This is a genomic window from Paracoccus shanxieyensis (assembly GCF_009711265.1).
GTDB lineage: Bacteria > Pseudomonadota > Alphaproteobacteria > Rhodobacterales > Rhodobacteraceae > Paracoccus > Paracoccus shanxieyensis.
In genome coordinates this window covers 111,844-166,754 of the sequence record NZ_WMII01000004.1, presented here as the reverse complement: position 1 = coordinate 166,754, position 54,911 = coordinate 111,844, and the positions used below count along the sequence as shown (strand labels likewise).

Sequence of the window (54,911 nt, the reverse complement as noted above, 5' to 3'; positions counted from 1 at the left end):
GCACCGCGCCCCAGTTATTGCCCGAGCCGCCGACGATGACCATTACCCAGATCAGGAAGGTATAGCGCAGCGGGTTGAAGCCGCCCGGCGACAGCAGCCCGTCCATCGTCACCATCATCGCGCCGCCCAGACCGATCACGGCCGAGCCGATGACGAAGATCTGCAAATGCCGCCCGGTGACGTTCTTGCCCATGGCGCTGGCGGCGGTCTCATTGTCGCGGATGGCGCGCATCATCCGGCCCCAGGGCGATTTCAGCGCCAGTTCGGCCAGCAGGATGACCAGCAGCAGCACCGCGCCGAACAGCCCGGCATAAAGCAGCTTGACCCAGATCCCCGAGGCCGTCGCCGCATCCATGCCGAAACTTGCCGCCTTGGCGACGAAGGCCGGGTCGCCCTGCAATTCCAGCTCGTAGGGCACGGGGCGCGGGATGCCCGACATGTTCTTGACGCCGCGCGCCAGCCATTCCTCATTGCGCAGAACGGCGATGATGATTTCACCGATGCCCAGCGTCGCAATCGCCAGATAGTCCGAGCGCAGACCCAGCGCGACCTTGCCCACACCCCATGCGGCAGCGCCCGCGAAGGCCGCGCCGACCGGCCATGACAACAGCACCGGCCAGCCCAGCCCGCCGATATTGCCGGCGCTGGCCGCGTTATTGGCCTCGATGGCCATGACCGCCGGATCGAACAGCCAGCGATAGGCGACAAAGCCCACGATCAGCGTGGCGATCAGCGCAGGCACGCGCCAGCCGCGCGCCACCCCCGCCCAGACCTGCGCGGCCATGGCCAGCGTGCCGAAGCCCACGACCAGTGCGGCGATGACGCGCAGGCCACCGGCGGCCCATGCGCCTTCGACCGGGGCCGTGGCGACCAGCACCGGCCCCAGCGCGCCAAGCGCGATAAAGCCCACCACGCCCGCGTTGAACAGGCCCGCATAGCCCCATTGCATATTGACGCCCAAGGCCATGACGGCCGAGATCAGCCCCATGTTCAGAATGGCCAGCGCCGTGTTCCACGAGCCCGAAAACATGGCGTTCCGCGTCGTGCCCTCCAGCACGAACAGCACCGCGATTGCGGCAAAGACGATCAGGGCGCGCCAGCGGCTGGTGGCCTCGGCTTGACGAGTGTTCGACATCTTGACCCCCTTAGACCGATTTGCCGCGGAACAGGCCCGTAGGCCGGAACAGCAGGACGACGATCAGAATGACGAAGCTGACCGCGAATTTGTATTCGGTCGACAGCAATTGCAGCAGCCCATCGGATTCGATGCCCAGATAGCCCGCGACCTTCTTCCACGGATAGGTGATCGCCACTTCGGAAAAGGCGACGATGAAGCCGCCCGCGACCGCGCCCAGCGGATTGCCCAGCCCGCCCACAATCGAGGCGGCAAAGATCGGCAGCAGGATCTGGAAATAGTTGAAGGCCTTGAAGGACTTGTCCAGACCGTACAGCGTGCCCGCCGTGACGGCCAGCGCGGTTGCGATGATCCATGTCAGACGCACCACGCGTTCCGGGTCGATGCCCGACAGCAGCGCCAGATCCTCATTGTCGGAATAGGCGCGCATGGCCTTGCCCGCGCGCGAGTGGTTCAGGAACCGGAACAGCGCCCAGCAGGCCAGCGCCGTCACCACCAGCGTCAGCACCTGACTGACACGCAGCGCCAGCCCCTCGGTCAGCCCGCTCCAGGCGCGGAACTGCTGCACCGTCACCAGAAAGCGCGCGCCGTCGTCAAAGCGGATCTCATCGACGCCGATCACCAGACGGGTCAGCCCGTTCATGATGAACATCACGCCGACCGAGGCCATGACCAGAATGATCGGCTCGGAGCGTTTCTTGCGATAGAAGCGATAGACCACGCGGTCCGTGCCCAGCACGAAACCCGAACACAGCGCGATGCCGATGGGCAGGGCCAGAAGCGCCGTGGGCAGCGGGCCAAGGCTGATCCCCAGCGCCTGCAGGCCCCATGTCACAAGGATGACCAGCGCGGTGCCGAAGGCCATGGTGTCGCCATGGGCAAAGTTGGAAAAGCGCAGGATGCCATAGATCAGCGTCACCCCCAGCGCACCAAGCGCCAGCTGCGCGCCATAGGCGGCGGCGGGGATCAAGACGAAATTCAGCAAGGCCACAAGGGCGTTCAGGATATCCATGTCAGCCCCCAAGGAAGGTGCGGCGGACCTCGGGGTCGGCCATCAGGGCCTTGCCGGTGTCGGTGTAGCGGTTGGCGCCCTGCACAAGGACATAGCCGATATCGGCGATCTCGAGCGCCTGCCGGGCGTTCTGTTCCACCATCAGGATGGAAATGCCGGTGCGGGCGACCTCGATGATGCGGTCGAACAATTCGTCCATGACAATCGGGCTGACGCCTGCGGTGGGTTCGTCCAGCATCAAAAGGCTGGGCTTGGTCATCAGCGCCCGTCCCACGGCCACCTGCTGGCGCTGGCCACCCGACAATTCGCCCGCATTTTGCCGACGCTTGTCGGCCACGGCCGGGAACAGGTCATAGACCTGCTGGATGGTGTCGCGGAAATCATCCTTGCGGATGAAGGCGCCCATTTGCAGATTTTCCTCGACGGTCATGGTCGGGAAGATGTTGTGGGTCTGCGGCACGAAGCCCATGCCGCGATGCACGCGTTCCTGCGGGGTCAGGCCGGTGATGTCCTGACCGCCCAGCGTCACCGCGCCTTCGCGCAGCGACAGCATGCCGAACACCGCCTTCATCGCGGTGGATTTCCCGGCGCCGTTCGGTCCGACGATCACCGCAATCTGGCCCTTGTCCACGGTCAGCGTGCAGCCGTTCAAAATATCGGCCTTGCCATAGCCGCCGCGCATGTCGGTTGCGGAAAGATAGCTCATGCCGTGTCCCCGGTCGTGGTCTCGACGACCTTGTTCTTCAGGCCGGTGCCCAGATAGGCCTCGATCACGGCCTCATTTTCCATGATATGCGCGGCGGGGCCTTCGGCCAGCACCTTGCCCGCAGCCATGACGATGACCGGGTCGCACAGGCGGCCGATGAAATCCATGTCGTGTTCGATGACGCAGAAGGTATAGCCGCGTTCGCGATTCAGCCGGACGATGGCATCGCCGATCGTACCCAGCAGCGTGCGGTTCACGCCCGCGCCGACCTCGTCCAGAAAGACGATCTTGGCATCGACCATCATGGTGCGGCCCAGTTCCAGCAGCTTCTTCTGACCCCCTGACAGATTGCCCGCCTTTTCGTCGGCGACATGGGAAATGGTCAGGAAATCAAGCACCTCGTCGGCCTTCTGGCGCAGCGCGCGTTCTTCGTTGCGGATGCGGGCGCGCTGGAACCATGTGTTCCACAGCGTCTCGCCGGTCTGCGCACCGGGGACCATCATCAGGTTTTCGCGCACCGTCATCGAGGAAAACTCATGCGCCAACTGGAATGTCCGCAGCAATCCCTTGTGGAAAAGCTGGTGCGGGGGCAGCCCGGTGATATCCTCGCCATCCATGATGACGCGGCCCGAGGTGGGGGGCAGAACGCCCGCGATGACGTTGAACAGCGTTGACTTTCCTGCACCGTTCGGGCCGATCAGCCCGGTGATCGAGCCGGTCTCGATCGTCAGACTGGCGCCATCCACGGCGCGAAACCCGCCGAAATGCCGGTGCAGGTCATGGACCTGAATCATGATGCTCCCCAAGCTTCACACATCACGCGAAATGTTGCGTTCAATGTGCTGTTATAATTGCAGAAAGCCCGGATTTCTCCGGGCTCTCCGTTGATATGGGCGCGACCCTTAGCGGTAGCCCACCACGTTCAGCGTGCCGCCCTTGAAGTCGACTTCGCGATAGACGCCGGCATTTTCGCCGGGTTCGACCAGTTCGACGGCGGTCGCACCGACGTAATCGATGTCCTGACCGGCGGCCAGAAGCTCCAGCCCCTTGGCCAGTTCGCCGGGATAGATCTTTTCGCCCGGCGCGTTGGCGACCTCCATGACCTTGTCCTTATAGACTTTCGGGTCCGAGGTCTTGGCCGCTTCCATCGCCAGCAGCATCAGCGCCGCCGCATCGTAAGCCTCGCCCGAATAGGCCGAGGTGGCGTCGAAACCGGCGGCTTTCGCCAGTTCGACAAACTTGTCATGGCCTTCGCCCTCGGCCGAGGGGTTCTGCCCGAACGACGTGTCAAGCTGATCGCCGAACTTGTCCACAAGCGCCTGGTTCACCATGCCGTCAGGCAGCACGAAGGTCGAAAACGCGCCGGTATCCAGCGCGCCCTGAATGACGCCCGAACCGCCCTGATCGGCATAGCCCGCCACGACCAGCGCATCGCCACCCGCTGCGGCCAGCGCCGCGACTTCGGCGGAATAGTCGCCCTTGCCGTCGTCATGCGCGGCGGAAATCGTCACCGCGCCGCCCTTTTCGGTATAGGATTTGGCAAAGCTGTCGGCCAGACCCTTGCCGTAATCGTTGTTGGTATAGGTGATGGCGACCGATTTGATGCCTTTTTCCAGCACGATATCGGCCATCACCTCGCCCTGACGGGCATCCGACGGCGCGGTGCGGAAGAAGAAGCCCTTGTCGTCGATGGTCGAAAGCGCCGGCGACGTGGCCGAGGGCGAGATCATCACGACGCCGTTCGGCACGCCCACACGCTCGAGCGAGGCAATGGTTTCGCCCGAGCACATGCCGCCCATGATGCCCTTGACGCCTTCTGCCGTCACCAGCCGTTCCACGGCGGCGACCGAGGCTGCGGCGTCGACGCAGGTATTGTCGGCGGCAACCGGCACGACGGTCGAACCGCCCAGCAGCTTGCCGCTGTCGCTGACTTCCTTCATCGCCAGTTCGGCGCCTTTCTGGATGTTCGGCGCGATGGATTCCAGCGGGCCGGTCAGGCCCAGCGAAATGCCCATCTTGATCTCTTCGGCGGCGGCAGTGCCTGCGATGGCGACACAGGCCGCGCTGGCCAGAAGAAGTTTCTTCATCACGTCTCTCCCTGAGTGGAACGTTGTCCTGTCTGACAGGTTATAAGCGCGGGCATGAAAAGAAAAGTGCGCAGGCGTCGGCGGCATGTCCCGAACCCGCGCGGACGTTGGGTCACCCCCGCATACGCGGGTGCTTTCCCTTCGTCGCGCGAAGCTTTATATCCTTGTCACCATTTCTAGGAGGACAGGATGATGGCACAGCAGAAAACGGCTTCCGCGACCCCGGCCAAGGCATGGGACAAGCGTGGCTGGCGCGCCCATCCGCGCATTCAGATGCCGGACTATCCTGACGCCTCTGCCGTGGCCGCCGTCGAGGCGCAGCTAGCCAAATATCCGCCGCTGGTCTTTGCCGGTGAGGCGCGCCGCCTGAAGGCATCGCTGGCCGAAGTCGCGCTGGGGCAGGCGTTCCTGTTGCAGGGCGGCGATTGCGCGGAAAGCTTTACCGAGTTTTCCGCCGACAATATCCGCGACACCTTCAAGGTGATGCTGCAAATGGCGGTCGTGCTGACATGGGGGGCGCAGCTTCCCGTGGTGAAGGTCGGTCGCGTGGCGGGCCAGTTCGCCAAGCCGCGTTCCGCGCCGACTGAAAAGATCGGCGACAGCGAATTGCCCAGCTATCGCGGCGACATCATCAACGGCTTTGATTTCACACCCGAGGCCCGCATTCCCGATCCGCAGCGCATGCTCTCGGCCTATACGCAGGCCGCGGCCTCGCTGAACCTGCTGCGCGCATTCTCGACCGGCGGTTATGCCGACATGCACCGCGTGCAAAGCTGGATCAGCGATTTCACCGGCGGCGCGGAAGCCGCGCGCTATCGCGACATCGCCGACCATATCAGCGACGCCATGGCCTTCATGGCCGCAGCGGGCGTGACGGCGGAAACCGCGCATGATCTGGGCAAGGTGGATTTCTACACCAGCCACGAGGCGTTGCTTCTGGAATACGAAGAGGCACTGGCCCGCATCGACAGCACCACCGGCCTGCCGGTGGCGGGGTCGGGGCATATGATCTGGATCGGCGACCGCACGCGCCAGATCGACGGCGCGCATGTCGAATTTGCGCGCGGCGTGCAGAACCCGATCGGGCTGAAATGCGGCCCATCGATTTCTGACAGCGATTTCCGCACGCTGCTGACAAAACTTAACCCGGATAATGAGGCTGGCCGCCTGACGCTGATCGCGCGGTTCGGTGCCGGATCGGTCGGCGATCACCTGCCGCGCCTGATCAAGGCGGTGCAAGAGGAAGGCGCGAATGTCGTCTGGTCCTGCGATCCGATGCATGGCAACACCATCAAGGCGGCCTCGGGCTACAAGACCCGGCCCTTTGATTCCGTGCTGCGCGAGGTGCGGGAATTCTTTGCCGTGCATCGCGCCGAAGGCTCGATCCCCGGCGGGGTGCATTTCGAGATGACGGGGCAGGATGTGACGGAATGCACGGGTGGCGTGCGCGCGGTGACGGATGAAGACCTGTCCAGCCGCTACCACACCGCCTGCGACCCGCGCCTGAATGCCAGCCAGTCGCTGGAACTGGCCTTCCTTGTGGCCGAAGAACTGCGCACCCGTCGCCGCGACCGGTCGCGCGAAGCCAAAGCCGTCTAGGGGCGATCTGTCTGAACATCAGAAAACGGCGGCCATCCGGCCGCCGTTTTTTCATGTCGCGCTTAGTCCCGCCTGGGTTCCGGGTCTGGCGCGGCGACGATGCGGAACCGCGCCCGACGCTCATCCGGGGTGTCGTTATCGGGCGGGATCGGGGCTTGAGCCCCTGGCGCTTGGGTTGCCGGGCGCCGTGTTGACGGCGTCGGGGCTTCGGCGGGTTCCACCTCGGCCTTGCCGCGCCAGCGTTTCGGGGCTTCGGCAAATCCGCTGGCTGAGGCCGAGGGCTTCAGGACCTTGGCGCCGGGGATGACCGGCAGCACCTCATCCGTCAGCAGATCGAAGCGGCGCGGGCCCTGTCCGATCTCACCCTCGGTCACAAGACACCCCAAGGCGCGCGTCACATCGCCCAGATCCGAACGCAAGGGCAGCAGCAGCATCTGCCCCGACAGCGCCGGACGGCCATAGCCCGCTTCGGATTCCAGCGTGATCTCGGCGATCTGCGGGCCACGGAACACGCTTTCCAGCACGTCCGACAGCCGCCCGCGCGACGAGGTATTCAGAAAGGAACAGATCGGCATGCCGCGCACTTCCATCCCCATCAGGTCGATCAGGTGGCGCCCGGCCAGACGGAACCGCGCGGCCCCCGGTGCGATACGTTCAAGGATGAAGGCGTAATCCAGCGCCCGGCGGATGCCGCGCGGTTCGACATCTGCACGCGCCGGGATGGCGCGACCCTGCCGCAGCCCTTCCCAATAGCCGCGCAGCTCGCCCACGATGCGGCTGGGCTGCACCGTTTCGTAATCGGCAAGATGCAACAGCTTGCCGGTATCGGGCTTGTCGAATTGCAGCGGGCGAATGACCTCTCGACCGTTGCCTGCGCCGTGATCTTCGGACATGTGGATCAACCTGATGAAACAAAACTCGTGATATGTGGCGGAAGTTAAACCCATTATGTGACGGTTCCGAGCAAATTCTTTCTCAATGGTTAAGACCGCCGACCTGCCGGGCTTGACCCGCCCCCCCGCGCTGCGCCATTCATGCGCCGTTCAGACGGCAATCGTAAGGAGATCGGAACGCATGGAACGCAGCGGGCTTCTGATCATCCTGTCATCGCCCTCGGGTGCCGGCAAGTCGACGCTGGCGCGGCGGCTGATGGCCTGGGATCCGGCGCTGCGGTTTTCGGTGTCCGCCACCACCCGCAAGCCGCGACCGGGCGAGGTCGAGGGCGAGCATTACTATTTCCGCGAACGCGAGCAGTTCCGCAGCATGGTCACGGCGGGCGAGATGCTGGAACATGCCGAGGTCTTCGGCAATCTTTACGGCACGCCGCGCGGCCCTGTCGAAGACGCGATGCGCGCCGGGCGTGATACCTTGTTCGATGTGGACTGGCAGGGCGGTCAGCAGATCCGCGCCTCGGTCCTTGGGGCGCATGTCATTTCGATCTTCGTGCTGCCGCCGTCCCTGGCCGAACTTGAGCGGCGGCTGATTTCGCGCCAGCAGGACGCGGCCGAGGTGATCGCCGCGCGCATGCAGAAAAGCCGCGATGAAATCAGCCATTGGGCGGAATACGATTATGTCATCGTGAATGAGGATCTGGACCACAGCACCGAGGCGCTGAAGACGATCCTGATGGCCGAACGGATGCGGCGCGCCCGGCAAGTGGGGCTTGGCCCCTTTGTGCGGCAGTTGATGGAGGAGGACAGCGCATGATCTGGGATCTGGACGGACGCAACCCGCAATTGGCCCAGGACGCTTGGATCGCCCCCGATGCGCAGGTTATGGGCGATGTGGTGCTGGAGGCCGGGGCCAGCGTCTGGTTTGGCGCGGTGCTGCGCGGCGACAATGAAACGATCCGGGTCGGGCGTGGCTCGAACGTGCAGGATCTGACGGTCTGTCACAGCGATATGGGCTTTCCGCTGACCATCGGTGCGGATTGCACCATCGGGCATCGCGCGATCCTGCATGGCTGCACCATCGAGGATGGCGTGCTGATCGGCATGGGCGCGATCATCCTGAACGGCGCGCGCATCGGCGCAGGCTCGCTGATCGGGGCAGGGGCGCTGGTGGCCGAAGGCAAAGAGATCCCGCCCGGATCGCTGGTCATGGGCGCGCCGGGCCGCATCGTGCGCGAACTGGACGCCGATGCCCGCGCCGCGCTGCTGAAATCCGCCGAGGGCTATCGCCGGAACGCCGAGCGCTTCCGGTCGGGGCTGAAACCCGCGGAGGCATGAGCATGTCCGATCTGCGCCAGATCCTGCGGGCGGTGACGGTGCCGATGCTGGTGGTCGATCACTATGCCAAGCTGATCGGGGCCAATGACGCCGCCGAAGTGCTGCTGGGGCCGATCCCCTCGGCCCGGCCCTTCGTCACCGTGCTGCGCCATCCCGAAATCAACGCCGCTCTGGATGCCGTGCTGGCCGGAGAGGAACGCGCGCGCCTGAACGCCACGCTGATGTCGCAGGGGCGCGGGGTGTTTTGCGAGGTCACGGTCACCGCGATGCAGCTTGAGGGCCGCCGCGCCGCCGCCGTGGTGATCGAGGACCGCTCGCGCGATGAAGAAACCGAGCTGATGCGCCGCGATTTCGTCGCCAATGTCAGCCACGAATTGCGCACGCCGCTGACCGCGCTGATGGGCTTTATCGAGACACTGCGCGGCCCGGCCCGCAACGACCCCAATGCCCGCGACCGCTTCCTTGACATCATGGAGCGCGAGGCCGGGCGGATGAACCGTCTGATCGGCGATCTGCTGTCGCTGAGCCGCGTAGAACAGGACGAACGGCGGCGACCCGTCGAGACCGTGGATATCGCCGGTCTGATCCGCAGCGCGGTGACGGCGCTGACCCCGCAGGCTGCGGCTGCGGGCGTGGCCATCGAACAGGTGGGGCTGGCCGACCGCGCGGTGCAGCTGCCGGGCGATGCCGATCAGCTGGTGCAGGTGTTTCACAACCTGATCGAGAACGCGGTGAAATACGGTGCGGGCGGCGGTCTGGTGACGATCACGCTGGAGCGGCTGGACCATGAGCCGGTGATGCGCGGCCCGGCCTGGGCCATCGCGGTTGCGGACAAGGGCGAAGGCATCGACCCCCGCCACCTGCCGCGCCTGACCGAGCGCTTCTACCGCGTCGATACGCACCGATCGCGCGAACAGGGCGGCACCGGGCTGGGGCTGGCCATCGTCAAGCACATCATCAGCCGCCATCGCGGCCGGCTGCGCATCGAAAGCAAGAAGGGCGAAGGCAGCCGCTTCATCGTCATCCTGCCCGAAAGCGTGGGGCGGCTTTAGAGATCCGGAGGACTGGTTTGAAAATCCGGGCGCAAAAAAAGGCGGGGGCATCGAGCCCCCGCCTTTTTGCGGTCCTGTGCGGCCCGCGCGCCTTATTCGGCGGCGTGGCCCAGTTCGGCGGTTTCGGAATTCGGCTTCATGCGGAAGCCACGCTCCAGCTGATCGAAGGGGGCGACCGGGTAATCGCCCGAGAAGCAGGCGTCGCAATATTGCGGGCAGGAATTGTTGCGTCCCTTGACCTCGCCTGCGGCGCGATACAGCCCGTCCAGCGACACGAAGGCCAGACTGTCGACGCCGATCCAGTCGCGCATTTCCTCTTCGGACATCTGCGCGGCCAGCAGTTTTTCGCGGTCGGGGGTATCGACGCCATAGAAACAGGGCCATGCCGTCGGCGGGCTGGCGATGCGGAAATGCACCTCTGCCGCGCCTGCATCAAGGATCATGTCCTTGATCTTGCGCGAGGTGGTGCCGCGCACCACGGAATCGTCGACCAGCACCACGCGCTTGCCGGCGACAAGCGCGCGGTTCACATTGAGCTTCAGCCGCACGCCCATGTTGCGGATCTGTTCGGTCGGCTCGATGAAGGTCCGGCCCATATACTGGTTGCGGATGATGCCCATGCCAAAGGGGATGCCGCTTTCATGCGCATAGCCGATGGCGGCAGGGGTGCCCGAATCGGGGACCGGGCAGACCAGATCCGCCTCGATCGGGGCCTCGCGGGCCAGTTCCACGCCGATCTGGCGGCGGGTTTCATAGACCGAGCGCCCGCCGATGATCGAATCGGGGCGCGAGAAATACACATGTTCAAAGATGCAGAACCGGCCGGTCGAGGGGCCGAAGGGGCGCGAGCTTTCGACCTTGCCCTGCGAGATGACGACCATTTCGCCCGGCTCGATTTCCCGCACGAACTCGGCGCCGATGATGTCCAGCGCGCAGGTTTCCGAGGCCAGCGCGAAGCCGTCATCGCCGATCCGGCCCAGCACCAGCGGGCGCACGCCAAGGGGATCGCGCACGCCGAGCAGCTTGGTGCGGGTCATGGCGATGACGCTGAACGCGCCTTCGACGCGGCGCAGCGCGTCCTTCATCCGTTCGGGGATGTTGCGCTGGATCGACCGCGCCATCAGGTGAATGATGCATTCGCTGTCGCTGGAGGACTGGAAGATCGAGCCACGCTCGATCAGCTCGCGGCGCAGCGCCATGGCATTGGTGATATTGCCGTTATGGGCGACGGCGCAGCCGCCCATGGCGAATTCGCCGAAGAATGGCTGCACGTCGCGGATCGCGGTGGCGGCCTTGGTGCCCGCCGTCGAATAGCGCACATGGCCGATGGCCAGCGAGCCGGGCAGGGTCTCCATCAGCGATTGCTTGGTGAAATTGTCGCGCACATAGCCGAAGCGATGGGCGCTGTTGAACCCCTGCTCGGCATCGTGGCTGATGATCCCCCCGGCTTCCTGCCCGCGATGCTGCAGGGCATGAAGGCCAAGGGCGACAAAATTCGCGGCATCCGCGACACCGATCACGCCAAAGACGCCGCATTCTTCATGCAGGCGGTCGTGATCGAAGGGATGGGCAAGAAATGGCTGCATCATCACCGACTCATGGGGCTAACAGGGGGAGGGCTGCATAGTGGCGCTTGTTTCGCCACATATAGGGGCAAGGGCGGATAAAGTCACGCCCCGCTGGACCAGCAGGGCGCATTATGTGTCACGAAATGGTCACTAATTTCCTTGGCGATCAGTTTGCGGGCGTCGTGGCGGCAGGCGTCGCAGTGCCGGCATCGACCGGCTGGGTCGGCGCGCAGCCGCGCACAAGCTGTTCATAACGCGACACAACCCAGCCCGGCGCATCCTGCGGGATCTGCTGGTCCATCTGCGCGCTCATGCGTTGGAAGACCTGTGCCGAGCGGGAATTTTCCACCATGGCGACCGGCTGGCTTGCCATCACGCGGTCGTAAACGATGAAGGCGACCGCCACCAGCAGGATGCCGCGCGCCACACCGAAGAGGAAACCCATGCCCTGATCGATGCCACCAAGCGCCGAGCGCTGCACGACCGAGGAAAACAGCGGCGTGATGATGGAAAACAGCACCAAGGCCAGCGCGAAGACGGCGGCAAAGGCGGCGATGGTCGAGAGTTCGCAGCTTTCGGCCAGAAACTGGTTCAGCACCGGGATCTGCGCGACCATCGGTCGTACGGTCGCGGCGAAGATGAAGGCCAGCACGGCCGCCCCGATCCAGCCGAGGATCGAAAGCGATTCGCGCACGAAGCCGCGCGAATAGGCCAGAATCGCCGAGAGGATGACGACTGCCGCCACGATGCCGTCGATGATGGTGAATCCGTCCATTGTCACGCCCTTCTTGCGGACCCTGCCGCGTTTTCGGGTGGCCGCGCCATCCCGAGCCTTAACCGGCCCCGAATGTCTCGCCCACGAAGCTTGTCAGATCCGGGGCGCGGTTGATCCGCATCCCGGCAAGACCCTCGACCTTCGTGGCCGTGGGCAGGATAGCCCGTGAAAAACCAAGTTTCTGCGCCTCTTTCAACCTGTTTTCGGCCTGAGCCACCGGGCGCAGCGCGCCGGAAAGGCTGATTTCGCCGAAAAGGACACAATCGGCGGGAAGGGCGCTATCTTCGCGTGCGCTGAGAAGCGCCGCCGCAATTGCAAGATCGGCGGCGGGTTCGTTCACCCGCATCCCGCCCGCGACGTTCAGGAAAACGTCGAGACCGGCGAAGGGAATCGCGCAGCGCGCCTCGAGCACGGCAAGAATGGTCGAGACCCGCCCGCTGTCCAGCCCGACCACCGTGCGGCGCGGACTGGCAAGGGTCGAGGGCGCGATCAGGGCCTGCACCTCGGTCAGAACCGGGCGGGTGCCTTCGATGCCCGCAAACACCGCCGATCCGGGCGAGGGCTCGCCGCGTTCGGACAGAAACAGCGCCGAGGGGTTGGCGACTTCGGACAGGCCACCGCCCGTCATCTCGAAGACGCCGATTTCATCGGCCGGGCCGAAACGGTTCTTGTGGGCGCGCAGGATGCGGAACTGGTGGCCGCGCTCGCCCTCGAAATACAGCACGGTATCGACCATGTGTTCGACGACGCGCGGACCGGCGATCTGGCCCTCTTTGGTGACATGGCCGACAAGGATCACTGCCGTTCCGCGCCGTTTGGCAAAGGTCACCAGCTCATGCGCGGTGGCACGGACCTGGCTGACCGAGCCGGGCGCGGCCTCGATCTGGTCGGACCACAGCGTCTGGATCGAATCGATGATCGCCACATCGGGGCGTTCGGCATCCAGCGTGGTCAGGATGTCGCGCAGCGCGGTTTCCGCGCCCAGCCGCACCGGCGCATCGCCCAGGCCAAGGCGCTGCGCGCGCATCCGGACCTGGGCGCTGGCTTCCTCGCCCGAGATATAGATGGCCTGCTGGCCGGAATTGGCGAAGGCTGCGGCGGCCTGCAGCAGCAGCGTGGATTTGCCAATGCCCGGATCGCCGCCGACCAGAATGGCCGAGCCGGGCACCAGCCCGCCGCCCAGCACCCGGTCCAGTTCCGCGATGCCCGACATGGCGCGCGGCGGCGGGGCCTCTTGCGTGGCAAGGCCCGAGAGCGGCACGGCTTTGCCTTTCAGCGTGCCGAGGCCGCGACCGGGGCCCTGCGACAGCGGCGCTTCTTCGATGATGCTGTTCCATGCCCCGCAGGCATCGCATTTGCCCGCCCATTTGCGATGGGTCGCGCCGCAGGCGGTGCAGGTGAAGGCGGTGGTGGGCTTGGCCATCGGATCCTTGGGCTGCGCCTGTGGCGCGGTCGGAATGAGTATTTGGGGAACAGAGATGCCTTAGCGCATCCCGAGGCCCGCCCGCATCAGCAGTTTGCGGACCGGGGCCACGGCATAGAGGCTGCCCAAGGCGGCGGCGCGCAGGTCCCGCAGCGGGCGGGCGCCGAGCATGCTGGTGCGGTTCAGCGCGTCGATGCCCATCAGCCGGGCCATCGCCTGAGGGTGGCGGCGGCGGTCATAGGCGTCGAGCGCGGCTTTTTCGCCGGGGCGGTCGCCCGACAGCGCCACCAGATCGGCGATGTCGGCCAGGCTCATGTTCAGGCCCTGCGCGCCGATGGGCGGCACGACATGGGCGGCCTCGGCGATCAGCGCGGTGCGGGGGCCGGTGAAGCGGTCGGCGATCTGGCTGATGATCGGCCATTCCGTCAGGCGGGTCGCGGGCGTCAGCGGTCCCAGTACGCCCGCCGAGCGGGTGTTCAGCGCGGTGATGAAGTCGTCGGGGGTCATCGCGCGCAGCCGGGCGATTTCGGGGCCGCGATCCATCCAGACCACCGCCGAGGAGGGTTTGCCATCGCGATCGGGCAGCGGCACCAGGGTGAAGGGGCCGCCCGAGCGGTGGATCTCGGTCGAGACGTTTTCGTGCGGGCGGGGATGGGTCACGGCAAAGGCCAGCGCCTTCTGGCCGTATCGCAGGGTGCGGGTGCCGATGCCCAGTGCCGTGCGGGTCGGCGAGTTGCGCCCGTCTGCGCCCACGACCAGTTGCGCGCGGATACGGCTGCCATCGGTCAGGGTCACCAGCGCCTCGGCGTCGCGGGCCAGCAGCGCTGCGGTGCCTGTGCCTTGCAGAAAGCGGATATTGGCAAGCTGGTCCAGCCGGGCCGCAATCTCGCGCTTCAAGAGCCAGTTGGGCAGGTTCCATCCGAAGGGCTGGTCCGAGATGTCGGCTGCGTCGAAATCGCGCGTCAGGCGGGCCTGCGACATTGCGCCGCCCGCGTCGATGATGCGCATGACCTGCAAGGGCGTGGCATAGGGCGCCAGCCGGTCCCATAATCCCGCCGCCGCCAGCACCGCGACCGAGGGTTGCAGAAAGGCCGTGCTGCGCAGATCGGCCCCCTGCGCGGTTTCGTCCGTCACCGGGGGGGCGGGGTCGATGATGGTGACATCGCGCCCGGCGCTGCCAAAGGCTGCCGCAGCGACCAGCCCTGCGATGCCGCCGCCCGAGATCAGAACCTCAGTGTCCTGCATGGCGCCTGTCCTTTGCCGGTGCCGACAGCCCGCGCAGGAAATCGGTCAGATCCATGGTCTGATGATGCACATGCGCGCCGTGGACATGGCCGGGCAAAAGCTCATCGGGGCCGTGGCGGCCCGTGCCCACCAGCACCGTGCGCATTCCCAGGTCATGCGGCACCATCAGATTGCGCGGGTCATCTTCAAACATGGCAGCGGTTTTCGGATCAAAGCCCGAGGCGCTGATGACTGCATGATAGGCGCGGGCATCGGGCTTGGGCACGAATTCCAGCGTGTCGATGCCATGCACCTCGTCGAAAATCTCAAGCCCGCGGCCCTTCAGCACCCGCCCGGCATAGGCCACGTCGCCATTGGTATGCACGATCTTGCGTCCCGGCAGATCCGCGATCAGCGCCGCAAGCTCGGGCGAGGGCGTCAGATGCGAGAAGTCGATGTCATGCACCTCGGCCAGATAGGGCAGCGGGTCGATGGCATGTTCGGCCATCAGCCCCGACAGTGTGGTGCCATGCGCGCGCCAGTAATGGTCGCGCAGACGTGCGGCCTGCGTTTCATCGACGCGCAATTCGCGGATGATGTATTCGGTCATGCGCCGGTCGATCTGGTCGAACAGCCGCATCTCGGGCGCGTAAAGCGTGTTGTCCAGATCGAAGATCCAGGTGGTGACGTTCTGAAAATCCATGCCACCTGCCTAAGCCCGCGCGGCGGCGCTTGCAATCCCGCCCGCAAGCCATGCTTGCAATCCCGCCCGCAAGCGCGGCTTGCAATCCTGCCCGCAAGTCGCGCTTGCAAACGGCTGCGCAACCGCTGATCGTGCGCGCCATGAAAGATGCCTATTCCCTGATCCTTGCCGCCATTGACGGCGGCATCTATCGCCCCGGCGACCGTCTGGTCGAATCCGAACTGGCCGAGCGGTTCGGCGTGTCGCGCACCCCGGTGCGCGAGGCTCTGCAGCGGCTGGAAACCCAGTCCATGCTGAAGCGCGACGGGCGCAGCCTGATCATCGCCACGCTGGATCACAACCAGCTGGCCGAGCTTTACACCGTCCGGGCCGAGCTTGAGGCGCTGGCCGCCCGGCTGGCCGCCAACCACGCCACCCCCGAGGAGATCCGCGTGCTGGCCGGCATGGTCGAGGAGGACCGCAAGATGCTGGGCGATCCGCAGGCGCTGTCGCGGTCGAACCGGCGCTTTCACCATCAGGTGCATCTGGCCTCGCATAACCGCTACCTGGTGCAGCAGCTTGATCTGGTGCATCGCAGCATGGCGCTGATGGCGCGCACCACGCTGGCGGCCAAGGGGCGCGATGCGGTCAGCCTTGATGAGCATCAGGCCATCGTCGATGCCATCACCGCCCGCGACGCCAAGGGGGCCGAGGACGCGCTGCGCCGCCATATCTCGATGGCCTATGAGACGCGGCTGAAGGAAGAGGCGCGCCGCGTCGTGGATATCGGGCTGGACGAGTGATCCGCACCATCGCCGGGCCCGAGGATCTGGACGAAGGCGTGGCCCATCTGGCGCGGGTCTGCCCGGTCTGGGCGCGGGTCTTGCCGGAACTGGGGCCGCTGCCCCTGCGGCGCTGGCCTGACGGGTTCGTGGCCATCCGTGATGCCATCGTGGCGCAGCAGATTTCGACCCATGCGGCGGCGGCGATCACCGCGCGCATGGTCGCGGCCGGGCTGGACGATGAGGCGGGGATCAATGCCGCAGATGACGACGCTCTGCGCGCGGCGGGCCTGTCGCGGCCCAAGGCGCGCTATCTGCGCGGTGTGGCGCAGGCCGGGGTGGACTGGGCGGCGCTGCGCGACATGCCCGATGAGGACGCAATTGCCACGCTGGTCGCGCTGCCGGGGATCGGGCGCTGGACCGCGGAAATCTATCTGAAATTCGCGCTGGGTCGCGCCGATGCCTTTGCCGCGGGCGATCTGGCCTTGGCCGAGGCGGCGCGGCTGCTTTACGACCTGCCCGAACGGCCGGGCCCGGCGGCGCTGACCGCGCTGGCCCAGCCGTGGCGGCCGTGGCGTTCGGTTGCGGCGCGCGGGCTGTGGGCCTATTACCGGGTGGCAAAAGGACGCGAGGGGGTCAGATGACACGCGATTTGAAGTCGGAACGCAAAGGGCCGGAAACGGTCGATTCCGTGGTGATCTTCCTGCACGGATACGGCGCGGATGGTGCCGACCTGCTGGGGCTGGCCGATCCTCTGGCGCCGCATCTGCCCAAGACCGCCTTTTACGCGCCGAACGCGCCCGAGCCCTGCGTGAACAATCCCATGGGCTTTCAGTGGTTCCCGATCCCGTGGATGGACGGCTCCAGCCCGGAACAGGCGCGCGCCTCGGCCGAGGCGTCATTTGCCGATATCAATGCCTTCATCGACACGGTGCTGGCGGCCGAGGGCATCACGCCGGATCGTCTGGCGCTTGTGGGCTTTTCGCAGGGCACGATGATGTCGCTGGAAGTCGCGCCCCGGCGAGACACGGCGCTTGCGGGCGTGGTCGGTTTTTCGGGCCGTCTGCTGGACCCCGAGGGGCTGGCGGGGCAGGTGCGCAGCAAACCGCCGATCCTGCTGCTGCATGGCGATCAGGATCCCGTCGTGCCCTTCGACAGCATGGCGATTGCCGGCAAGGCGCTGAAAGCCGCAGGCTTTGACGTGGCAACCCATGTGATGCGCGGCACGCCGCACGGCATCTCTCCGGATGGGCTCAGCATGGCGCTGGCCTTCCTGAAGCAACATCTGGACGCAAGCTAGGTGAAGTTTTCATGAAATAGCCCTTGCAGCGGCGTTTGCAGGGCTTACGTTCATTGCTGAAGATACGAGGAGATTCCGCAATGGACCTGATCTGGATCGCATTGACTGCCTTGGTTCCGGCAACCGCTGCCGTGCTGGTGCTGCGCCCGCAGCCGCAAAAGGTCCCGGTGCGCGCCCGCCGCTAAGGCTGGTCCCAGATCTTCGGGTCGGCGATTTCGATGGAATTGCCGGCCGGATCGCGGAAATAAATGGATCTGCCACCTTGTGGCCAGATGAAATCGGCCTCGATCTTTACGCCTGAACTTTCCAGATGATCGCGCCACGCGCCGATTTCGGACGACTTGACTGCCATGCAGAAATGACCCGGCCCGTCGCTGCCATGCGGCGGCACGGGCAGGCGCGCGTCCGGTGCGGGCGGCGTGGCGGTCGCTGCGGGATCAAAGACCAGCAGCACCTGCGCGCCGCAGCGGAAAAAAGACATGGCGGCCCGGCACATGGACGATCTGTTCCAGCCCGATGATCCCGGTCCAGAACTGTGCCGCCGCCTTCAGATCCTTCGCATACAGCGCCGATTCCAATGTGCCGATGATTTCCGGGGCCATCCGCCGCTCCTTATTGACGCAACCGTTTGCACATCGCAAACCTGCCATGGTCAATCAGGAGTGTGCAATGGCGTGGGTCTATCTGGGAATTGCGGGAATTCTTGAGGTCGTCTGGGCCTTTGCCATGAAACAGTCGGATGGCTTCACCAAGCCTGTCGCAACGGTCGTCACCGTCATCGGCATGATCGCCAGCGTCTGGTTTCTGTCCATGGCGATGAAGCTGCTGCCCTTGGGCACGGCCTATGTGATCTGGACCGGCATCGGCGCGGTCGGTGCCTTCGTGCTGGGCATCGCGTTTCTGGGCGAATCCGCCGATCCGCTACGCCTGCTGGCGGCGGGGCTGATCATCGCGGGACTGCTTTTGCTGAAATTCGCCACGCCGCATTAGGCGGTCTGTCACGCCGATGTCATGGGCCGGATGTAATCCCTTGCGTGACATACATTCAGGGGCTTGTCAGTTCCGGGTCGCGATATATAGTCGATCCCAACGATGTTCCGACAAGTTCCGGGTAAGGCGAGGCAAGGGCCGATGCTGGACGACCACGGCGATTTCCGAACTCACTTCGTGCGCGAGCCGTCAAGCCTGCGCCGCTATCCCGCACTGGTGCTGAACGCGGATTTCCGTCCGCTCAGCTATTACCCGCTGTCGCTTTGGCCTTGGCAGGAAGCGATCAAGGCGGTGTTTCTGGACCGGGTGCAGATCATCGCCGAATATGACGAGGTGGTGCGAAGCCAGCGCGAGGCGATACGCATACCCTCGGTCGTGGTGCTGAAAGATTTCATCAAACCCCAGAAGCGCGTGGCATTCACGCGCTTCAATCTTTTTCTGCGGGACGAATTCTGCTGCCAGTATTGCGGCGCAAAGGGCGATCTGACCTTCGACCATGTTGTGCCACGGTCGCGCGGCGGGGTGACAAGCTGGGAAAACGTCGTTGCCGCCTGTTCGCCCTGCAACCTGAAAAAAGCCAACAAGTCACTGCGCAATTCCGGGCTGAAGCTGCACCGCTCGCCCCGGCACCCGACACCCGAGGAAATGCACGCGGCGGGCAGGCGTTTTCCGCCGAACTATCTGCATGAAAGCTGGATGGATTACCTGTATTGGGATTCCGAGCTGGAAAGCTAATGATCTTCGCGCATGGCGAAATGCGCGATCCCCGCCGCCATCAGGATCACAAGAGCCATCGCCATCAGCGGCACGCCCGAGGCACTGGCGATCCACAGCGTCAGTGCCGCCGCCAGAATGACGGCAAGGATCAGAATAAGGAAATGCGGCAGCGGCATGTCGTCGTTCTCCGTTGGGGTCAGTATGTGATCCATTGGTGAAAATCGGAAGTCCGTATTTCCACAACCGCGAAACCCGGTTAACAGTTTCCGCCGCCGTTCATGTTCTTGAAATGTTCTTGCTGCAGCGCTATGATCGCGGCATGACCCTGCCGCCCCGCAACCCGGATGAGATCCTGAAAGCCCGTGGCGCGGATACCCGCCCCGATGGCCGGTATGAGCCTTATCAGCGCGTGCGCGAGGCCGATGGCTGGGACATTCCCGAAGAACAGGCGCTGCTGACGACCGAACTGACGCTGGAGCGCGCGCGCTCGATCATTGCGCGCAACAGCTCGCCGGATATTGCGTTCGACCGCTCGGTGAACCCTTACCGGGGCTGCGAACATGGCTGCATCTATTGCTTTGCACGCCCCAGTCACGCCTATCTGGGGCTGTCGCCGGGGCTGGATTTTGAAACCAGGCTGACTGCCAAGCCCAACGCCCCGGACTTGCTGGCGGCCGAGATCGGGCGGCGCAGCTATGCCGTCGCGCCCATCGCCTTCGGCACCAATACCGATCCCTATCAGCCGGTCGAGGCGAAGCTTGGCATCATGCGCGGCTGTCTGCAGGTGCTGTCGGACTGGAACCATCCGATGACGCTGGTGACGCGCGGCGCGACCGTGCTGCGCGATCTGGATCTTCTGGGCGACATGGCCGCGCGGCGTCTGGCCTGGGCGGGGGTGTCGATCACCACGCTGGATCCGGCCTTGTCCCGCGCGATGGAGCCGCGCGCGCCCGCGCCCTCGACCCGGTTGCGCATGATCGAGGGTTTGGCCAAGGCGGGCGTGCCGGTCTATGTCATGGCCGCGCCGATGATCCCCGTGCTGAATGAACATGAACTGGAACGCATTTTGCAGGCCGCGCGCGATGCCGGGGCCAGTGGCGCCAGCATGATCCCCGTGCGCCTGCCGCTTGAGGTCGCACCGCTGTTTCGCGATTGGCTGGAACGTCTGCATCCCGGCAAGGCCGCCCATGTCATGTCCCGCATCCATGCCATGCGCGGCGGGCGCGACAACGATCCGCGTTTCGGATCGCGCATGCGCGGCGAGGGGCTTGAGGCAGACCTGCTGCGCCAGCGCTTTCGGCTGGCGAAAAAGCGGCTGGGGCTGGAGGGCGGCAAGCTGACGCTGGACAGCAGCCTGTTTCGCCCACCGCCAAGGGCGGGCGATCAGCTGGCGCTGTTCTAGCGGTTCATCAGCAACTCGATCCGCGACGAAATCGCGTCGGAACTGGGCCGCGGACCGGGCGGGCGGTCCTGCAAGGCGGCCCGCATGGCCGACAGATGCGCGGGCGTCGTGCCACAGCAGCCGCCGATGATCCTGACGCCCAGATCACGGGCCAGCACGGCAAATTCCGCCATCACCTCGGGGGTTGCGTCATAGACCAGCCCGCCATCCTGATAGCGCGGCACGCCGGCATTGGGCTTGGCGATCAGGGGCCGTTCGCAGCCCGCCGCCGCAAAGCCCGCGACCGCCAGCAGCAACTCGGCCGGGCCGGTGCCGCAATTCGCGCCGTAAGCCACCGGAGAACAGGGCAGGCGGTCGATCAGCTTGGCCAGTTGCGGCGGGCTGACGCCCATCATCGACCGGCCACCGGATTCAAAGCTCATCATGCCGCACCATGGCAGGCCTGCGGCTTCGGCGGCGCGCGACGCGGCGCGCATCTCCTCGATGGCGCTGACCGTCTCGATCCACAGGATATCCGCGCCGCCGTCTTTCAGGGCCAGCGCCTGTTCGGTGAAAAGCCGGGTTGCCTCGGCCTCGGTCAGATGACCCACGGGGGCCATAATCTGGCCGGTCGGGCCGATCGAGCCTGCGACGATGACCGGGCGACCGGCCTTGTCCGCAGCCTCGCGCGCGATGCGGGCGGCGGCGTGGTTGATCTGGGCCACGCGGGTTTCGGCATGGGCCAGTCGCAGCCGGCTGGCATTGGCGCCAAAGCTGTTGGTCAGGATCACATCCGCGCCCGCCTGAATCATCTGGCAATGCAGATCAAGCACGCGGTCAGGATGGGTTTCGCACCACAGATCGGGCACATCGCCCGGCGCAAGGCCCATATTGTAAAGGTTGGTTCCGGTCGCGCCATCGGCCAGAAGCCACCGGCGCTCGTCCAGCAGGCGAGACAGCAAATCCGTCATCTGAAAATCCGTGGGTGCATGGGCCATGCTAACACGCCCCATGCGGAAATGGTTGAATTAATTGATCGCTTTAACGTGAGCGGATCATCCCCATGATCTCTTTTGTGCGCTCGACGATGGGGCCTGCGATGGCCGCTGCCTGATCCGAGCCACGGCCAAGGATGCGGTCGATTTCCGCCGGATCGGCCATGAACTGGCTCATCCGGGCGGTGATCGGGGCCATGATCTCGACCGCGACCTCGGCAAGGGCGGGCTTGAAGGCGCCAAAGCCCTGACCCTCGAACCGGGACAGAACCTGATCGGCGGTTTCGCCCGACAGCGCGGCATAGATATTGACCAGATTGCGGGCCTCGGGGCGGTCCTTCAGGCCGTCCATGCTGCCGGGCAGCGGATCGGCATCGGTGCGGGCCTTGCGGATCTTCTGCGCGATGGTGTCGGCATCGTCGGTCAGATTGATCCGCGCCGCGTCCGAGGGGTCGGATTTCGACATCTTCTTGGCTCCGTCCCGCAAGGACATCACGCGGGTCGCCGTGCCTTCGATCAGCGGTTCGGTGATCGGGAAGAAGTCCTGCCCGTAATCGTGGTTGAACTTGGCGGCGATGTCGCGGGTCAGTTCCAGATGCTGCTTCTGATCCTCGCCCACGGGTACCGCCGTCGCGTGATAGGCCAGAATGTCGGCCGCCATCAGCGAGGGATAGGCCAAGAGACCCAGCGAGGAGTTTTCGCTGTTCTTGCCCGCCTTGTCCTTGAACTGGGTCATCCGATACATCCAGCCGACGCGGGCCACGGTGTTGAACAGCCATGCCAGTTCGGCATGCTGGCTGACCTGGCTCTGGTTGAAGAGGACCGAGACATCGGGATCCACACCCGAGGCCAGAAAGGCCGCCGCCACCTCGCGCGTGTTGTGGCGCAGCTTTTCGGGATCCTGCCAGACGGTGATCGCGTGCAGGTCCACGACGCAATAGATCGTCTCGGCCCCCTTGCCCTGATATTCCGCAAAGCGTTTCAGCGCGCCCAGATAGTTGCCCAGCGTCAACCCGCCCGAGGGCTGGATGCCAGAGAAGATGCGCTTGGCGAAAGGGGTGGTCATGGCACTACCTGCTTGGAAAAACCCGTGCGCTGGCTTACCCCTTGCGCTGGTCGGGCGCAACAGCCCGCAGGAAATGCAGGGCGGATGCGCCCCAATGGATGAGGCAAGGATGCGCCAAGGATACGATGAATCGCCGCTGAACCCGGTGCCCGCGGTGGTCTGGGCGCTGATCCTGCCCATGGTCGCCTGCGAGGTGGTCTTCGGGCTGGCGCAGCTTGGCTTTGCGGGCGGCGGCGGGCCGGGGGCTGGCCTTGCCATGCGCCAGATCGCGGTCGAACGCACGGCCTTCATCCCGCAGATGGTCATTCAGATGGTGCAGCATGGCGTTTTCGTGCTGGAATATGCCTATCGCATCCTCAGCTATTCCTTTGTGCATCTGTCCTTCATGCACGCGCTGTTCGTCATCGTCTTTGCGCTGGCACTGGGCAATCTGCTGGCCGGGCAGTTCCGGCCCTGGGCGGTGCTGGCACTGTTCTTCGGCTCGGCCATCGGCGGCGCGCTGGTCTATACGCTGGTCGTGGCGCTGCTGCCGCAGTTCCGCTTTCAGCCGCTGATCGGCGGCTATCCGGCGGTCTATGGCTTTGTCGGCGCCTTCACCTTCCTGCTGTGGACGCGGCTGGGACAGGAAAACGCCAACCGGATGCGGGCCTTCACGCTGATCGGCATGTTGCTGGCGTTTCAGCTGGTCTTTGCCATCCTGTTCCAAAGCGGCAATACCACATGGATCGCCGAGGTGGCGGGCTTTGCCACCGGCTTCCTTCTGTCCTTCGTGCTGATCCCCGGCGGCATCGGGCGCGTCATGCGCCAGATCCGTCAGCGCTGACGCCGCAGCCCGGCTTTCAGGTCGCTGGGCCGGAACGCGCCAAGCGCCACGCCCGCGACCGCATAGGCGGCCATGCCGCCCGTGACCAGCGCCAGCAGCGCCAGATACCGCGTGCCGGGCTGATACAGCATCCCCCCCAGCGCCTGCATCAGCCCCCAGATCACCACGCCCATCGCGACCGAGGCCGCGACGATGCGCGGCAGGCGCTGGCGCAGGCGGTCGTCGAAGGCCGCAGCCTCGCCGTAGGTGCGCGTGCCCTGCCACAGTTGCAGCGCCATGGTCCAGCCCGCGATGGTGGTGCCAAGGGCTGCGGCGGAAAAGCCGATCACCGGCGCAAGCCCCAGCGCCATGACCGCGTTCACCACCATCGACCAGACGGCAAAGCGGAACGGGCGGCGGGTGTCTTCGCGGGCGAAATACAGCGGTTGCAGCACCTTTTGCAGCACGAAGGCCGGCAGGCCCGCGCCATAGATCGCCAAGGCCAGCGCGGTCGGGCCGACATCGGCCTTAAGGAAGGCACCGCGCTGGAACAGGACCGAGATCAGCGGATAGCTGGCCACCATCAGCGCGACGGCGGCGGGCACGGTCAGAAACAGCGCAAATTCGGTGGCGCGGTTATAGGCATAGCGCCCGCCCACGGTATCCTCGGCCTTCAACCGGCGCGATATGTCGGGCAGCAGAACGATGCCGATGGCGATGCCGACGACGCCCAACGGCAGCTGATACAGCCGGTCGGCATTGGTCAGCCAGGCGATCGCGCCGTCGAAAAACGATCCGACCTGACGCCCCACCAGCAGATTGACCTGCACGACGCCCCCCGCCAGCACCGCAGGCGCGGCCACAGCCAGCAGGCGGCGCATGTCGGGCGACAGGCGCGGGCGGCGCAGGCGCAGCGCAAAGCCCATGCGCTTGGCCGCCCACCAGACGGTGAACAGTTGCGCGATGCCCGAAACCGGCGTGGACCATGCCATCGCCATGCCCATGTCCCAGCCATTGCGGTCGGCCAGCAGCATCGCGGCGATCAGCACGAAATTCATCAGCACCGGCGCTGCCGCCGCCGCCATGAACCGCCCGCCCGCATTCAACAGCCCCGACAGCAGCGCCGTCAACGAGATGAACAGGATATAGGGAAAGCAGATGCGGCCATAGATCACCGCCAGATCAAACCGCTCATCGCCCTTGAAGCCCGCGGCCATGGCATAGACCAGCCACGGCATCGCCAGATGCGCGATCAGCGACACCACCAGCACGACCGAGAACAGGCCCGAAAACGCCTCTTCGGCAAAGCTGCGCGGATTGTCCCCGGCCTCGAGCCGTTTGGAAAACATCGGCACGAAGGCGGTGTTGAACGCGCCTTCGGCAAAGAAGCGGCGGAACATGTTGGGCAGGGTGAAGGCCACCAGATAGGCCTGCGCCACCGGCCCCGTGCCCAGATAGGCCGCGATCATCACATCGCGGACAAAGCCCACAAGGCGGCTGGCCAGCGTCCACGCTCCGACCGAAAGAAAGCCGCGGATAAGTCTGATCGGTTGCATGGGTCGTCTTTCAGAACGCGCCGCCAAGGGGGCGCTCGGCCTTTTCGGCGCGCTCGGCACCGTCCTTGATCGCTTGTTGCAATTTGCGGGACAGGGTGTCGCGGCGCTGCTGCTGGTGCAGTTTCAGGCCGAACATGTCCTTGACATAGAATGTATCGACGACCTGCGCGCCAAAGGTGGCGATCACGGCGCTGGCGATCTGGATATGGCTTTCCGCAAGGGTCCGCGTCAGATCGTAAAGCAGGCCGGGCCGGTCGCGGGTATCCACCTCGATGACGGTATAGACATCCGAGGCCTCGTTGTCGAAATTCACATGCGTCGGGAAGCGGAAGGCGCTTTCGCGTTTCTTCGGCTTGTCGCGTCCGGCCAAGGCCTCGCGCGCGACGATTTCGCCCGACAGCGTGCGTTCGATCATCTTGCGCAGACGGGGCAGGCGGTCGGCGTCATAGGGGTGGCCGTCGCCATCCTGCAACCAGAAGACGGCGGTGGCAAAGCCGTCGCGCGTCGTATAGGTGCGCGCGTCCACCACGTTTGCACCGACCAGCGCCAAGGCCCCCGCCAGCCGCGAGAAGATGCCCGGATGATCGGCCAGCACGAAGGCCGCGCGGGTCGCGTCGCGGTCGGTATCGGGATGCAGGTCGATGCGGATCTGGTCATCGCCCAGACCGCGCAGCAATTCCGCAAAGACCGCCTGCGTCTCGGTGGGCAGGCCCGGCCAGTAATTGTCGTAATGGCGGCCAAGTTCGGCCTTGGTGGCGCGGGCGTCCCAGTTGCGGGCCGAAAGCAAATGGCGCAGCGAGCGCTTGGCTTCGCCGATGCGGCGGTCGCGATTGATCTCCTCAAGCCCGCTTTTCAGCGCGCGTTCGGTTTCGGCATGCAGCTTGCGCAGCAGCATGGCCTTCCAGTTGTTCCATGTGCCGGGACCGACGCCGCGAATGTCACAGACGGTCAGCACCAGCAGCAGTTCCAGCCGCCGCGTGCTTTTCACCGCCTTGGCGAAATCGCGCAGGGTGCGGGGATCGGCAATGTCGCGTTTCTGCGCCACGTCCGACATCAGCAGGTGGTTGCGGATCAGCCATTCGATGGTTTCGATCTCATCGGTGGGCAGGCCGAAGCGGGTGCAGATGCGCCGCGCCAGCCGCGCGCCAAGGATCGAGTGATCCTCGGCCCGGCCCTTGCCGATATCGTGAAACAGCACCGCCAGATAGATGACGCGGCGGTTGATCCGGCCCTGCATGATGCGCGAGACCACCGGCAGATCGTCAATCACCTCGCCACGTTCGATGGCCGACAGGGCGGCAACGCATTGGATGGAATGTTCGTCGACCGTATAGTGGTGATAGACGTTGAACTGCATCATCGCGACGATGGGCGCGAATTCCGGAATAAAGGCCCCCAGCACGCCCAGTTCGTTCATGCGCCGCAACGAGCGTTCGGGATTGCCGTGTTTCAGCAGCAGGTCCAGAAAGATCCGCACCGCCTCGGGGTCCTGGCGCAGGCGGTCGTCGATCAGCTTCAGATTGGCCGCGACCGCGCGCATCACATCGGGATGCAGCAGCACCTGCAGGCGCAGCGTTTCCTCGAATACCAGAAGCATGTTCAGCGGATCGGCAAGGAAGCTGGCTTCGTCGGTATAGTTCAGCCGTCCCTGATCCAGCCGGAAGCCGGGCTTTGCGCGTTTGCGGCGGGAAAACAGCGTGCCAAGGATCGGCGCCTTATACAGATGCCGCCCTTCCAGCGCGACCAGAAACACCCGCGTCAACTCGCCCACACGGGTGGCATGGGTGAAATATTCCTGCATGAAAATCTCGACCGCCCGGCGTCCGCCCTGATCGCGATAGCCCATGGCATGGGCCACCTCGACCTGCATGTCGAAGGTCAGCTGTTCGACCGGGCGACCGGCGATCAGATGCATGTTGCAGCGCACGGCCCACAGGAAATCCTCGGCCCGCCAGAAGGTCAGGTGTTCGTCGCGGGTAAAAAAGCCCAGATCCACCAGTTCGACGGCGCGGTCGACGCGGTGGATGTATTTCGCGATCCAGTACAGCGTCTGCAGGTCGCGCAGCCCGCCTTTGCCTTCCTTGACGTTGGGTTCCAGCACATAGCGCTGGCCGCCTTGGCGGCGGTGACGCTCGGCGCGTTCGGCCAGCTTCGCCTCGATGAATTCCGGCACCGAATTGTCGAAAAGCTCGGTCCACAGCCGCTCGCGCAGGCTTTCGGCGGGGGTGGCATAGCCGCAGACCAGTCGGTGTTCCAGAAGGCTGGTGCGGATGGTGATGTCACCCGCGCCCAGCCGCAGGCAATCGTCGATCGAGCGGGTGGACTGCCCGACCTTCAGCTTCAGGTCCCACAGCATATACAGCATCGATTCCACGACGCTTTCCGCCCAGCCCGAGACCTTCCACGGCGTCAGGAACAGCAGATCCACATCCGATTGCGGCGCCATCTCGGCGCGGCCATAGCCGCCGATGGCCAGCACCGACAGCTTTTCGGCATCGGTGGGGTTTTGCTGCGGATGCAGGATGGTGGTGGCGACGTGATGGACCGCCGTCACCACGGCATCGGTCAGGCTGGCCACGGCGCGCACGGTTTCGCGCGCGGCGCGGGGATGGCTGCGAAAGCCCGCGACGATATCGGCCATGGCATCGCTGCGGGCCTGCGACAGGATCGCGACCGAGCGGGCGCGCACCTCGCGCGGGTCGGCGCAACCCGCCAGCTGGCTGTCCAGCCAGGGCAGGAATTCGGCAGGCGAGAACAAGGAATTCGCCCCGGGCAATGCCGGGGCGCTTTGTGGCGTCTTGTCGGGGACGGTCTTGGCCAAGTTCAGAACCCGCTGCCGCCGAAGCTTTTCGGCGCGGGATCAAGGATCTGCACCCGACCGCCGGTGATGGTCGCGACGGACAGGGCGCGGTCATTGGTGCCGTCGCGGTTCAGCCGGAACGCGCCGGTGACGCCGGCAAACCCGGCATTCTGGGTCAGACCCGCCGTGGTCAGCGCATTGCGCTTGCCCGCCCGCACCAGCGCCGCGATGGCGGCCACACCGTCATAGGACAGCGAGGCTAGATCATGCGGCGCCTCGCCATAGGCCGAGCGGTAGCGCTGCTCGAACTGCGCTTTCATGCTGTTGTCGGGCAGGGCGAACCAGCCGCCTTGGATGCCGCGCAGGCCAAGCCGTTCCGAGGGCTGGTCCCAGCGCGTCAGGCCCATCATCTGCACTGTGGCCGAGGTCACGCCCGCATTGGCCAGCCCGTCGGTCAGATAGGGCAGCACCGCGCCCTGATTGGCGGTCATGAAGATCGCGTCGACATTGCCCGACTGTGCCGCCTGCTGGATGTTCGGGATCACGCCGTCGATCCCCTCGCGCGAGACGGGGTGGACGGCCATGCCGGCCATCACCACGCCGTTGCGCTGGATCGCCTGCTGGATGGCCTGCGCGCCGATCTGGCCTGCCGCGTCGTCCTCGGCCACGACCATGATGCGGCGGCGGCCGGTATCCTTGGCGTATTTCACCAGCCGGTTCGCGGTATTGGCAAAGGTATTGCCCAGCACGAAGACGTTGCCGCCTGCGATATCGGCATTGTTGGAAAAGGACAGCACATTGATGCCGCGCGGGGCCATGGCATTGCCGACGGCATTGGCGCTGTCGGCGAACAGCGGGCCAAGGATGATCTTGGCGCCCTGATCGGCGGCCTGCGTCGCCTGCGCCACCGCCGTGGCGGGATCCGAGCCTGCGTTATAGACCCGCACGTCGATCGTCGCCCCCTGCGCATCCGCAGCCGCCATCCGGGCCGAGTTGGTCAGCGACCGGGCCAGCCAGTCCAGATCGGGCGCTCCGCCCGGAACCAGCAGGGCGACCTGCACCGGCTGCGAGGGGTCGATGGACTGCCCGGTGGACCCGCTGCTGGCGCCGGTCTGGATGGGTTCGCAGGCGGCAAGCACAAGGGCCGAGGCTATGGCGGCGATACGCGCGAAGGGGCGGCGCAGACTGAAGCTGCCGCGGATCGTGGTCTTTGCGGTCATGGCATGATTCCCTGTGACTGGGGGACTGGGGACTTAACGGCAGCAGGTTATTGGCATATCCGGGGGTTGGCAACTTGCGCGGATGGCCCGCGCCCGAACGAAAGGACCGGCAGATGAATGAGATGCAGGAGGCCCGCAAACTGGCGCTGTCGATTTCCGCCGACCGGCCAGAGGCGGCGCTGCATCTGGTGGCCACGCCCATCGGCTCGGCCCGCGACATCACGCTGCGGGCGCTGGACGTTCTGAACGCGGCGGATGTGCTGGCAGCCGAGGATACGCGCAATCTGCGCCATCTGCTGGACATCCACGGCATTCCGCTGCGCGGGCGCCGGCTGATAGCCTATCACGACCATAATGCCGATCGCGCAAGGCCCGCGATTCTTGCGGCGCTGCATCAGGGCCTGTCAGTGGCCTATGCCTCGGACGCCGGCACGCCGCTGGTTGCCGATCCGGGTTACCGGCTGGCGCGCGACGTGATCGGCGAGGGGCTGGTGGTGCGGGCGCTGCCGGGGCCCTCTGCCGCGCTGGCGGGGCTGTCGGTTTCGGGCCTGCCCAGCGACCGTTTCCTGTTCGTGGGCTTTTCGCCCAATGCTGCAGGCGCGCGCAAACGCTGGATCGCAAGCTGGATCGAAGCCGAGGCAACCGTCATCGCCTTTGAAAGCCCAAGGCGCGTTAGGCAATTATTGGAGAATTTGTGCGAGGTTGAACCGAATCGAGCTACGGTGATTTGTCGGGAATTGACGAAGAAGTTTGAAGAAGTGCTGCGCGGCACGGCGCAGGACCTGCTGGCGCAGATCCCCGACGAAGGTCTGCGCGGTGAGGTCGTGGTGCTGTTCGGCCATCCCGAACCGAAACAGGTCGGGGAGGACGATCTGCGCGGTGCCCTGGCAGCGCTGCTCGACCAGATGCCGGTCAAAGAGGCGGCGGCGCAGGTCGCGGCAAGGTTTGGGTTGCCCCGGCGCGATATCTACGCGCTGGCGGTTGAATTGAAGGAGGCGAAACAGTGATGCAACGCGTGCGCCGCGGTCAAAAGGCCTATTCCGCCGGTTTGATGGGCGAAGAGTCGGTCTGCCGGGACTATGTGTCCCGCGGTTATGCCCCCATCGCGTCGCGCTGGCGCGGCTCATGCGGTGAGATCGATCTGATCATGCAGCGCGGCGACGAATATGTCTTCGTCGAGGTGAAGGCATCATCCAGCCATGCCCGCGCTGCCGAACGGATCGACCGGCGGCAGATGGACCGCATCTGCAACGCCGCGCTTGAATTCTGCACTGGCCTTGCGCAGGGCCTGCTGACGCTGATGCGGTTCGACGCGGCCTTGGTCGACGCTACGGGCCGTGTTCAGGTGATCGAAAACGCCTTCGGCTCGGCCTGAGGGGCGGCGCGCTTGCAATGGCGGTCCTGTCGGGCCACAACTCGCGCCAAACCAAGGCGGAGTTGATCGCATGAGTCTTTACGTCGCGCTGCAGATGGATCCGATCGAGAACGTCTCGATCCAGGCCGACAGCACCTTCCGTCTTGGGCTTGAGGCAGAGACGCGCGGGCACCGGCTGTTTCAATACACCGCCAACAAACTGACCTATGTCGAAGGCCGGGTCATCGCGCGTGGTCGCCCCATGAGTTTGCGGCGCGAGCAGGGCAATCATGTCAGCTTTGGCGAATGGGCCGATGTCGATCTGACGGAATTCGACGTGGTCTGGCTGCGGCAGGATCCGCCCTTCGACATGGGCTATATCACCAACACCCATCTGCTGGACCGGGTACATCCCCAGACCTTCGTCGTCAACGATCCGTTCTGGGTGCGCAACTGCCCCGAAAAGCTGCTGGTGCTGGATTTCCCCGACCTGACGCCGCCGACGCTGATTTCCCGCGATCTGGCGCAGATCCGGGCGTTCCGGCAGCGGCATGGCGACATCATCGTCAAACCGCTTTACGGAAATGGCGGGGCGGGGGTCTTTCATCTGCGGCCCGAGGATCCGAACCTGTCCTCGCTGATCGAAACCTTCACCGCCATCAGCCGTGAGCCGATCATTGCGCAGAAATACCTGCCTGCGGTGGTCAAGGGCGACAAGCGCATCATTCTGGTCGACGGCCAGCCGGTCGGCGCGATCAACCGTGTTCCCGCGGCGGGCGAGGCGCGGTCCAACATGCATGTCGGCGGTCGCCCCGAACAGGTAGGCCTGACCGAACGCGAACATGAGATCTGCCGGATCATCGGCCCCGTCCTGCGCGAAAAGGGGCTGATCTTTACCGGCATCGACGTGATCGACGGCTGGCTGACCGAGATCAACGTGACCTCGCCGACCGGCATTCAGGAGCTGGAGCGGTTCGACGGCATCAACGCCGCCGCGCTGATCTGGGAAGCGATCGAACGGCGGATCTCGGAAGGCGGCTGAGTTTGCTGCGTTTTGCGCGGGGGTGGCAGCCATTCTGTTTCTGCCCGTGCCCGCGCGAATTTCGGTGCTGCTTTTGCCAAGCCTGCATTACGCCGGTGTCCGGTGTGGCTGCTCGAAGGCCATATTCCCGCGCGTGCTGGATCTTCCACGCAGTTCTGGAACGCTGAGGTCTGACATGATGGCGCCTGCATCAAGCGGCGCCTGTGATCGGCGCCATGTCCGGCCAGCTGTGCATGGCGGCAAGGGGCACATGACCACATAACAACCATCAGCCCATCTTGGTAAACACCAGCCGATAGGACAGCGCCTCGGCCAGATGCGCCGCGCGAATGTCTGCCGAGGCGTCCAGATCGGCGATGGTGCGCGCCGTGCGCAGGATACGGTGATAGCCGCGCGGGGTCAGGCCGAAGCGGTCCGCCGCGCGCGACAGCAGCGCCCGGCATTCTTCGTCCAGCGGCGCGATTTCGTCCAGCAGCCGCCCCGAGGCCTCGGCATTGACCTGCACATGGGGGTGCCGGGCAAACCGCGCCGTCTGCACCTTGCGCGCGGCAGCGACCCGCGCCGCGACATCGGCCGAGCTTTCGCCGCGCTGTGGCAGGTTCATTTCCTCGATGGTGATCTGCGGCACCTCCATGCGCAGATCGAAGCGGTCCATCATCGGACCCGAGATGCGCCCCATGTAATCCGCCCCGCAGACCGGCGCCCGCGCGCAGGCCCGCGCCGGATCCGGCAGATAGCCGCAGCGGCAGGGATTGGCCGCTGCCACCAGCAGAAACCGCGCGGGATAGCGGATATGGGCATTCGCACGGGCGACATGCATTTCCCCCGTCTCGATGGGTTCGCGCAGCGCGTCGATGACCCGGCGTTCAAATTCCGGCAATTCGTCCATGAACAGCACGCCGTTATGCGCCAAGCTGATCTGGCCCGGCCCGGCATGGCGACCGCCACCGACGATGGCCGCCATCGAGGCCGTGTGATGCGGCTGGCAAAACGGCGCGGTGCGCGAGATCGAGCCGCTTTTCAGCAGTCCCGCGACGGAATGGATGACCGAGGTTTCCAGCGCCTCGGTCGGGGTCAGGGGCGGCAGGATGCCGGGCAGGCGGCGCGCGAGCATCGTCTTGGTCGCCCCCGGAGCCCCCACCATCAGCAGATGATGCCGACCCGCCGCAGCGATCTCGATGGCGCGGCGGGCGCGTTCCTGGCCCTTCACATCGGACAGATCGTCGAAATCCCCGGCCATCTGCGGCGGGCCGGGCGTCGCGCGGGACAGGGGGGCGCGGTCGGTCAGGTGATCGACCACCTCGCGCAGGTGGCGCGGCGCAAAGACCGTGACGGCGCTGACCCATGCCGCTTCGGGACCGCTGGCGCGCGGCACCAGCAGCGCGCGGTCGTCCTCGGCTGCGGCAAGGGCGGCGGGCAGGGCGCCTGCGACAGCGGACAGCCGTCCGTCCAGCGCCAGCTCGCCCAGACTGACGATGCGCTCAAGCGCCTCGACCGGGATCACCTCCAGCGCGGCCAGCACCGCCAGCGCGATGGGCAGGTCGAAATGCGAGCCCTCTTTGGGCAGATCGGCGGGCGACAGGTTCACCGTCACCCGGCGCGAGGGCATGGCGATGGACAGCGCGCCAAAGGCCGCGCGCACCCGTTCGCGCGCCTCGCTGACCGATTTGTCGGGCAGGCCGACGATGCCGAAGCCCGGAAGGCCGGGGCTGACGGAGCATTGCACCTCGACCAGACGGGCCTCGACCCCTTCGAAGGCCACGGTATAGGCGGTGGCTGCCATGCTGTCCCCGTATTCGCTTGCCGCAACTGGTTAACAGCGCCGGGCTTAAGGAAAGGTTAACGGCGGGGCTTCCTTGCCGGGACGCGCCTTTCCGCCTATGTGCAAGGGCAAGGTTCAATCAAAGGAACGCCATCATGTCGGGCAGCCGCGTCCTGCTGATCGTCGGAGGGGGCATCGCCGCCTTCAAGATGCCAGAACTGATCCGCATGTTGCGCCGCGAGGGGGTCGAGGTGACGCCGGTGCTGACCAAGGCGGGGGCGCAGTTCGTGACGCCGCTGACGCTGTCGGCGCTGGCCGAGAACCCCTGTCATACCGAGCTTTTCGACCTGACCCGCGAATCCGAGATGGGCCATATCCAGCTGTCGCGCGCCGCAGATCTGCTGGTGGTGGCGCCTGCCACCGCCGATCTGATGGCGCGGATGACGGCCGGGATGGCCGATGATCTGGCGACGACGCTGCTGCTTGCGACCGACAAGCCGGTGCTGGTCGCGCCTGCGATGAATGTGCGGATGTGGAACCACCCCGCCACTCAGCGCAACCGCGACACGCTTGAGGAGGATGGCATCCGCTTCGTCGGTCCGGTTCAGGGCGACATGGCCTGCGGCGAACACGGTCCGGGCCGCATGTCGGAACCCGAAGACATCAAGGCCGCGATCATGACGCTTTTGGACCGCGTGCGCCCGCTGCGGCTGGTTCCGGAACCTGCCCCGGCAGCACCCGCGCCGCCTTTGGTCGCGCGGCGTCTGGTCGGGCGGCATGTCATCGTGACCTCGGGGCCGACGCATGAGCCGATCGACCCGGTGCGCTATATCGCCAACCGCTCCAGCGGGGCGCAGGGCACGGCGATTGCCGCCGCTTTGCGGGATATGGGCGCGCGGGTCAGCTTCGTGACCGGCCCCGCCGAAGTGCCGCCGCCCGAAGGGGTTGAGGTGATCGCGGTCCAGACCGCCCAAGAGATGCATGACGCGGTCAAGGCTGCCTTGCCGGCCGATGTCGCGGTGATGGCGGCGGCGGTGGCCGACTGGCATGTGTCGAACGCGCAGGGCCAGAAGATCAAGAAGGATGCCGAGGGCCATGCGCCCAGCCTGCAATTCGCGGAAAACCCTGATATTCTGGCATGGATCGGCCATCTGACGCAGGATCGCCCGGCTTTGGTCGTGGGCTTTGCCGCCGAGACGAATGATGTCGTGCCCCATGCCACCGCCAAGCGGCTGCGCAAGGGGGCGGATTGGATCGTCGCCAATGATGTCAGCCCAGCGACCGGGATCATGGGCGGGTCTGAAAACGCGGTGACGCTGATTTCCGATGCCGGGGCCGATGCGTGGCCGCGCATGGGTAAGGATCAGGTCGCGCGCCGACTGGCCGACCGCATCGCCGACACGCTGGAGGAGATGTGATGCATCGCACCTATCTGGACTGGAACGCCACCGCTCCTTTGCGATCCGAGGCGCGCGAGGCGATGCTGGCGGCGACCGAGATCGTGGGCAACCCGTCCTCGGTCCATGCCGAGGGGCGGGCGGCCAAATCGGCGCTGGAACGCGCGCGCGAGGATGTCGCGGCAGCGCTGGGGGCCGAAGGCGCGGATGTGATCTTTACCTCGGGGGCGACGGAAAGCGCGGCCTTGGCGCTGGCGGGGCGGGGCCTTGCTTCGGCGGCGGTGGAACATGCCGCCGTGCTGGCCTGGACACGGCCCGAAATCGCGGTCGATGCGGCGGGGATCGCCACGGTCGCCGATCCCGCCTGCGCGACGCTGCAGCTGGCCAATGCGGAAACCGGGGTCATTCAGGATCTGCCGCAGGGGCTGGCCGCCAGCGACATGACGCAGGCCTTTGGCAAGATCCCCTTCGCCTTCAACTGGCTGGGTGTTCAGGCCGGTTTCGTCAGCGCCCATAAGCTGGGCGGCCCGCGCGGCATCGGCGCGCTGATCGTCAAGCGCGGCACGGAAATCGAGGCACAGCTGAAGGGCGGCGGTCAGGAACAGGGCCGCCGGGCAGGCACCGAGAACCTGATCGGCATCATGGGATTTGCCGCAGCCGCACGCGCCGCGCAGGCCGATCTGGATCGCGGCATCCCCGAAAAAATGGCCGAACTCCGGGATTCGCTGATGGCTACTCTGGAATCCGGGGCGGAAATGGTTACATTCCCGGGGCGCGAATCCCGCCGCCTGCCGAATACTTTGTCGATCCTGACGCCGGGATGGCGCGGAGAGACGCAGGTGATGCAGATGGATCTGGCCGGTTTCGCCGTTTCGGCGGGCTCGGCCTGTTCGTCTGGAAAGGTCCGGCCCAGTTCGGTGCTGACCGCCATGGGCATCGCGGAGGAATGGGCGGGCGATGCGATCCGCGTCTCGATTGGGCCCTTGACGGACGGTCGGGACGTTCTGCGTTTCGCGGATGCCTGGCTGGCGGCCCATGCGCGCTGGCGGCAAAGGAATGACACGCGGGCAACCGCAGGAAGGGTTTGAGATGGCTGGTGAGATCGAAGAACTGGAAGTCCGCGAAGGCGTGGACCGCGAGACCGTCGAGACCGTGGCAAACATGGGGTCCTATAAATACGGCTGGGACACCGAGATCGAAATGGAATACGCCCCCAAGGGGCTGAACGAAGACATCGTGCGGCTGATCTCGGCCAAGAATGACGAACCCGAATGGATGACCGAATGGCGCCTGCAGGCCTTTCGCCGCTGGCTGACCATGACCGAACCGAAATGGGCGATGGTCAACTATCCCGAAATCGACTTTCAGGATCAGTATTACTATGCCCGCCCCAAAAGCATGGAGGTCAAGCCGAAGTCGCTGGACGAGGTCGACCCCAAGCTGCTGGCGACTTATGAAAAGCTGGGCATCCCGCTGAAGGAACAGATGATCCTTGCCGGGGTCGAGGGCGCGGAAAACGCTCCCGCCGAAGGCCGCAAGGTCGCCGTGGATGCGGTGTTCGACAGCGTGTCCGTCGGCACGACCTTCAAGGACGAACTGGCCAAGGCGGGCGTGATCTTCTGTTCGATCAGCGAGGCGATCCGCGAACATCCCGAACTGGTCCAGAAATATCTGGGCAGCGTCGTGCCGCAATCCGACAATTTCTATGCTACGCTGAACAGCGCGGTCTTCTCGGATGGCTCGTTCGTCTATATCCCGCCGGGCACGAAATGCCCGATGGAGCTTTCGACCTATTTCCGCATCAATGCCGAAAATACCGGCCAGTTCGAACGCACGCTGATCATCGCCGACCGGGGCGCGTATGTCAGCTATCTGGAAGGCTGCACCGCACCCAAGCGCGACACCGCGCAATTGCACGCCGCCGTCGTGGAAATCGTCATTCTGGAAGATGCCGAGGTGAAATACTCGACCGTCCAGAACTGGTTCCCCGGCGACGAAGAGGGCAAGGGTGGCATCTACAACTTCGTCACCAAACGCGCCGATTGCCGCGAAGCCCGCGCCAAGGTGATGTGGACGCAGGTGGAAACCGGCAGCGCCGTGACGTGGAAATACCCGTCCTGCATCCTGCGCGGCGACGAGTCTCAGGGCGAGTTCTATTCGATCGCCATTGCCAACAACATGCAGCAGGCCGACACCGGCACCAAGATGATCCATCTTGGCAAGAACACCCGCTCGCGCATTGTTTCCAAGGGGATTTCTGCCGGCAAGGCGCAGAATACCTATCGCGGTCTGGTGACGATGCACCCCCGCGCGACCAACAGCCGCAACTATACGCAATGCGACAGCCTGCTGATCGGCGATCAGTGCGGCGCGCATACCGTGCCTTATATCGAGGTGAAAAACACCTCGTCCCGGGTCGAGCATGAGGCGACGACCAGCAAGGTCGATGACGATCAGCTGTTCTATTGCCGCGCGCGTGGCATGGATGAGGAAGAGGCCGTGGCGCTGGTGGTGAACGGCTTCTGCCGCGAGGTGCTGCAGGCCCTGCCGATGGAATTCGCCATGGAGGCGCAATCGCTGGTGGCGATTTCGCTGGAAGGCTCGGTCGGATGATCGTGACCACCACCAACAGCATCGAGGGCCGCCGTGTCACCGCCTATCATGGCGTCGTGACCGGAGAGACGATCATCGGTGCGAATATCTTCCGCGATCTGTTCGCGGGTATCCGGGACATCGTGGGCGGCCGCTCGGGCGCCTACGAATCCGCGCTGGCCGAGGCCCGCGAAACCGCCTTGTCCGAAATGCAGCAGCGCGCCCAAGCCATGGGTGGCAATGCCGTGATCGGCGTCGATCTTGACTATGAAGTCATCAACAACATGCTGATGGTGTCCGCCTCGGGCACGTCTGTGACTGTGGAATAGGAACGAAACATGCTGGAAATCAAGAATCTGCACGTGAAACTTGAGGAAGAGGACAAACAGATCCTCAAGGGCGTGGATCTGACCGTCCCGGCAGGCGAGGTCCATGCGATCATGGGCCCCAACGGCTCGGGGAAATCGACGCTGTCCTATGTGCTGTCGGGCCGCGACGGCTATGAGGTGACCGAGGGTGAGGCCAGCCTGAACGGCGAGGCCCTGCTGGAGATGGAGCCCGAGGAACGCGCCGCGGCCGGCCTGTTTCTGGCCTTCCAGTATCCGGTGGAAATCCCCGGCGTCGGCAACCTGACCTTCCTGCGCACCGCCGTCAACGCACAGCGCAAGGCGCGTGGCGAGGACGAGCTGTCCGCCGCAGACTTCCTGAAGGTCGTGCGCGAAAAGGCCAAGACGCTGAAGATCGACGGCGACATGCTGAAGCGCCCGGTCAATGTCGGTTTCTCGGGCGGTGAGAAGAAGCGCAACGAGATCCTGCAGATGGCCATGCTGGAACCCAAGATGTGCATTCTGGACGAGACGGATTCCGGTCTGGACGTGGATGCGATGCGTCTGGTGGCCGAAGGCGTGAACGCGCTGCGTTCGCCCGATCGCAGCTTCCTTGTCATCACCCATTACCAGCGCCTGCTGGACCACATCAAACCCGATGTCGTCCATATCATGTCCAATGGCCGCATCATCAAATCGGGCGGCCCCGAACTGGCGCTGGAGGTCGAGAATAACGGCTATGGCGACCTGCTGGCGGAGGCCAACTGATGGCAGATACGGCTGTTCTTGCCGCCCAGACCCCAACGGTCGAGGGGAAAGTGCGGCCCGGTGAGGCGGCTTTGGCCGCACGTCTGGCCGCGCTGGACCTGCCCAAGGGCGGTTTTGCCAAGGCGCGCGAAGATGCCGCGCAACGTCTGTCGGCCATCGGCCTGCCCGGCGCGCGCGATGAATACTGGCGCTATACCAACCCGGCCGCGTTCAATGCGCCTGTGCCCGAGGCCTTGCCGGTCCCGGATCGCGCCTCGACGCTGTTCCAAGATGTCGACCGCCTGAAGCTGGTCTTTGTCGATGGCCGTTTTGACGCGCAGGCTTCGGACGATCTGACGGGCGAGGGGCTGGAGATCTCGACTTTGGCCGAGGCCGGGGCGGGTCACTGGGCCGAGGCGTTTTATGGCAAGCTGGAAACCGAGGGCCAGACCCCGGTCAAGCGTCCTTTCGCGATCCTGAACACCATGGCCGCGACCGATGGCGTCTTGATCCGGGTGACCGGCAAGGTCTCGCGTCCGGTGCATGTGCTGTATCGCCGGACGGATGCCAAGGCGGATGTCACCCTGCATCACGTCATCGCCTTGCAGGATGGTGCGGAACTGACGCTGCTGGAAACCGGCGCGCTGGGTGCGCGCTCGAACGCGGTGCTTGAGGTCGACGTGGCCAAGGGCGCGCGCTTCCACCACATCGCCAGCAAGCGCGCGGACGATGCCAAGGTCGGCATCGGCCATATCTTTGCCCGCGTGGGCGAGGATGCGCTGTTCAAATCGTTCAGCCTTGCCATCAACGGTCAGATGATGCGCAACGAAGGCGTCATCCAGATCCTTGGCAATGACGCGGTGGCCCATATTGCCGCGGCTGGCCTTGGCGATGGCCGCGATTTCCACCACGACGACACCGTGTTCATCACCCATGCCGCCGAGCGTTGCGAAAGCCGTCAGGTCTTCAAGAAGGTGCTGAAGAACGGCGCCAACGGCATCTTTCAGGGCAAGATTCTGGTCAAGCCCGGCGCGCAGAAAACCGATGGCTATCAGATCAGCCAAGGCCTGCTTCTGGACGAGGGCAGCCAGTTTCTGGCCAAGCCCGAGCTGGAAATCTATGCCGATGACGTGAAATGCTCGCATGGCTCGACCACAGGGGCGCTGGACGAAACCGCGATGTTCTACCTGCGCTCGCGCGGGGTGCCGAAGGAACAGGCGGTGGTGCTTCTGGTGCTGTCCTTCCTGGCCGACGCGCTTGAGGAAATCGAGGATGACGGTCTGCGCGACGAGATTCTGGGTCGCCTTGACGAATGGCTGACCAGCCGGGCTGCCAGCTAAGGCGATGCAGTCCGGGATCGTCCCGCGCATCGTGCAAAGCTGGTGGGCGCCGGGCAGGGTGGTGCAATCCCTGCGCGGCATGCCCGACCGGGCGCTGGTCGTCATTCTGATGGCGGCCATGCTGCTGTTTCTGGTGGCGCAGCTGCCGGAACATGCGCGGGCGGCGCAGATCGACCCCTCGGTGCCGCTGGCGGCGCGCATTGCCGGGGCGGCGATGGCCGTGTTGTTCATGATGCCGCTGGCGGCTTATGGGCTGGCCGCGCTGGTCGGGCTGCTGGCGCGGCTGACGCCATGGCGGCTGGCGGCGCGGGATTCGCGTCTGGCGCTGTTCTGGGCCTTGCTGGCGGTCGCGCCCGCGATGCTGCTGGCGGGGCTGACGGCGGGGCTGATCGGTCCGGGCGCGCCCCTGACGCTGACGCGGGCGCTGGCGGGGATCGGGTTTCTGATGATATGGGGTGCGGGATTGCGCGCAGTTGCGACTGCGCCCGCAAAGTGACGGAGCTTTCATGAATTTCCGCGATCTGGGTGATCTGATGGTGATGACTTTGCGCAATCCGGCGCAGGGCGTGGCCATGCTGCGCGGGCTGGACCTGTCGATGGCCGAACGCTGGCTGATGCTGGTTCTGGCGGTCTGTCTGTCGACCTTGCTGGCCGGGCTTGCGCGCCAGCTTTTCCCGCCCTCGACCGAGGATGCGCTGTCGGCCTTTCTGTCCGTGCCCATGTGGCTGGCGGTGCTGCAATTCGGCGCGATGATCGTTTCGGCCGTCGTCATCACCGTCATCGGTCGCGCCTTCGGCGGTCACGGCACGTTCGAGGACGCCATTCTGCTGATCGCATGGGTCGAGTTGATCCTTGTCGGCCTGCAGGCCATGCAGATCGTGCTGATGCTGATCATGCCCGGCAGTGCGGCGCTGATGTCGATGGTGGCCTTCGGCATCTCGGTCTATCTGACCATCTCGATGACCAAGGCGCTGCATGGCTTTGAAAGCGTCGCCAAAGTGACGCTTGGCTTCATCGGCACGGTCTTCGTGCTGGGCTTCGTGCTGTCCGTCATCGCCGCCGCATTCGGCATTTTCCCAGAGGTCGCACCATGAGCTTCGATGTCGACAAGGTCCGCGCGGATTTCCCGATCCTGTCGCGGCAGGTGAACGGCCGCCCTCTGGTCTATCTGGACAGCGGCGCGTCGTCGCAAAAGCCGCAGCAGGTGATCGAGGCCGTGACCCGCGCCTATGCCAGCGAATATGCCAATGTGCATCGCGGGCTGCATTTCCTGTCGAACCTCGCGACCGAGAATTATGAGCGCGTGCGGGCCATCATCGCCCGCTTCCTGAACGCCCCGCATGAGGATGAGGTGATCTTCACCTCGGGCGCGACCGAGGGCATCAATCTGGTGTCCTATGCCTGGGCCGCGCCGCGCCTGCAGGCCGGGGATGAAATCGTGCTGTCGGTGCTGGAGCATCACGCCAATATCGTGCCGTGGCATTTTCTGCGCGAACGTCAGGGCGTCGTCTTGAAATGGGTCGAGCCCGAGCCGGATGGCAGCCTGCCGCCCGAAAAGCTGCTGGCCGCCGTCGGGCCTAAGACAAAGCTGATCGCCGTCACGCATATGTCGAATGTCACCGGCACCGTGGTCGATGTCGCGGCGATTGCGCGCGGGACCGATGTGCCGGTTCTGGTCGACGGCTCGCAGGGGGCGGTGCATATGCCGGTCGATGTCGCGGCTTTGGGCGTCGATTTCTACTCCATCACCGGCCACAAGCTGTATGGCCCCTCTGGATCGGGCGCGATCTGGATTTCGCGCGAACGTCAGGCGCAGATGCGGCCCTTCATGGGCGGCGGCGACATGATCCGCACCGTCAGCCGCGACACCGTGGACTATGCCGATCCGCCCCTGCGCTTCGAGGCGGGCACGCCCGGCATCGTCAATCAGATCGGCCTTGGTGTCGCGCTGGACTATCTGATGGAACTGGGCATGGAAAATGTCGCCGCGCATGAGCGTGACATCCGTGATTATGCCCGCGACCGGCTGCGCAGCCTGAACTGGATTTCGGTTCAGGGCGATGCGGCGGATAAGGGCGCGATCTTTTCGCTGACGATGCAGGGGGCGCATGCCCATGACATCTCGACCATCCTTGACAAGCGCGGCATCGCGGTCAGGGCAGGGACGCATTGCGCCATGCCGCTGCTGGATTTCTTTGGCGTATCGGCCACGGCCCGCGCCAGCTTCGCGATGTACAACACCCGCGCCGAGGTCGATGCCCTGATCGACGGCCTGACCTTCTGTCGTGAGCTTTTCGCCTGATGCCCCATTGCAGAGCCGCCCGTTAGCGGCTATGCAATCGCCACGCTGCACCCGTAGCTCAGCTGGATAGAGCGCTGCCCTCCGAAGGCGGATGTCAAGTCCGGCAATGTGAACGAGTGAGTAAAAAAGTAGAAGTAAAACAGTAACTTGCGGGCTTCGATTTTTGGGGTTAACACTCGCTCGAAAACCGCGTAAGCACTGCGTAAGCAGTAGGCACCCATAGCTCAGCTGGATAGAGCGCCACCCTCCGAAGGTGGAGGCCTCAGGTTCGAATCCTGATGGGTGCGCCATTCTCCCCTAATCGTTGATTGCTGGTTCTTCGAAACGGGCAGAGAATCTCCCGTGCTGCGGCGGATGGCGAGAATGTCAGCGGGAAATTCACCAGCGAACGATAATCCCTTTCTCGCAAGCTAGTCTCTACGGTGAAGGTGACATCGGCCAAGGTGCCTAGGTCAAGCACCTGCTCCATAGTTTTATCGGGGCGGAGCCGCAGACTTCCTGAGCGAACAGGACCAATCGACTAGCTGTGTGCGAACATGCTCGGGACGAAAGCCAAGTCCGATGAGGCGGCCGGTCAGCCGGGGCAACAGTGGCGACCGGGCAATCAGGCGCATGAAGAGAGGAGGCTTCGGACTTCGTGCGCTGTCTGCCTCACCCGCACGCTTTCGGCTGCGCATCATCAGTTGTAGTTTTTGGGTCGCTCTGGTTGGAAAGGCGCGTCGGCGCTGCACGGCCTCCAGCAAGCGCGTTTTCATTCGTCCTTCGCGCAAGGCTTCAGCCAGTAGGTTGGCCGTCGCTATAGCGTCCTGAATAGCGAGGTTCACACCAACGCCGCCAATCAGCGACATGGCGTGTGCGGCATCCCCGATAAACAACAGGCCGGGTTTCCACCACGTCTTCAGGCGGTCGATCCGAACGCTCAGCAGATGCACGTCATCCCAAGAGCGGATCTCCTTGAAGCGGTCCGCAGGCAAAGGTGCGACCTCAGCGATCCTTGCGCGAAGCGCACCAATTCCGCCGTCCTTCAGCGCGTCGACGGTCCCCTTGGTGATGACGTAGCCGCACTGCCAGTAGTCGCCTCGGTCGATCAGAACCAGCCCCTGTCGCGGGCCGGCATGGCTCATCGCTTGCTGGGGATCGCCGGCCTTTTTCGAGACCTTCATCCATAGAATATCTGTGGCCGTGCCAAAGCTCTGAACCTCAAGTCCCGCAGCCTTGCGGGTGGCGGAATTGCGTCCGTCGGCACCGATTACGAGATCGGCATCAAGAACCAGATTGCGGTCGCTCTGGCGAGCATTCACGCCGACAACTCGACCTGCTTCCCAACGGAGCGACGTTATCTCGGTCGACATCAGCAAGCGGAAGCGCGGAAATCCCGCTGCCTTCCGTGCCAGAAAATTCAGGAAATCCCATTGGGGCATGAAGGCGATGAACTTGGCGCGCGTCGGCAGTTTGGAGAAGTCTGCGATCGTGACCTTGCGTCCTTCGATCTCAGCGTGGAGCTGATAGGCTTTCTGATGGGGAAGCGTGAGAAGTTCGTCGAGATAGCCAAGCTCGTGCATTGCTTCGAGTGTCGAAGGATGGATGGTATCTCCACGAAAATCGCGCAGGAAGTCCTGGTGCTTCTCGATGACCGTTACGTCGACCCCGGATCGGGCCAGAAGGAGTCCGAGCATCAGGCCGGCCGGTCCCGCCCCCACGACGACGCAGCTCTGGCTCCTTTCCAGATTGGAATAAAGGTATCTCAACTCCATACCTCCTGTCGTTTCGAGGCTAGTGGAGGGGCTTATCCGCATGATCTGTCGCCGTGCTGCAGCAATAGGGCGCGTCGTCCCCATCGCTCTCGCCTTCGGCGACCCGCTTGATCACCTTTTCAAGGTCTTCCAGTTGAGCGATCTTCTCCTCGACGGAAGCGAGCTGCTGTTTTGCGATACGGAGTGCCTCGGGCGAACGCGAGGCCGAGACGTCGGCTAGATGAAGCAGATCCCTGATCGCATCGATGTCAAACCCGAGATCCCGCGCCCGGCGAATGAACAGTAATCGTTTGACCGCATCATGATCGTAGCGTCTCTGATTGCCCTTGTTTCGCAAGCCCTCGGGCAAGAGACCGATCTGCTCGTAATAGCGGATCGTTGGAATCTTGACCCCCGTGATCTGGGAGAGTTTGCCGATGCCCAGGTCCATGGCTGTTGTCCTTTCTGAAGGGTGGTGCCAGTTCATGAATGGGTTTTCCGAGCGCGATGTTCGCCGTTGCTACGATTGGTTCCGGCCGGGCAAAGCCGCCCGTCAAGTTTGACGGACGGCTTCTTCGACGGGAGGGATCAGTAGCTCTCGGCTGGTATCAGGGGGCGTGAAGACGTGCCGTCGTCACGTTCGTCGTCGGTCGACTTCGCCCCCTTGAAGCGCAAGAGCCGGAGCGCATTCAGCGTCACGATCGCGGTGGCGCCGGTATCGGCGAGGACTGCGATCCAGAGGCCGGTGATCCCTAGGACGCTGGTAACGAGAAACAGGCCCTTCAGCGCCAAAGCGAAGACGACGTTCTGATGGATGTTGGCCATTGTCGCACGGGACAGCGCCACAAGATGGGCAACATCCGTCACTCGGCTCTTCAGCAGGGCGGCGTCCGCCGTCTCGATTGCCACGTCGGTTCCGCCGCCCATGGCGATCCCGACATCGGCGGTTGCGAGCGCAGGGGCATCGTTGATTCCATCACCGACCATAGCCACCTTGGTCGTTCGTTTCATCTCGTTCACGAGATCGAGCTTGTCCTGCGGCAGAAGCTCGGCGCTCCATTCGATACCAAGACCCTTGGCGATCGCCTGAGCGGTGCGCCGATTGTCGCCGGTCAGCATCACGGAACGAACGCCCATCGCTTTGAGCCGGGCAATCCCCTCGGGCGCGTCTCGCCGCGGTTCGTCGCGCAAGGCGATCAGGCCGATTGCTTCCCGCGTCCCCTCATCAAAGAGGACGGCAACGGTGTTGCCGCGATCTTCGAGCCCTTCGATTGCGCTCTGCTCGTGCTTACCGATCACTACCACGTTCGCGGCATGGCTCGGGGAGCCGACGGCAAGGCGGCGCCCGACGACCGTGGCATGGACTGCCTTCCCGGCCGTCGCAGAGGCGTCCTGCGCCGGAGGGACCGCTATGCCGGAAGCCTCTGCTCGGTTGATGATCGCCTTGGCAAGCGGATGGCTGGAACCCGTCTCGACCGCTGCCGCCAATGCGATGACGTCCTTCTCCTCGTTCTTGCCGAAGGCCACCGTTTCGGTGACGCGCGGCTTGCCCTCAGTAAGCGTCCCTGTCTTGTCGAAGGCGATAGCATTCACCTTGCCGATGGTTTCGAGGGCGTTGCCGCCCTTGATCAGCAGGCCGCGGCGGGTGCCGACGGCAAGGCCCGAGGCGATCGCCGCAGGCGTCGAGAGAACGAGCGCGCAGGGACATGCGATCAGCAAGAGCGCGAGACCGCGATAGATCCAGGTGTCCCAATCGCCGCCCATCGCCAGTGGCGGCACGATGACGATCAGCGCAGCGATCAGCATCACGGCCGGGGTATAGTAGCGGCTGAAATTCTCGATGAAACGTGCGGTAGGAGCCTTGGCGGACTGAGCCTGCTCGACGAGCTGGATGATGCGCGAGATCGTGTTGTCGGCAGCGGCCTTTTCGACGCGAACCTTGAGAACGCCATCGACATTGATGGACCCAGCATAAATGCTCTCGCCCTTGGCTTTGGCGCGCGGGACCGATTCTCCGGTGATGGGCGATTCGTCGAGGCTGGAAGTGCCTTGGACGATCTGTCCGTCGGCCGGCACTCGGTCGCCGGGCCGCACAAGAACAAGGTCGTTCACGCGCAAGGAAGTCGCCGGGACGCTGCGCTGAGCGCCGCTGGGATCAAGCAGAATTGCGGTCTTTGGCACCAGCGACGCAAGGGCCTTTATGCCAGCGCGAGCGCGTCCGGCTGCAACGCTTTCAAGCAACTCGCCGACCGCGAACAGGAACACCACCGCAGCCGCCTCTTCGGCCTCGCCGATCACCAAGGCGCCGATCGCGGCCACGCTCATCAGTGTCTCAATCGAGAATGGCGACCCTGACGTCGCGAGAGCAAACGCCTTGCGGGCGAACGGCAGGACGCCTGCGACGACGGCGAGTGCAAAGATCCACTCTGCATAGAGGGGGATAAACTGGGCGATGAGGTAGGCCGAGCCCATCAGCAGACCGAGGCCGATGACGTGCTTGCCCTTGCGAGTCTGCCACCAGCGTTGATTGCGCATGGCTGGCGCGGGCGCAACGTCCACGGCGACGTCGGACGAAGACGAAAGTTCGCGTGTGTTGGATACCCCGAAGCCGAGGCTCTTGATGGTCCTTTCGATGTCGGCAACCTTGGTGCCCGAGCCGGGAACCAAGTTGAGTTCAAGCATTTCGGTCGTGAAGTTCACGCGAATGTCGGAAACATCGGGCATTCTTGCAAGTGCGACTTCGATCTTGCCGACGCAACTCGCGCAATCCATGCCCTCGACCCGCATCGAGACATTGGGCGGAGATGTCGGATCTGTGCGCGAGACCGGCGTTTGCGCGAGCTGACCATGATCGTGGCCACCGCAGTCGCTGTGATCATGATGATGCGCATGGTGGTGATCGTGCCCATGATCATGCTCACCGGAGCAGCCGCTGTGGTCATGCCCGCTGTGCGCTTCGGAATGCCGGGCGGGCGTCGATGGAATGACGGCGGGCGGTAGCTCGGTCACATCGAAGCCGAGCGCGCGGATCTTCCTGGCGATGTCGTTCGACGTCGTTGTGCTGGCCGTATCGCGGGAAAGCTGCAGCGTCTCGGTGGCAAAATTGACGGTAACGTCAGTGATGCCTCCCAGACGGTTCAGTGCAGTCTCGATCTTGCCGACGCAACTTGCGCAATCCATGCCCTCGACGCGAAAGCCCAAGCGCTCACCGCCGCTAGGTGCTGAAAGTCCCGTTGTCATTCCGATCTCCTTTCTCACCACGCGGTGGGCGCGTGCGCAGGCCCCGCATGGCCACGAAAGGAGTCAATACCACGATTGAACAACTATTCAAGCGTATGTTGATAGTATCGGCTTTCGCGGTTTCAGATCACTCCTCGGCGTGATCCTCGGAGATGTGCGTCGCCATGTCGTGGAGAACCTGACGGACATGCTCGTCGGCGATCTCGTAAAAGATCTGCTTGGCCTGGCGCTCGCCCTTGACGAGACGGGCACCGCGCAGCAGGCGCAGATGATGGCTGACCAGGGATAGGGACAGGTCGATTTTCTCCGCGATCTCGCCGACCGAAATCGGACCGGGCATGCAGCTCAGGAGGATTTTCAGCCGTGAAGGATCGCCGAGAAGCCGGAAGGTTTCCGCCAGGATCGTCACCTCGTTCTGCGAGAGCGAGGAATGGTCGAGGTGGCTGCGTGTCTCTGTTGCGCTCGGGGTTGCGGCCTCGGCCTGCTTTTCGACCCGTAGTTTCGGTTTACCGGCAGTCATCAGCGATTTTCACCTGTGTCTTGAGGCGGTTCACGCCCGTTTGATGGCAACGTGTCGGCCACGTCGATTTGTCTCGTCCAATCTACCGGAAGGCTGCGCGATCTCAATGCGCAACAGGCCCGATACTTCCCGATCAGCGAGTCGGAGCGATCGTAGCCGGCACCACGTCAGTCTTCATCTGCTGATGTCGTCCTGCGCTTCGGAAATTTCGACCCCGGAGCAAGAACAGCCTTGACCTTACAAGCGCTGGAAGCCGCACGCTGACGGCAATCCACTCTTCCGGGAGGCCGTTTGACGGTCTGCCGGAAGCCAATCCACGTCTAAAGCAAGAAGGGCAAGGACATGCCAGAAGCCAACACGCCACACATCCTCATCTATACGACGCCGACCTGCCCGGACTGCCATGCACTCAAGCGTTGGCTGGCCCAGCAGGGTCTCGCCTATGAGGAGCGTGACCTGACCGACCCCAAGATCGCCGAGGAGGCACAGGCACGCACGGGTGTCAGGGTCGCTCCTATTACAATCGTAGGGTCGGAAGTTTTCTACGGAACCTTCCCAAGCCAGAAGCCGGGACTCGTCAAGGCTCTAGGTTTGACCGGGAGTGCATGATGACGACCAGGTTCGTTGATATTCGGCAGGCACGGGTCAGTCTGGAGGTCCAGGAGGGACAAACCATCCTCGACGCAGCACTTGCCGCAGGCATACCTTATCCCCACGGCTGCCGTTCCGGCCGCTGCGGCTCGTGCAAGTCACGTCTGATCGAGGGCGAGGTGGAACTGCTCCAGCATTCTCGCTTCGCCCTCAGCGAGGAAGAGAAGGCCGACGGCCTGATCCTGGCATGCCGCGCGGTGCCGCAGACCGATGCGGCTGTCGCCTGGCTTGGCAGCGATGACGATGATGCGGTTGAGGCTCCTCGACGGGTGGAGGCCATCGTGTCCGGCCTCGATGACCTTACCCACGACATCAAACTGGTGCGAATCTCGCCTGTGGATGGCTCCCCGTTGCTCTTCACGGCCGGACAGTATGCCCAGGTCGGATTCGATGGTGTGCCCGCGCGCAGCTACTCCATGGCCAATCGTCACGGCGACGACAGCCTCGAATTTCACATTCGCAAGGTTCCGGGCGGCGTCACCTCGCAGCACGTCCATGAGGCACTGAAGGCCGGTGACAAGCTGACGCTCGAATTTCCACTAGGCTCCTCCTATCTGCGCCAGCATCATTCCGGCCCGATCCTGTGCATCGCCGGCGGTTCCGGTCTGGCGCCGATCAAGTCGATCGTGGAAACAGCCCTTGCGCACGGCATGAAGCAGCCGATCCATGTCTACTTCGGCGCACGCGGCGCGCGTGATCTCTATCTCGTCGAGCATTTCGAGACCCTGGCGGACCGCCACAACAATCTCAGCTTTACGGCTGTCTTGTCCGATACACAGGTAGCCCCCCATCGGCACGGGTTCGTGACCGACGCGGTGGCCGAGGATCTCGCGGACTTCGACGGGTGGAAAGCCTATGTCGCAGGCCCGCCCCCGATGGTTGATGCGGCGATGGCAATGGCATTTGCGCGCGGGCTGCGACCCGAGGACATGCACGCCGACGTTTTCTTCACGCCCGAAGGGCAGGAAGGCTAGTCGCCTCGTTCAATGAAATCAGGCGAGAGCCTGCGCTGCGAGGAATCGCGGCGCAGGCTTTTTTCATTCATTTCAGGCGGATATGCTGAGCTCGGTCATCATGCCGGTCTGGAGATGCGGCATATGATGGCAGTGCAGCATCCAGCGCGCCGCCTCTCCGGCGTCGAGCGCGACGGTCACCATGGCCATCGGAGGAACATAAACGGTGTCGCGCCGTGCCCCATCGAAGCGCTTGCCGTTGATGTCCACGACCTGGAAGACATGGCCGTGCAGATGCATCGGATGCCCCATCATCGACATATTGTGAAACATGATCTCGACCCGCTCGCCCGTCTTTGCAAGGAGGGGCTTGTGATCTCCCCAGACCTTGCCGTCGATGGTCCAGACATAGGGCTGCATCGAGCCGCCCAGCATAACCATGTGGCTGCGCTGTGGCGCACGCGAGGGAAGGCCGTCCGAGGCGCGCAGCTTCAGCTCTTGCGACAGGTCGATGTCGAACGCAGGCGCATCCGCTTCGCCAAGCGCCGGGATCTTCTCAATGGTCGCGCCGGGCGTGGCGAGGATCAACCCCGTGCGCTCCTTCGACCCCTCGCGCGACGCAAGCACGGGCCACGCCCCTTCACCGGCAAGCTCCAGATCCAGATCGAGGCGTTGGCCCATGGCGATACCGAAACGACTGCCTTCGAGGCCCGCGATGGCATGGCCGTCGACTGCCACGAGTCTCGCAGACAGCCCACCCGTATCGATCCAGAAAACAGTGGCCGAGGCGCCGTTGATCACCCGCAGCTTTACCCGTCCGCCCTTCTCGACCATGATGATCTCCGGGTCGGACAAGGTGCGGTCGTTGGTCAGGTAGGCGTCCCAATTGTAGTCATTCAGATCCATGGCCATGCCCTGCATCGAGGACATATCCATCTGCATGCCTGAATGGTCCATCGAGGCGCCGGGGGCGGCGTGGCCTCCCATGGCGCTCATATCGTGGCCGCCGCCGTGCCCGCCGGTGATCTCCTGCATGACCTCTTCGGGCGCCTTGAACGAGAAGTCATGGAGAAACATCACGACTTCCTGGCGGTCGGCCGCCACGTCTTCGGCGCTGCGCACGATCAGCGGCGCGGCGAGCAGGTTCATCTCCTGGAGCGGGATGTGCGCGTGCATCCAGTATGTGCCGGGGAGCGGCTCGTAGTCATAGGAGCGCGTTTCGTCGGGTTGCAGCATCGGCTGTGGCAGATCCGGGACGCCATCCTGCTCGTTGGGCGGGATCTGGCCATGCCAATGGATGAGGGTCGGAACATCCAGGCGATTGGTAAGACTGGCGCGAAAGCGTTGGCCTGGATTGAGAACCAATCCCTGTCCACTCGGGCCTTCCAAGCCGAAGACTATGGCGGCGCGTCCATTGACGTCCAGCACCCGTGTCGCGGCGCTGAGCGATATGGCGTTTTGCGCCATGGCAAAGCGCGGTAGAGCTGCTGTGGACAACGTGGCAGCGCTTGCGGCAAGAAAGCCGCGTCGTGAAATAAGTGTCATTTTCGGTCTCCTGGGAGAACTATGCTCCCTCTGAGTTCAGATCGGCGTGCGCTTATGCAGCCACTGGTTTTCAGCGAGACTGGGATTGGGAGGGCGTTCATTCCGTTCGGGGCCGAGACCGGCGAGGTTCGTCGTCTCCGGTAGTGCCCAACGCGCCGAGGTAGGCTGAATCGCATTTCCGGGCTGGTCAGACACGAACCAAGAGCCCATGCCAGAGCATACGAAGTAGCAGAAGCCATCGCTTCCGGAACAGATTCGATCTTCCTGACATGCCTCGGGAGAGGAGTATGCGGTGCGATGCGGCGCTTCGTGTTTTGAGGCGATCGTTTGGGAGACGGTGGCCATGCGGGCGCCGTGCGCCGGCACAGCCAACGCCACCGTGACGAAGGAGAAGATCATCAGCACTGCGATGAACAGACGACGCATCGGCGTCAAAACTCCTTGTCAGACAACATTCCGCGCATCCTTGGCTGGATGAATCTTATATGTCGCAACCGCCGCCGCGCATCATTGCTGACGCACCGCGGCGGTTCCTACATATCAAAATCACTGGCCGCGCGCGGCGAGCCATTCCCGCATCATAGCGATCTCACCTTCTTGGGCCGAGATCACCTCCTCGGCGAGTTTGCGGACCTCGGGGTCAGTGCCGTATTGCAGCACGATCCGCGCCATGTCGATCGCGCCCTGGTGGTGCGGGATCATGCCGCGCATGAAGTCGATGTCGGCGTCGCCGGTGAAGTCGACTGTCATGTCGGCGTGCATACGGTTATTGGCTTCGATGTAAGCCTGCGTGGATGGGTTGTCGGAGGCCGGCATCGAATGCCCCGGCATGTCGTGGCCTTGCATGGTGGTATCCGTGTTCAGTTGGCTTTGTGCGATGGCGAGGCCGGCGCTGATGGCGAGTGCGCCGCCAATGAAAATCGGGGTCAGCTTGTGCATGATCTTGCTCCTGTTCACTTCACGGTCGCCGGATAGCCAGCCTCTTCGAGAACCTGCCGAAGGGCTGCCGGGGTTGCGGTCGTCTCGACCTTGACCATCCGCTGGGCGGGGTTGGTATCGATCTTGGCGGTCGGATCGACCGACTGGATCGCCTTGGTGACGGACTTGGCGCAACCGCCGCAGGTCATGCCTTCGATCTTGAGTTCCATGAGCTTTCTCCTTTGGGTTCGGTTCTCATGGTCCTCAAGTTGGGGTTTCCAACGATGGTAAGGTCAAGAGGAAACGAAAAGGAATTTTTACCCTTGACCTTCCCATCGTTGGAAGGAGCATATCAGTGTCCGAACTCGAATTCTGACTTAGAAAGGAGGCGGCAATGGATGCCCCTGTTCGAGCTGCGGACAAGATGAATGCAGCAATTTCCCTGCCTATCGAGGGCATGACCTGCGCATCCTGCGTCGGCCGTGTCGAGAGAGCCCTGAAGGCCGTCCCCGGCGTCGCCAACGCGGTCGTCAATCTGGCGACCGAGAAGGCCAGCATCACGACGAACGACACGGTTGATCGCATAGCGCTCGTCAAGGCGGTCGAAAATGCTGGCTATGAAGTGCCGGCCAGCTTCAGTGCGCCGAAAGCTGCCCTCCTTGAAGTGCCGATCGAAGGCATGACCTGCGCTTCTTGTGTGGGGCGGGTGGAAAAGGCCCTCAAGGCCATCCCCGGCGTTGCCAATGCCGTGGTCAACCTCGCTACCGAGAAAGCCAGCATCACGACGAGCGGCCCGGTGGACCGAGCGGTCGTCGTGAAGGCCGTGGAGGACGCAGGCTACGCGGTTTCGGCAAGTTTCACCGCGCCGGCGCCGGCTTCGCTTGAGGTCGCGATCGAGGGCATGACCTGCGCCTCCTGCGTGGGACGTGTCGAAAAGGCGCTCAAGGCCGTGCCGGGCGTCACCAACGCCGTCGTCAACCTCGCCACCGAGAAGGCCACCGTCCAGGGAACCGCCGATGCTGCGGCCATCGTCGCGGCAATCGCGAACGCGGGCTACGAGGCCAAGGTGATCGCGGCGGCGACCGGGGCGGGCCAGGCCGAGGTCGATGACCGCGCCGAGAAGAAGGAAGCCGAACGCCGTGAGCTGACCCGCGATTTCACCATCGCGGCGGTTCTGACCGCGCCGGTCTTCATCCTGGAGATGGGGTCGCACCTCATTCCGGGCGCGCACGACATGATCGCCGCGACCATCGGCATGCAGAACAGTTGGTATCTTCAGTTCGTGCTGACGACGCTGGTGCTGTTCGTGCCCGGCATCCGCTTCTACGACAAGGGCCTCCCGGCGCTCTGGCGGCTGGCTCCCGACATGAACTCGCTGGTCGCCGTCGGCTCGCTGGCCGCCTACCTCTATTCGCTGGTGGCGACCTTCGCGCCGGGCTTCCTGCCCGCTGGGACGGTGAACGTCTATTATGAAGCCGCCGCGGTTATCGTCACCCTGATCCTGCTCGGCCGGTTGCTCGAGGCCCGCGCCAAGGGGCGCACTTCGGAAGCGATCAAGCGGCTGGTCGGACTTCAGGCCAAGACCGCGCGTGTCCGCCGCGACGGCAAGACGGTCGATCTGCCGATCGATTCGGTGCTGTCCGGCGACATCGTGGAGGTCCGCCCCGGCGACCGTATCCCGGTCGATGGTGAAGTCATCGAGGGCGAAAGCTATGTCGACGAGTCGATGATCACCGGCGAACCGATCCCGGTGTCCAAGACGAGCGGCAGCGAGGTCGTGGCCGGAACCGTGAACCAGAAGGGCGCCTTCGCGATCCGGGCCACGGCGGTCGGCGGCAACACGGTGCTGTCGCAGATCATCCGCATGGTCGAGGAAGCACAAGGGTCGAAGCTGCCGATCCAGGCGCTGGTCGACAAGGTGACGATGTATTTCGTGCCGGCGGTCTTCGCCGTCGCCGCCCTCACCTTCGCTGCATGGCTCTATTTCGGCCCGTCGCCTGCGTTGACCTTCGCGCTGGTCAATGCCGTCGCCGTGCTGATCATCGCCTGCCCCTGCGCCATGGGTCTGGCAACGCCGACCTCGATCATGGTCGGCACCGGCCGGGGCGCGGAGCTGGGCGTGCTGTTCCGCAAGGGTGAAGCGTTGCAACTGCTGAAGGATGCCAAGGTGGTGGCCGTCGACAAGACCGGCACGCTGACCGAAGGCAAGCCGGCGCTGACCGACCTCGAACTGGCCGCCGGCTTCGACCGGACGACGGTGCTGGGCCTGGTCGCAGCCGTCGAAGCCAAGTCGGAACACCCGATTGCCCGCGCCATCGTGGATGCGGCCGAGGCGGAAGGCATTGCACTGCCCGCCGTGTCGGACTTCGAGTCGGTGACCGGCTTCGGCGTGAAGGCCGTGGTCGACGGCAAGCGCATCGAGATCGGCGCGGATCGCTACATGGTCGAGCTTGGCCATGACGTGGCGGGCTTCGCCCAGGTTGCCGAACGTCTGGGCAACGAGGGCAAGTCGCCGCTCTATGCGGCGATCGACGGCAAGCTGGCGACGATCATCGCCGTGGCCGACCCGATCAAGGAGACGACGCCGGCGGCGATCAAGGCGCTGCACGACCTCGGCCTGAAGGTCGCGATGATCACCGGCGACAACAAGCGCACGGCCAAGGCCATCGCGGCTCGCCTGGGCATCGACGAGGTGGTGGCGGAGGTGCTGCCGGACGGCAAGGTCGACTCGATCCGCCGGCTCAAGGCCGAGCATGGCAAGGTCGCCTTCGTCGGCGACGGCATCAACGACGCTCCGGCGCTGGCCGAGGCGGATGTGGGTCTCGCCATCGGCACGGGCACGGACATCGCCATCGAGGCGGCGGACGTGGTGCTGATGTCGGGCAGCCTGACCGGGGTGCCGAACGCCATCGCGCTGTCCAAGGCGACGATCGGCAATATCCGGCAGAACCTGTTCTGGGCCTTCGCCTACAACACGGCCCTGATCCCGGTCGCCGCGGGTGCGCTCTATCCGGCCTACGGCATCCTCTTGTCGCCGGTCTTTGCCGCCGGCGCCATGGCCCTGTCGAGCGTCTTCGTCCTCGGCAATGCGCTCCGGCTCAAGACCTTCAAGGTCCAGGGCTGATGAAACCAGACAGCCGATCCTATATTTAGGGTCGGCTGTCCTTACATATGGGAGATTGTTCATGAACATCGGACAGGCAGCAAAGGCATCGGGCGTTTCGGCCAAGATGATCCGCTACTACGAGCAGACAGGTCTCATCCCGGCTGCTGATCGGAAGGACTCCGGCTACCGCGATTATTCGGCTACCGATGTCCACATGCTGCGCTTCATCCGGCGCGCGCGCGACCTCGGTTTTTCGGTGGCCGAGATCGGCGACCTGCTCAAC

General features: G+C 64.4%; 55 protein-coding genes and 1 tRNA gene (2 of these 56 only partly in view). 28 read left to right on the top strand and 28 right to left on the bottom strand.

Annotation, left to right across the window (positions count from 1 at the left end; translation table 11 throughout):
• The 5 genes from GL284_RS05955 to GL284_RS05935 all read right to left on the bottom strand — a co-directional run.
• Positions 1 to 1,135: the 5' portion of a branched-chain amino acid ABC transporter permease gene (locus tag GL284_RS05955; RefSeq protein ID WP_155043684.1), read on the bottom strand. 206 nt of this gene lie to the left of the window's left edge; the window shows 1,135 of its 1,341 coding nt (coding positions 1–1,135); the start codon lies at positions 1,133 to 1,135; its stop codon lies off the left edge, out of view.
• 10 nt (positions 1,136 to 1,145) lie between these two features.
• Positions 1,146 to 2,147 carry a branched-chain amino acid ABC transporter permease gene (locus tag GL284_RS05950; RefSeq protein WP_155043683.1) on the bottom strand — a complete coding sequence of 334 codons (1,002 nt, stop codon included), beginning with the start codon at positions 2,145 to 2,147 and terminating at the stop codon, positions 1,146 to 1,148.
• Position 2,148: 1 nt separating this feature from the next.
• Entirely contained in the window at positions 2,149 to 2,853 is a 705-nt protein-coding gene (locus tag GL284_RS05945; protein ID WP_155043682.1) for an ABC transporter ATP-binding protein, read from the bottom strand.
• Positions 2,850 to 3,647 (bottom strand): ABC transporter ATP-binding protein, encoded by a 798-nt coding sequence (locus tag GL284_RS05940; RefSeq protein ID WP_155043681.1) that lies wholly within the window; start codon positions 3,645 to 3,647, stop codon positions 2,850 to 2,852. Before GL284_RS05940 ends, GL284_RS05945 begins: the two co-directional genes overlap by 4 nt.
• Positions 3,648 to 3,755: 108 nt before the next feature.
• On the bottom strand, positions 3,756 to 4,940 hold the full coding sequence (locus GL284_RS05935; RefSeq protein ID WP_155043680.1) for an ABC transporter substrate-binding protein: 1,185 nt from the start codon (positions 4,938 to 4,940) through the stop codon (positions 3,756 to 3,758).
• Between the two features lie 192 nt (positions 4,941 to 5,132).
• Here GL284_RS05935 and GL284_RS05930 point away from each other — a divergent pair, with 192 nt between their 5' ends.
• Positions 5,133 to 6,539, top strand: coding sequence for a class II 3-deoxy-7-phosphoheptulonate synthase (locus GL284_RS05930; protein WP_155043679.1), 1,407 nt, complete (start codon positions 5,133 to 5,135; stop codon positions 6,537 to 6,539).
• A 62-nt stretch (positions 6,540 to 6,601) separates the two neighbouring features.
• Here the strand turns inward: GL284_RS05930 and GL284_RS05925 are convergent, their stop codons facing one another.
• On the bottom strand, positions 6,602 to 7,432 hold the full coding sequence (locus GL284_RS05925; protein WP_155043678.1) for a PAS domain-containing protein: 831 nt from the start codon (positions 7,430 to 7,432) through the stop codon (positions 6,602 to 6,604).
• 181 nt (positions 7,433 to 7,613) lie between these two features.
• Here GL284_RS05925 and gmk point away from each other — a divergent pair, with 181 nt between their 5' ends.
• From gmk to GL284_RS05910, 3 genes are read left to right on the top strand one after another with little or no spacing between them, the layout of a single operon-like run.
• The gene (gene gmk / locus GL284_RS05920; RefSeq protein WP_155043677.1) at positions 7,614 to 8,246 is read left to right on the top strand and encodes a guanylate kinase; all 633 of its coding nucleotides are present in this window, start codon (positions 7,614 to 7,616) and stop codon (positions 8,244 to 8,246) included.
• Positions 8,243 to 8,767, top strand: a complete 525-nt coding sequence (locus tag GL284_RS05915; RefSeq protein ID WP_155043676.1) for a gamma carbonic anhydrase family protein — start codon at positions 8,243 to 8,245, stop codon at positions 8,765 to 8,767. Before gmk ends, GL284_RS05915 begins: the two co-directional genes overlap by 4 nt.
• Positions 8,764 to 9,819 (top strand): ATP-binding protein, encoded by a 1,056-nt coding sequence (locus GL284_RS05910; protein WP_425274168.1) that lies wholly within the window; start codon positions 8,764 to 8,766, stop codon positions 9,817 to 9,819. The genes GL284_RS05915 and GL284_RS05910 overlap by 4 nt, the downstream gene beginning before the upstream one ends.
• A 92-nt stretch (positions 9,820 to 9,911) precedes the next feature.
• On the opposite strand, the gene purF is transcribed toward GL284_RS05910, so the two are convergent.
• From purF to GL284_RS05885, 5 genes are all read right to left on the bottom strand, one after another.
• Positions 9,912 to 11,405, bottom strand: coding sequence for an amidophosphoribosyltransferase (gene purF, locus GL284_RS05905; protein ID WP_155043784.1), 1,494 nt, complete (start codon positions 11,403 to 11,405; stop codon positions 9,912 to 9,914).
• Positions 11,406 to 11,553: 148 nt separating this feature from the next.
• On the bottom strand, positions 11,554 to 12,162 hold the full coding sequence (locus GL284_RS05900) for a CvpA family protein (RefSeq protein ID WP_155043674.1): 609 nt from the start codon (positions 12,160 to 12,162) through the stop codon (positions 11,554 to 11,556).
• Between the two features lie 58 nt (positions 12,163 to 12,220).
• Positions 12,221 to 13,585 carry a DNA repair protein RadA gene (radA, locus tag GL284_RS05895; RefSeq protein WP_155043673.1) on the bottom strand — a complete coding sequence of 455 codons (1,365 nt, stop codon included), beginning with the start codon at positions 13,583 to 13,585 and terminating at the stop codon, positions 12,221 to 12,223.
• 60 nt (positions 13,586 to 13,645) lie between these two features.
• Positions 13,646 to 14,830 carry a UbiH/UbiF family hydroxylase gene (locus tag GL284_RS05890; RefSeq protein WP_155043672.1) on the bottom strand — a complete coding sequence of 395 codons (1,185 nt, stop codon included), beginning with the start codon at positions 14,828 to 14,830 and terminating at the stop codon, positions 13,646 to 13,648.
• Positions 14,817 to 15,512: a pyrimidine 5'-nucleotidase gene (locus GL284_RS05885; RefSeq protein WP_155043671.1), complete on the bottom strand. Its 696-nt coding sequence runs from the start codon at positions 15,510 to 15,512 to the stop codon at positions 14,817 to 14,819. Before GL284_RS05885 ends, GL284_RS05890 begins: the two co-directional genes overlap by 14 nt.
• 140 nt (positions 15,513 to 15,652) lie before the next feature.
• Here GL284_RS05885 and GL284_RS05880 point away from each other — a divergent pair, with 140 nt between their 5' ends.
• The 3 genes from GL284_RS05880 to GL284_RS05870 are packed head-to-tail and all read left to right on the top strand — an operon-like array spanning position 15,653 to position 17,573.
• Entirely contained in the window at positions 15,653 to 16,294 is a 642-nt protein-coding gene (locus tag GL284_RS05880) for a GntR family transcriptional regulator (protein WP_155043670.1), read from the top strand.
• Positions 16,294 to 16,917, top strand: coding sequence for a DNA-3-methyladenine glycosylase family protein (locus GL284_RS05875; protein WP_341870290.1), 624 nt, complete (start codon positions 16,294 to 16,296; stop codon positions 16,915 to 16,917). The genes GL284_RS05880 and GL284_RS05875 overlap by 1 nt, the downstream gene beginning before the upstream one ends.
• Positions 16,914 to 17,573, top strand: a complete 660-nt coding sequence (locus tag GL284_RS05870) for an alpha/beta hydrolase (protein ID WP_155043669.1) — start codon at positions 16,914 to 16,916, stop codon at positions 17,571 to 17,573. The genes GL284_RS05875 and GL284_RS05870 overlap by 4 nt, the downstream gene beginning before the upstream one ends.
• A gap of 181 nt (positions 17,574 to 17,754) precedes the next feature.
• Here the strand turns inward: GL284_RS05870 and GL284_RS05865 are convergent, their stop codons facing one another.
• A complete protein-coding gene (locus tag GL284_RS05865) occupies positions 17,755 to 18,054 on the bottom strand; it encodes a VOC family protein (protein ID WP_425274169.1) in 300 nt (99 codons plus the stop codon).
• Complete coding sequence (locus GL284_RS21940; RefSeq protein WP_425274170.1) at positions 18,011 to 18,175, bottom strand: VOC family protein; 165 nt, start codon at positions 18,173 to 18,175, stop codon at positions 18,011 to 18,013. Before GL284_RS21940 ends, GL284_RS05865 begins: the two co-directional genes overlap by 44 nt.
• Positions 18,176 to 18,242: 67 nt before the next feature.
• Here GL284_RS21940 and GL284_RS05860 point away from each other — a divergent pair, with 67 nt between their 5' ends.
• Positions 18,243 to 18,563: a DMT family transporter gene (locus GL284_RS05860; protein ID WP_155043668.1), complete on the top strand. Its 321-nt coding sequence runs from the start codon at positions 18,243 to 18,245 to the stop codon at positions 18,561 to 18,563.
• A gap of 141 nt (positions 18,564 to 18,704) precedes the next feature.
• Positions 18,705 to 19,298, top strand: coding sequence for an HNH endonuclease (locus GL284_RS05855; RefSeq protein WP_155043667.1), 594 nt, complete (start codon positions 18,705 to 18,707; stop codon positions 19,296 to 19,298).
• Here the strand turns inward: GL284_RS05855 and GL284_RS21280 are convergent.
• On the bottom strand, positions 19,295 to 19,456 hold the full coding sequence (locus GL284_RS21280) for a hypothetical protein (protein WP_196216712.1): 162 nt from the start codon (positions 19,454 to 19,456) through the stop codon (positions 19,295 to 19,297). The genes GL284_RS05855 and GL284_RS21280 overlap by 4 nt on opposite strands.
• Positions 19,457 to 19,599: 143 nt before the next feature.
• Here GL284_RS21280 and GL284_RS05850 point away from each other — a divergent pair, with 143 nt between their 5' ends.
• The gene (locus GL284_RS05850; protein ID WP_155043666.1) at positions 19,600 to 20,682 is read left to right on the top strand and encodes a PA0069 family radical SAM protein; all 1,083 of its coding nucleotides are present in this window, start codon (positions 19,600 to 19,602) and stop codon (positions 20,680 to 20,682) included.
• Here the strand turns inward: GL284_RS05850 and bmt are convergent.
• Together bmt and trpS are read right to left on the bottom strand one after the other, a co-directional pair.
• On the bottom strand, positions 20,679 to 21,632 hold the full coding sequence (gene bmt, locus GL284_RS05845; protein WP_155043665.1) for a betaine--homocysteine S-methyltransferase: 954 nt from the start codon (positions 21,630 to 21,632) through the stop codon (positions 20,679 to 20,681). The genes GL284_RS05850 and bmt overlap by 4 nt on opposite strands.
• 70 nt (positions 21,633 to 21,702) lie before the next feature.
• The gene (gene trpS / locus GL284_RS05840; protein WP_155043664.1) at positions 21,703 to 22,722 is read right to left on the bottom strand and encodes a tryptophan--tRNA ligase; all 1,020 of its coding nucleotides are present in this window, start codon (positions 22,720 to 22,722) and stop codon (positions 21,703 to 21,705) included.
• A gap of 109 nt (positions 22,723 to 22,831) precedes the next feature.
• On the opposite strand from trpS, the gene GL284_RS05835 reads away from it, so the two are divergent.
• Positions 22,832 to 23,545: a rhomboid family intramembrane serine protease gene (locus GL284_RS05835; RefSeq protein WP_155043663.1), complete on the top strand. Its 714-nt coding sequence runs from the start codon at positions 22,832 to 22,834 to the stop codon at positions 23,543 to 23,545.
• Here the strand turns inward: GL284_RS05835 and murJ are convergent.
• The 3 genes from murJ to GL284_RS05820 all read right to left on the bottom strand — a co-directional run bounded on the left by murJ (position 23,536) and on the right by GL284_RS05820 (position 29,100).
• Complete coding sequence (murJ, locus tag GL284_RS05830; protein ID WP_155043662.1) at positions 23,536 to 25,080, bottom strand: murein biosynthesis integral membrane protein MurJ; 1,545 nt, start codon at positions 25,078 to 25,080, stop codon at positions 23,536 to 23,538. The two genes, GL284_RS05835 and murJ, sit on opposite strands and share 10 nt — an antisense overlap.
• Positions 25,081 to 25,090: 10 nt before the next feature.
• Positions 25,091 to 27,838 carry a [protein-PII] uridylyltransferase gene (locus GL284_RS05825; RefSeq protein WP_425274180.1) on the bottom strand — a complete coding sequence of 916 codons (2,748 nt, stop codon included), beginning with the start codon at positions 27,836 to 27,838 and terminating at the stop codon, positions 25,091 to 25,093.
• A 65-nt stretch (positions 27,839 to 27,903) separates the two neighbouring features.
• On the bottom strand, positions 27,904 to 29,100 hold the full coding sequence (locus GL284_RS05820; RefSeq protein ID WP_155043660.1) for a penicillin-binding protein activator: 1,197 nt from the start codon (positions 29,098 to 29,100) through the stop codon (positions 27,904 to 27,906).
• Positions 29,101 to 29,222: 122 nt separating this feature from the next.
• Between GL284_RS05820 and rsmI the strand changes: the two genes are divergently transcribed.
• The 3 genes from rsmI (at position 29,223) to gshB (ending at position 31,496) form a co-directional block, all read left to right on the top strand.
• On the top strand, positions 29,223 to 30,107 hold the full coding sequence (gene rsmI, locus GL284_RS05815) for a 16S rRNA (cytidine(1402)-2'-O)-methyltransferase (protein WP_230382931.1): 885 nt from the start codon (positions 29,223 to 29,225) through the stop codon (positions 30,105 to 30,107).
• Positions 30,107 to 30,475: a YraN family protein gene (locus GL284_RS05810; RefSeq protein ID WP_155043658.1), complete on the top strand. Its 369-nt coding sequence runs from the start codon at positions 30,107 to 30,109 to the stop codon at positions 30,473 to 30,475. Before rsmI ends, GL284_RS05810 begins: the two co-directional genes overlap by 1 nt.
• Positions 30,476 to 30,545: 70 nt before the next feature.
• The gene (gene gshB / locus GL284_RS05805) at positions 30,546 to 31,496 is read left to right on the top strand and encodes a glutathione synthase (RefSeq protein WP_155043657.1); all 951 of its coding nucleotides are present in this window, start codon (positions 30,546 to 30,548) and stop codon (positions 31,494 to 31,496) included.
• Positions 31,497 to 31,764: 268 nt separating this feature from the next.
• Here the strand turns inward: gshB and GL284_RS05800 are convergent, their stop codons facing one another.
• Complete coding sequence (locus GL284_RS05800; RefSeq protein WP_155043656.1) at positions 31,765 to 33,279, bottom strand: YifB family Mg chelatase-like AAA ATPase; 1,515 nt, start codon at positions 33,277 to 33,279, stop codon at positions 31,765 to 31,767.
• Positions 33,280 to 33,413: 134 nt separating this feature from the next.
• On the opposite strand from GL284_RS05800, the gene GL284_RS05795 reads away from it, so the two are divergent.
• The 10 genes from GL284_RS05795 (at position 33,414) to GL284_RS05750 (ending at position 42,252) form a co-directional block, all read left to right on the top strand.
• Positions 33,414 to 34,676: a bifunctional phosphopantothenoylcysteine decarboxylase/phosphopantothenate synthase gene (locus GL284_RS05795; RefSeq protein WP_155043655.1), complete on the top strand. Its 1,263-nt coding sequence runs from the start codon at positions 33,414 to 33,416 to the stop codon at positions 34,674 to 34,676.
• The gene (locus GL284_RS05790) at positions 34,676 to 35,743 is read left to right on the top strand and encodes a cysteine desulfurase family protein (protein WP_155043654.1); all 1,068 of its coding nucleotides are present in this window, start codon (positions 34,676 to 34,678) and stop codon (positions 35,741 to 35,743) included. Before GL284_RS05795 ends, GL284_RS05790 begins: the two co-directional genes overlap by 1 nt.
• Position 35,744: 1 nt before the next feature.
• Positions 35,745 to 37,268, top strand: a complete 1,524-nt coding sequence (gene sufB / locus GL284_RS05785) for a Fe-S cluster assembly protein SufB (RefSeq protein WP_155043653.1) — start codon at positions 35,745 to 35,747, stop codon at positions 37,266 to 37,268.
• Positions 37,265 to 37,576 (top strand): heavy metal-binding domain-containing protein, encoded by a 312-nt coding sequence (locus GL284_RS05780; RefSeq protein WP_155043652.1) that lies wholly within the window; start codon positions 37,265 to 37,267, stop codon positions 37,574 to 37,576. Before sufB ends, GL284_RS05780 begins: the two co-directional genes overlap by 4 nt.
• 9 nt (positions 37,577 to 37,585) lie before the next feature.
• The gene (gene sufC, locus GL284_RS05775; protein WP_155043651.1) at positions 37,586 to 38,341 is read left to right on the top strand and encodes a Fe-S cluster assembly ATPase SufC; all 756 of its coding nucleotides are present in this window, start codon (positions 37,586 to 37,588) and stop codon (positions 38,339 to 38,341) included.
• Complete coding sequence (locus tag GL284_RS05770) at positions 38,341 to 39,660, top strand: SufB/SufD family protein (protein ID WP_155043650.1); 1,320 nt, start codon at positions 38,341 to 38,343, stop codon at positions 39,658 to 39,660. Before sufC ends, GL284_RS05770 begins: the two co-directional genes overlap by 1 nt.
• 4 nt (positions 39,661 to 39,664) lie before the next feature.
• The gene (locus GL284_RS05765) at positions 39,665 to 40,156 is read left to right on the top strand and encodes a hypothetical protein (protein ID WP_155043649.1); all 492 of its coding nucleotides are present in this window, start codon (positions 39,665 to 39,667) and stop codon (positions 40,154 to 40,156) included.
• Between the two features lie 10 nt (positions 40,157 to 40,166).
• A complete protein-coding gene (locus GL284_RS05760; protein ID WP_155043648.1) occupies positions 40,167 to 40,754 on the top strand; it encodes a YIP1 family protein in 588 nt (195 codons plus the stop codon).
• A complete protein-coding gene (locus GL284_RS05755; RefSeq protein WP_155043647.1) occupies positions 40,751 to 41,962 on the top strand; it encodes a cysteine desulfurase in 1,212 nt (403 codons plus the stop codon). Before GL284_RS05760 ends, GL284_RS05755 begins: the two co-directional genes overlap by 4 nt.
• 213 nt (positions 41,963 to 42,175) lie before the next feature.
• Positions 42,176 to 42,252, top strand: a tRNA-Arg gene (locus GL284_RS05750).
• A 183-nt stretch (positions 42,253 to 42,435) separates the two neighbouring features.
• Here the strand turns inward: GL284_RS05750 and GL284_RS05745 are convergent.
• The 4 genes from GL284_RS05745 to GL284_RS05730 all read right to left on the bottom strand — a co-directional run bounded on the left by GL284_RS05745 (position 42,436) and on the right by GL284_RS05730 (position 47,455).
• Positions 42,436 to 43,710 (bottom strand): FAD-dependent oxidoreductase, encoded by a 1,275-nt coding sequence (locus GL284_RS05745; protein ID WP_230382920.1) that lies wholly within the window; start codon positions 43,708 to 43,710, stop codon positions 42,436 to 42,438.
• A gap of 25 nt (positions 43,711 to 43,735) precedes the next feature.
• Positions 43,736 to 44,146: a MerR family transcriptional regulator gene (locus GL284_RS05740; protein ID WP_080620529.1), complete on the bottom strand. Its 411-nt coding sequence runs from the start codon at positions 44,144 to 44,146 to the stop codon at positions 43,736 to 43,738.
• A 137-nt stretch (positions 44,147 to 44,283) separates the two neighbouring features.
• Positions 44,284 to 46,935, bottom strand: coding sequence for a heavy metal translocating P-type ATPase (locus GL284_RS05735; protein ID WP_155043645.1), 2,652 nt, complete (start codon positions 46,933 to 46,935; stop codon positions 44,284 to 44,286).
• Between the two features lie 127 nt (positions 46,936 to 47,062).
• Positions 47,063 to 47,455, bottom strand: coding sequence for an ArsR/SmtB family transcription factor (locus tag GL284_RS05730; protein WP_080620527.1), 393 nt, complete (start codon positions 47,453 to 47,455; stop codon positions 47,063 to 47,065).
• Between the two features lie 342 nt (positions 47,456 to 47,797).
• Here GL284_RS05730 and GL284_RS05725 point away from each other — a divergent pair, with 342 nt between their 5' ends.
• Positions 47,798 to 48,064, top strand: coding sequence for a glutaredoxin family protein (locus tag GL284_RS05725; RefSeq protein ID WP_155043644.1), 267 nt, complete (start codon positions 47,798 to 47,800; stop codon positions 48,062 to 48,064).
• Positions 48,064 to 49,080 (top strand): 2Fe-2S iron-sulfur cluster-binding protein, encoded by a 1,017-nt coding sequence (locus GL284_RS05720; protein WP_080622751.1) that lies wholly within the window; start codon positions 48,064 to 48,066, stop codon positions 49,078 to 49,080. The genes GL284_RS05725 and GL284_RS05720 overlap by 1 nt, the downstream gene beginning before the upstream one ends.
• Positions 49,081 to 49,152: 72 nt before the next feature.
• Here GL284_RS05720 and GL284_RS05715 read toward each other — a convergent pair whose 3' ends face one another.
• From GL284_RS05715 to GL284_RS05700, 4 genes are all read right to left on the bottom strand, one after another.
• A complete protein-coding gene (locus GL284_RS05715) occupies positions 49,153 to 50,604 on the bottom strand; it encodes a multicopper oxidase family protein (protein ID WP_155043643.1) in 1,452 nt (483 codons plus the stop codon).
• A gap of 36 nt (positions 50,605 to 50,640) precedes the next feature.
• On the bottom strand, positions 50,641 to 51,030 hold the full coding sequence (locus GL284_RS05710; protein ID WP_155043642.1) for a hypothetical protein: 390 nt from the start codon (positions 51,028 to 51,030) through the stop codon (positions 50,641 to 50,643).
• Between the two features lie 120 nt (positions 51,031 to 51,150).
• Positions 51,151 to 51,543, bottom strand: a complete 393-nt coding sequence (gene copM, locus GL284_RS05705; protein ID WP_080620524.1) for a CopM family metallochaperone — start codon at positions 51,541 to 51,543, stop codon at positions 51,151 to 51,153.
• A gap of 14 nt (positions 51,544 to 51,557) precedes the next feature.
• On the bottom strand, positions 51,558 to 51,752 hold the full coding sequence (locus GL284_RS05700; RefSeq protein ID WP_080620523.1) for a heavy-metal-associated domain-containing protein: 195 nt from the start codon (positions 51,750 to 51,752) through the stop codon (positions 51,558 to 51,560).
• Positions 51,753 to 51,916: 164 nt separating this feature from the next.
• Here GL284_RS05700 and GL284_RS05695 point away from each other — a divergent pair, with 164 nt between their 5' ends.
• Positions 51,917 to 54,646 carry a heavy metal translocating P-type ATPase gene (locus GL284_RS05695; RefSeq protein ID WP_230382921.1) on the top strand — a complete coding sequence of 910 codons (2,730 nt, stop codon included), beginning with the start codon at positions 51,917 to 51,919 and terminating at the stop codon, positions 54,644 to 54,646.
• Between the two features lie 61 nt (positions 54,647 to 54,707).
• Positions 54,708 to 54,911: the start of a Cu(I)-responsive transcriptional regulator gene (cueR, locus tag GL284_RS05690; protein ID WP_080620522.1), read on the top strand. Its footprint extends 246 nt past the window's final position; the window shows 204 of its 450 coding nt (coding positions 1–204); the start codon lies at positions 54,708 to 54,710; the stop codon falls past the right edge of the window.

What these genes read in the sequence shown, in the direction of transcription:
- GL284_RS05710 (WP_155043642.1), bottom strand. Translation starts at nt 51,030, where the DNA reads ATGCGTCGTCTGTTCATCGCAGTGCTGATGATCTTCTCCTTCGTCACG.
- GL284_RS05880 (WP_155043670.1), top strand. Translation starts at nt 15,653, where the DNA reads ATGAAAGATGCCTATTCCCTGATCCTTGCCGCCATTGACGGCGGCATC.
- sufB (WP_155043653.1), top strand. Translation starts at nt 35,745, where the DNA reads ATGGCTGGTGAGATCGAAGAACTGGAAGTCCGCGAAGGCGTGGACCGC.
- murJ (WP_155043662.1), bottom strand. Translation starts at nt 25,080, where the DNA reads ATGCAACCGATCAGACTTATCCGCGGCTTTCTTTCGGTCGGAGCGTGG.
- trpS (WP_155043664.1), bottom strand. Translation starts at nt 22,722, where the DNA reads ATGACCACCCCTTTCGCCAAGCGCATCTTCTCTGGCATCCAGCCCTCG.
- GL284_RS21940 (WP_425274170.1), bottom strand. Translation starts at nt 18,175, where the DNA reads ATGGCCCCGGAAATCATCGGCACATTGGAATCGGCGCTGTATGCGAAG.
- GL284_RS05835 (WP_155043663.1), top strand. Translation starts at nt 22,832, where the DNA reads ATGCGCCAAGGATACGATGAATCGCCGCTGAACCCGGTGCCCGCGGTG.
- GL284_RS05935 (WP_155043680.1), bottom strand. Translation starts at nt 4,940, where the DNA reads ATGAAGAAACTTCTTCTGGCCAGCGCGGCCTGTGTCGCCATCGCAGGC.
- GL284_RS05870 (WP_155043669.1), top strand. Translation starts at nt 16,914, where the DNA reads ATGACACGCGATTTGAAGTCGGAACGCAAAGGGCCGGAAACGGTCGAT.
- GL284_RS05925 (WP_155043678.1), bottom strand. Translation starts at nt 7,432, where the DNA reads ATGTCCGAAGATCACGGCGCAGGCAACGGTCGAGAGGTCATTCGCCCG.
- GL284_RS05725 (WP_155043644.1), top strand. Translation starts at nt 47,798, where the DNA reads ATGCCAGAAGCCAACACGCCACACATCCTCATCTATACGACGCCGACC.
- GL284_RS05755 (WP_155043647.1), top strand. Translation starts at nt 40,751, where the DNA reads ATGAGCTTCGATGTCGACAAGGTCCGCGCGGATTTCCCGATCCTGTCG.
- GL284_RS05900 (WP_155043674.1), bottom strand. Translation starts at nt 12,162, where the DNA reads ATGGACGGATTCACCATCATCGACGGCATCGTGGCGGCAGTCGTCATC.
- gmk (WP_155043677.1), top strand. Translation starts at nt 7,614, where the DNA reads ATGGAACGCAGCGGGCTTCTGATCATCCTGTCATCGCCCTCGGGTGCC.
- bmt (WP_155043665.1), bottom strand. Translation starts at nt 21,632, where the DNA reads ATGACGGATTTGCTGTCTCGCCTGCTGGACGAGCGCCGGTGGCTTCTG.
- GL284_RS05720 (WP_080622751.1), top strand. Translation starts at nt 48,064, where the DNA reads ATGACGACCAGGTTCGTTGATATTCGGCAGGCACGGGTCAGTCTGGAG.
- GL284_RS05865 (WP_425274169.1), bottom strand. Translation starts at nt 18,054, where the DNA reads ATGTCTTTTTTCCGCTGCGGCGCGCAGGTGCTGCTGGTCTTTGATCCC.
- GL284_RS05740 (WP_080620529.1), bottom strand. Translation starts at nt 44,146, where the DNA reads ATGGACCTGGGCATCGGCAAACTCTCCCAGATCACGGGGGTCAAGATT.
- GL284_RS05930 (WP_155043679.1), top strand. Translation starts at nt 5,133, where the DNA reads ATGGCACAGCAGAAAACGGCTTCCGCGACCCCGGCCAAGGCATGGGAC.
- GL284_RS05885 (WP_155043671.1), bottom strand. Translation starts at nt 15,512, where the DNA reads ATGGATTTTCAGAACGTCACCACCTGGATCTTCGATCTGGACAACACG.
- GL284_RS05790 (WP_155043654.1), top strand. Translation starts at nt 34,676, where the DNA reads ATGCATCGCACCTATCTGGACTGGAACGCCACCGCTCCTTTGCGATCC.
- GL284_RS05730 (WP_080620527.1), bottom strand. Translation starts at nt 47,455, where the DNA reads ATGACTGCCGGTAAACCGAAACTACGGGTCGAAAAGCAGGCCGAGGCC.
- GL284_RS05760 (WP_155043648.1), top strand. Translation starts at nt 40,167, where the DNA reads ATGAATTTCCGCGATCTGGGTGATCTGATGGTGATGACTTTGCGCAAT.
- GL284_RS05735 (WP_155043645.1), bottom strand. Translation starts at nt 46,935, where the DNA reads ATGACAACGGGACTTTCAGCACCTAGCGGCGGTGAGCGCTTGGGCTTT.
- GL284_RS05810 (WP_155043658.1), top strand. Translation starts at nt 30,107, where the DNA reads ATGCAACGCGTGCGCCGCGGTCAAAAGGCCTATTCCGCCGGTTTGATG.
- GL284_RS05860 (WP_155043668.1), top strand. Translation starts at nt 18,243, where the DNA reads ATGGCGTGGGTCTATCTGGGAATTGCGGGAATTCTTGAGGTCGTCTGG.
- GL284_RS05910 (WP_425274168.1), top strand. Translation starts at nt 8,764, where the DNA reads ATGAGCATGTCCGATCTGCGCCAGATCCTGCGGGCGGTGACGGTGCCG.
- purF (WP_155043784.1), bottom strand. Translation starts at nt 11,405, where the DNA reads ATGCAGCCATTTCTTGCCCATCCCTTCGATCACGACCGCCTGCATGAA.
- GL284_RS05795 (WP_155043655.1), top strand. Translation starts at nt 33,414, where the DNA reads ATGTCGGGCAGCCGCGTCCTGCTGATCGTCGGAGGGGGCATCGCCGCC.
- radA (WP_155043673.1), bottom strand. Translation starts at nt 13,585, where the DNA reads ATGGCCAAGCCCACCACCGCCTTCACCTGCACCGCCTGCGGCGCGACC.
- sufC (WP_155043651.1), top strand. Translation starts at nt 37,586, where the DNA reads ATGCTGGAAATCAAGAATCTGCACGTGAAACTTGAGGAAGAGGACAAA.
- GL284_RS05770 (WP_155043650.1), top strand. Translation starts at nt 38,341, where the DNA reads ATGGCAGATACGGCTGTTCTTGCCGCCCAGACCCCAACGGTCGAGGGG.
- GL284_RS05765 (WP_155043649.1), top strand. Translation starts at nt 39,665, where the DNA reads ATGCAGTCCGGGATCGTCCCGCGCATCGTGCAAAGCTGGTGGGCGCCG.
- GL284_RS05695 (WP_230382921.1), top strand. Translation starts at nt 51,917, where the DNA reads ATGGATGCCCCTGTTCGAGCTGCGGACAAGATGAATGCAGCAATTTCC.
- GL284_RS05800 (WP_155043656.1), bottom strand. Translation starts at nt 33,279, where the DNA reads ATGGCAGCCACCGCCTATACCGTGGCCTTCGAAGGGGTCGAGGCCCGT.
- GL284_RS21280 (WP_196216712.1), bottom strand. Translation starts at nt 19,456, where the DNA reads ATGCCGCTGCCGCATTTCCTTATTCTGATCCTTGCCGTCATTCTGGCG.
- GL284_RS05715 (WP_155043643.1), bottom strand. Translation starts at nt 50,604, where the DNA reads ATGACACTTATTTCACGACGCGGCTTTCTTGCCGCAAGCGCTGCCACG.
- GL284_RS05820 (WP_155043660.1), bottom strand. Translation starts at nt 29,100, where the DNA reads ATGACCGCAAAGACCACGATCCGCGGCAGCTTCAGTCTGCGCCGCCCC.
- GL284_RS05950 (WP_155043683.1), bottom strand. Translation starts at nt 2,147, where the DNA reads ATGGATATCCTGAACGCCCTTGTGGCCTTGCTGAATTTCGTCTTGATC.
- GL284_RS05855 (WP_155043667.1), top strand. Translation starts at nt 18,705, where the DNA reads ATGCTGGACGACCACGGCGATTTCCGAACTCACTTCGTGCGCGAGCCG.
- GL284_RS05850 (WP_155043666.1), top strand. Translation starts at nt 19,600, where the DNA reads ATGACCCTGCCGCCCCGCAACCCGGATGAGATCCTGAAAGCCCGTGGC.
- GL284_RS05940 (WP_155043681.1), bottom strand. Translation starts at nt 3,647, where the DNA reads ATGATTCAGGTCCATGACCTGCACCGGCATTTCGGCGGGTTTCGCGCC.
- GL284_RS05780 (WP_155043652.1), top strand. Translation starts at nt 37,265, where the DNA reads ATGATCGTGACCACCACCAACAGCATCGAGGGCCGCCGTGTCACCGCC.
- rsmI (WP_230382931.1), top strand. Translation starts at nt 29,223, where the DNA reads ATGCAGGAGGCCCGCAAACTGGCGCTGTCGATTTCCGCCGACCGGCCA.
- GL284_RS05945 (WP_155043682.1), bottom strand. Translation starts at nt 2,853, where the DNA reads ATGAGCTATCTTTCCGCAACCGACATGCGCGGCGGCTATGGCAAGGCC.
- GL284_RS05890 (WP_155043672.1), bottom strand. Translation starts at nt 14,830, where the DNA reads ATGCAGGACACTGAGGTTCTGATCTCGGGCGGCGGCATCGCAGGGCTG.
- gshB (WP_155043657.1), top strand. Translation starts at nt 30,546, where the DNA reads ATGAGTCTTTACGTCGCGCTGCAGATGGATCCGATCGAGAACGTCTCG.
- GL284_RS05915 (WP_155043676.1), top strand. Translation starts at nt 8,243, where the DNA reads ATGATCTGGGATCTGGACGGACGCAACCCGCAATTGGCCCAGGACGCT.
- copM (WP_080620524.1), bottom strand. Translation starts at nt 51,543, where the DNA reads ATGCACAAGCTGACCCCGATTTTCATTGGCGGCGCACTCGCCATCAGC.
- GL284_RS05700 (WP_080620523.1), bottom strand. Translation starts at nt 51,752, where the DNA reads ATGGAACTCAAGATCGAAGGCATGACCTGCGGCGGTTGCGCCAAGTCC.